General features: G+C 61.9%; 55 protein-coding genes and 3 pseudogenes (2 of these 58 cut by a window edge). 43 read left to right on the top strand and 15 right to left on the bottom strand.

All coding sequences use genetic code 11. The features are described from left to right. The 11 genes from ACSFBE_RS13960 to ACSFBE_RS14010 form a co-directional block, all read left to right on the top strand. On the top strand, positions 1 to 267 hold the end of the coding sequence (locus tag ACSFBE_RS13960) for an ABC transporter ATP-binding protein (protein WP_435490985.1). Its footprint begins 465 nt before the window's first position; the window shows 267 of its 732 coding nt (coding positions 466-732); its start codon lies beyond the left edge, outside the window; the stop codon is at positions 265 to 267. Continuing rightward, positions 264 to 1,127 carry an SDR family NAD(P)-dependent oxidoreductase gene (locus ACSFBE_RS13965; protein WP_435490986.1) on the top strand — a complete coding sequence of 288 codons (864 nt, stop codon included), beginning with the start codon at positions 264 to 266 and terminating at the stop codon, positions 1,125 to 1,127. The genes ACSFBE_RS13960 and ACSFBE_RS13965 overlap by 4 nt, the downstream gene beginning before the upstream one ends. Then, positions 1,124 to 1,987 carry an SDR family NAD(P)-dependent oxidoreductase gene (locus ACSFBE_RS13970; RefSeq protein ID WP_435490987.1) on the top strand — a complete coding sequence of 288 codons (864 nt, stop codon included), beginning with the start codon at positions 1,124 to 1,126 and terminating at the stop codon, positions 1,985 to 1,987. Before ACSFBE_RS13965 ends, ACSFBE_RS13970 begins: the two co-directional genes overlap by 4 nt. After that, a complete protein-coding gene (locus ACSFBE_RS13975; protein WP_435490988.1) occupies positions 1,980 to 3,191 on the top strand; it encodes an ABC transporter substrate-binding protein in 1,212 nt (403 codons plus the stop codon). Before ACSFBE_RS13970 ends, ACSFBE_RS13975 begins: the two co-directional genes overlap by 8 nt. Positions 3,192 to 3,232: 41 nt before the next feature. After that, a complete protein-coding gene (locus ACSFBE_RS13980) occupies positions 3,233 to 4,231 on the top strand; it encodes a Bug family tripartite tricarboxylate transporter substrate binding protein (RefSeq protein WP_435490989.1) in 999 nt (332 codons plus the stop codon). Between the two features lie 9 nt (positions 4,232 to 4,240). Continuing rightward, the gene (locus tag ACSFBE_RS13985; RefSeq protein ID WP_435490990.1) at positions 4,241 to 5,005 is read left to right on the top strand and encodes a class II aldolase/adducin family protein; all 765 of its coding nucleotides are present in this window, start codon (positions 4,241 to 4,243) and stop codon (positions 5,003 to 5,005) included. 17 nt (positions 5,006 to 5,022) lie between these two features. Continuing rightward, positions 5,023 to 5,964 (top strand): ketopantoate reductase family protein, encoded by a 942-nt coding sequence (locus ACSFBE_RS13990; protein WP_435491075.1) that lies wholly within the window; start codon positions 5,023 to 5,025, stop codon positions 5,962 to 5,964. Positions 5,965 to 6,059: 95 nt separating this feature from the next. Then, complete coding sequence (locus ACSFBE_RS13995; protein ID WP_435490991.1) at positions 6,060 to 7,193, top strand: cupin domain-containing protein; 1,134 nt, start codon at positions 6,060 to 6,062, stop codon at positions 7,191 to 7,193. Positions 7,194 to 7,287: 94 nt separating this feature from the next. Next, positions 7,288 to 7,998 (top strand): fumarylacetoacetate hydrolase family protein, encoded by a 711-nt coding sequence (locus tag ACSFBE_RS14000; protein WP_435490992.1) that lies wholly within the window; start codon positions 7,288 to 7,290, stop codon positions 7,996 to 7,998. Between the two features lie 6 nt (positions 7,999 to 8,004). Then, positions 8,005 to 8,652 (top strand): maleylacetoacetate isomerase, encoded by a 648-nt coding sequence (gene maiA, locus ACSFBE_RS14005; protein ID WP_435490993.1) that lies wholly within the window; start codon positions 8,005 to 8,007, stop codon positions 8,650 to 8,652. Positions 8,653 to 8,712: 60 nt separating this feature from the next. Continuing rightward, complete coding sequence (locus ACSFBE_RS14010; RefSeq protein WP_435490994.1) at positions 8,713 to 9,627, top strand: alpha/beta fold hydrolase; 915 nt, start codon at positions 8,713 to 8,715, stop codon at positions 9,625 to 9,627. A 48-nt stretch (positions 9,628 to 9,675) separates the two neighbouring features. Here the strand turns inward: ACSFBE_RS14010 and ACSFBE_RS14015 are convergent, their stop codons facing one another. The 3 genes from ACSFBE_RS14015 to ACSFBE_RS14025 are packed head-to-tail and all read right to left on the bottom strand — an operon-like array spanning position 9,676 to position 12,832. Further along, complete coding sequence (locus tag ACSFBE_RS14015; RefSeq protein WP_435490995.1) at positions 9,676 to 10,653, bottom strand: Bug family tripartite tricarboxylate transporter substrate binding protein; 978 nt, start codon at positions 10,651 to 10,653, stop codon at positions 9,676 to 9,678. A gap of 39 nt (positions 10,654 to 10,692) precedes the next feature. Further along, positions 10,693 to 11,832 carry a CaiB/BaiF CoA transferase family protein gene (locus tag ACSFBE_RS14020; protein ID WP_435490996.1) on the bottom strand — a complete coding sequence of 380 codons (1,140 nt, stop codon included), beginning with the start codon at positions 11,830 to 11,832 and terminating at the stop codon, positions 10,693 to 10,695. Positions 11,833 to 11,878: 46 nt separating this feature from the next. Continuing rightward, complete coding sequence (locus ACSFBE_RS14025) at positions 11,879 to 12,832, bottom strand: hydroxymethylglutaryl-CoA lyase (protein WP_435490997.1); 954 nt, start codon at positions 12,830 to 12,832, stop codon at positions 11,879 to 11,881. A 126-nt stretch (positions 12,833 to 12,958) separates the two neighbouring features. Between ACSFBE_RS14025 and ACSFBE_RS14030 the strand changes: the two genes are divergently transcribed. After that, positions 12,959 to 13,873 carry a LysR family transcriptional regulator gene (locus tag ACSFBE_RS14030; RefSeq protein ID WP_435490998.1) on the top strand — a complete coding sequence of 305 codons (915 nt, stop codon included), beginning with the start codon at positions 12,959 to 12,961 and terminating at the stop codon, positions 13,871 to 13,873. 42 nt (positions 13,874 to 13,915) lie between these two features. Here ACSFBE_RS14030 and ACSFBE_RS14035 read toward each other — a convergent pair whose 3' ends face one another. Both ACSFBE_RS14035 and ACSFBE_RS14040 read right to left on the bottom strand, forming a co-directional pair. Further along, positions 13,916 to 15,283, bottom strand: a complete 1,368-nt coding sequence (locus ACSFBE_RS14035; protein ID WP_435490999.1) for a heavy metal sensor histidine kinase — start codon at positions 15,281 to 15,283, stop codon at positions 13,916 to 13,918. Next, positions 15,280 to 15,981: a heavy metal response regulator transcription factor gene (locus ACSFBE_RS14040; RefSeq protein ID WP_435491000.1), complete on the bottom strand. Its 702-nt coding sequence runs from the start codon at positions 15,979 to 15,981 to the stop codon at positions 15,280 to 15,282. Before ACSFBE_RS14040 ends, ACSFBE_RS14035 begins: the two co-directional genes overlap by 4 nt. A gap of 168 nt (positions 15,982 to 16,149) precedes the next feature. On the opposite strand from ACSFBE_RS14040, the gene ACSFBE_RS14045 reads away from it, so the two are divergent. Both ACSFBE_RS14045 and ACSFBE_RS14050 read left to right on the top strand, forming a co-directional pair. Beyond that, entirely contained in the window at positions 16,150 to 17,250 is a 1,101-nt protein-coding gene (locus tag ACSFBE_RS14045; RefSeq protein WP_435491001.1) for an aldo/keto reductase, read from the top strand. Positions 17,251 to 17,315: 65 nt separating this feature from the next. Continuing rightward, the gene (locus ACSFBE_RS14050) at positions 17,316 to 18,494 is read left to right on the top strand and encodes an aldo/keto reductase (RefSeq protein ID WP_435491002.1); all 1,179 of its coding nucleotides are present in this window, start codon (positions 17,316 to 17,318) and stop codon (positions 18,492 to 18,494) included. A gap of 719 nt (positions 18,495 to 19,213) precedes the next feature. Here ACSFBE_RS14050 and ACSFBE_RS14055 read toward each other — a convergent pair. The 4 genes from ACSFBE_RS14055 to ACSFBE_RS14070 form a co-directional block, all read right to left on the bottom strand. Next, positions 19,214 to 19,519: a putative quinol monooxygenase gene (locus ACSFBE_RS14055; protein ID WP_435491003.1), complete on the bottom strand. Its 306-nt coding sequence runs from the start codon at positions 19,517 to 19,519 to the stop codon at positions 19,214 to 19,216. Between the two features lie 238 nt (positions 19,520 to 19,757). Next, on the bottom strand, positions 19,758 to 20,375 hold the full coding sequence (locus ACSFBE_RS14060) for a cysteine hydrolase family protein (protein ID WP_435491004.1): 618 nt from the start codon (positions 20,373 to 20,375) through the stop codon (positions 19,758 to 19,760). A 161-nt stretch (positions 20,376 to 20,536) separates the two neighbouring features. Beyond that, positions 20,537 to 21,211, bottom strand: coding sequence for a glutathione S-transferase family protein (locus ACSFBE_RS14065; RefSeq protein WP_435491005.1), 675 nt, complete (start codon positions 21,209 to 21,211; stop codon positions 20,537 to 20,539). Positions 21,212 to 21,259: 48 nt separating this feature from the next. Continuing rightward, positions 21,260 to 22,018 carry an SDR family NAD(P)-dependent oxidoreductase gene (locus ACSFBE_RS14070; RefSeq protein ID WP_435491006.1) on the bottom strand — a complete coding sequence of 253 codons (759 nt, stop codon included), beginning with the start codon at positions 22,016 to 22,018 and terminating at the stop codon, positions 21,260 to 21,262. A 167-nt stretch (positions 22,019 to 22,185) separates the two neighbouring features. Between ACSFBE_RS14070 and ACSFBE_RS14075 the strand changes: the two genes are divergently transcribed. Together ACSFBE_RS14075 and ACSFBE_RS14080 are read left to right on the top strand one after the other, a co-directional pair. After that, complete coding sequence (locus tag ACSFBE_RS14075) at positions 22,186 to 23,085, top strand: AraC family transcriptional regulator (RefSeq protein WP_435491007.1); 900 nt, start codon at positions 22,186 to 22,188, stop codon at positions 23,083 to 23,085. 79 nt (positions 23,086 to 23,164) lie between these two features. Then, a pseudogene (locus tag ACSFBE_RS14080) lies at positions 23,165 to 23,434 on the top strand (integrase core domain-containing protein); the annotation flags it as partial. Between the two features lie 112 nt (positions 23,435 to 23,546). On the opposite strand, the gene ACSFBE_RS14085 reads toward ACSFBE_RS14080, so the two are convergent. Continuing rightward, positions 23,547 to 24,308 carry an IclR family transcriptional regulator gene (locus tag ACSFBE_RS14085; RefSeq protein WP_435491008.1) on the bottom strand — a complete coding sequence of 254 codons (762 nt, stop codon included), beginning with the start codon at positions 24,306 to 24,308 and terminating at the stop codon, positions 23,547 to 23,549. Between the two features lie 205 nt (positions 24,309 to 24,513). Between ACSFBE_RS14085 and ACSFBE_RS14090 the strand changes: the two genes are divergently transcribed. The 12 genes from ACSFBE_RS14090 to ACSFBE_RS14145 all read left to right on the top strand — a co-directional run bounded on the left by ACSFBE_RS14090 (position 24,514) and on the right by ACSFBE_RS14145 (position 34,978). Continuing rightward, the gene (locus ACSFBE_RS14090) at positions 24,514 to 25,668 is read left to right on the top strand and encodes an ABC transporter substrate-binding protein (RefSeq protein WP_435491009.1); all 1,155 of its coding nucleotides are present in this window, start codon (positions 24,514 to 24,516) and stop codon (positions 25,666 to 25,668) included. 16 nt (positions 25,669 to 25,684) lie between these two features. Then, positions 25,685 to 26,566, top strand: a complete 882-nt coding sequence (locus ACSFBE_RS14095; RefSeq protein WP_435491010.1) for a branched-chain amino acid ABC transporter permease — start codon at positions 25,685 to 25,687, stop codon at positions 26,564 to 26,566. Between the two features lies 1 nt (position 26,567). Continuing rightward, positions 26,568 to 27,476, top strand: coding sequence for a branched-chain amino acid ABC transporter permease (locus tag ACSFBE_RS14100; protein ID WP_435491011.1), 909 nt, complete (start codon positions 26,568 to 26,570; stop codon positions 27,474 to 27,476). After that, the gene (locus tag ACSFBE_RS14105; RefSeq protein ID WP_435491012.1) at positions 27,473 to 28,255 is read left to right on the top strand and encodes an ABC transporter ATP-binding protein; all 783 of its coding nucleotides are present in this window, start codon (positions 27,473 to 27,475) and stop codon (positions 28,253 to 28,255) included. Before ACSFBE_RS14100 ends, ACSFBE_RS14105 begins: the two co-directional genes overlap by 4 nt. Further along, a complete protein-coding gene (locus ACSFBE_RS14110; protein WP_435491013.1) occupies positions 28,248 to 28,976 on the top strand; it encodes an ABC transporter ATP-binding protein in 729 nt (242 codons plus the stop codon). Before ACSFBE_RS14105 ends, ACSFBE_RS14110 begins: the two co-directional genes overlap by 8 nt. A gap of 11 nt (positions 28,977 to 28,987) precedes the next feature. Then, positions 28,988 to 29,746, top strand: a complete 759-nt coding sequence (locus ACSFBE_RS14115; protein WP_435491014.1) for an SDR family NAD(P)-dependent oxidoreductase — start codon at positions 28,988 to 28,990, stop codon at positions 29,744 to 29,746. 48 nt (positions 29,747 to 29,794) lie between these two features. Next, positions 29,795 to 30,628 carry a polysaccharide deacetylase family protein gene (locus tag ACSFBE_RS14120; RefSeq protein ID WP_435491015.1) on the top strand — a complete coding sequence of 278 codons (834 nt, stop codon included), beginning with the start codon at positions 29,795 to 29,797 and terminating at the stop codon, positions 30,626 to 30,628. Positions 30,629 to 30,633: 5 nt separating this feature from the next. Then, positions 30,634 to 32,067 (top strand): amidase, encoded by a 1,434-nt coding sequence (locus tag ACSFBE_RS14125; protein WP_435491016.1) that lies wholly within the window; start codon positions 30,634 to 30,636, stop codon positions 32,065 to 32,067. Continuing rightward, entirely contained in the window at positions 32,064 to 32,516 is a 453-nt protein-coding gene (locus tag ACSFBE_RS14130; RefSeq protein ID WP_435491017.1) for a GNAT family N-acetyltransferase, read from the top strand. The genes ACSFBE_RS14125 and ACSFBE_RS14130 overlap by 4 nt, the downstream gene beginning before the upstream one ends. Positions 32,517 to 32,534: 18 nt before the next feature. Beyond that, a complete protein-coding gene (locus ACSFBE_RS14135; protein ID WP_435491018.1) occupies positions 32,535 to 33,299 on the top strand; it encodes an SDR family NAD(P)-dependent oxidoreductase in 765 nt (254 codons plus the stop codon). Positions 33,300 to 33,546: 247 nt separating this feature from the next. Beyond that, complete coding sequence (locus ACSFBE_RS14140) at positions 33,547 to 34,449, top strand: alpha/beta hydrolase (protein ID WP_435491019.1); 903 nt, start codon at positions 33,547 to 33,549, stop codon at positions 34,447 to 34,449. A gap of 310 nt (positions 34,450 to 34,759) precedes the next feature. Then, positions 34,760 to 34,978: an IS66 family transposase zinc-finger binding domain-containing protein gene (locus ACSFBE_RS14145; protein ID WP_435491020.1), complete on the top strand. Its 219-nt coding sequence runs from the start codon at positions 34,760 to 34,762 to the stop codon at positions 34,976 to 34,978. Between the two features lie 86 nt (positions 34,979 to 35,064). Here the strand turns inward: ACSFBE_RS14145 and ACSFBE_RS14150 are convergent, their stop codons facing one another. From ACSFBE_RS14150 to ACSFBE_RS14160, 3 genes are all read right to left on the bottom strand, one after another. Next, entirely contained in the window at positions 35,065 to 35,415 is a 351-nt protein-coding gene (locus ACSFBE_RS14150) for a TfoX/Sxy family protein (protein WP_435491021.1), read from the bottom strand. A gap of 132 nt (positions 35,416 to 35,547) precedes the next feature. After that, complete coding sequence (locus tag ACSFBE_RS14155) at positions 35,548 to 35,958, bottom strand: MmcQ/YjbR family DNA-binding protein (RefSeq protein WP_435491022.1); 411 nt, start codon at positions 35,956 to 35,958, stop codon at positions 35,548 to 35,550. Positions 35,959 to 36,082: 124 nt separating this feature from the next. Then, on the bottom strand, positions 36,083 to 36,514 hold the full coding sequence (locus tag ACSFBE_RS14160) for a YybH family protein (protein ID WP_435491023.1): 432 nt from the start codon (positions 36,512 to 36,514) through the stop codon (positions 36,083 to 36,085). 138 nt (positions 36,515 to 36,652) lie between these two features. On the opposite strand from ACSFBE_RS14160, the gene ACSFBE_RS14165 reads away from it, so the two are divergent. Next, positions 36,653 to 37,585, top strand: coding sequence for an AraC family transcriptional regulator (locus tag ACSFBE_RS14165; RefSeq protein ID WP_435491076.1), 933 nt, complete (start codon positions 36,653 to 36,655; stop codon positions 37,583 to 37,585). 421 nt (positions 37,586 to 38,006) lie between these two features. Here the strand turns inward: ACSFBE_RS14165 and ACSFBE_RS14170 are convergent, their stop codons facing one another. After that, the gene (locus tag ACSFBE_RS14170) at positions 38,007 to 38,888 is read right to left on the bottom strand and encodes a LysR family transcriptional regulator (protein ID WP_435491024.1); all 882 of its coding nucleotides are present in this window, start codon (positions 38,886 to 38,888) and stop codon (positions 38,007 to 38,009) included. 112 nt (positions 38,889 to 39,000) lie between these two features. Here ACSFBE_RS14170 and ACSFBE_RS14175 point away from each other — a divergent pair, with 112 nt between their 5' ends. The 10 genes and pseudogenes from ACSFBE_RS14175 to ACSFBE_RS14220 form a co-directional block, all read left to right on the top strand. Next, a complete protein-coding gene (locus ACSFBE_RS14175) occupies positions 39,001 to 40,053 on the top strand; it encodes a threonine aldolase family protein (RefSeq protein ID WP_435491025.1) in 1,053 nt (350 codons plus the stop codon). A gap of 40 nt (positions 40,054 to 40,093) precedes the next feature. After that, positions 40,094 to 41,275, top strand: a complete 1,182-nt coding sequence (locus ACSFBE_RS14180; protein ID WP_435491026.1) for a M24 family metallopeptidase — start codon at positions 40,094 to 40,096, stop codon at positions 41,273 to 41,275. Positions 41,276 to 41,302: 27 nt separating this feature from the next. Next, complete coding sequence (locus tag ACSFBE_RS14185; protein WP_435491027.1) at positions 41,303 to 42,292, top strand: tripartite tricarboxylate transporter substrate-binding protein; 990 nt, start codon at positions 41,303 to 41,305, stop codon at positions 42,290 to 42,292. A 37-nt stretch (positions 42,293 to 42,329) separates the two neighbouring features. Continuing rightward, positions 42,330 to 43,298: a Bug family tripartite tricarboxylate transporter substrate binding protein gene (locus ACSFBE_RS14190; RefSeq protein ID WP_435491028.1), complete on the top strand. Its 969-nt coding sequence runs from the start codon at positions 42,330 to 42,332 to the stop codon at positions 43,296 to 43,298. 238 nt (positions 43,299 to 43,536) lie between these two features. Beyond that, entirely contained in the window at positions 43,537 to 44,772 is a 1,236-nt protein-coding gene (locus ACSFBE_RS14195) for a D-amino acid dehydrogenase (protein ID WP_435491029.1), read from the top strand. A 131-nt stretch (positions 44,773 to 44,903) separates the two neighbouring features. Beyond that, positions 44,904 to 45,863, top strand: a complete 960-nt coding sequence (locus ACSFBE_RS14200; RefSeq protein ID WP_435491030.1) for a Bug family tripartite tricarboxylate transporter substrate binding protein — start codon at positions 44,904 to 44,906, stop codon at positions 45,861 to 45,863. Between the two features lie 66 nt (positions 45,864 to 45,929). Further along, a complete protein-coding gene (locus tag ACSFBE_RS14205; protein WP_435491031.1) occupies positions 45,930 to 46,709 on the top strand; it encodes a Type 1 glutamine amidotransferase-like domain-containing protein in 780 nt (259 codons plus the stop codon). Between the two features lie 168 nt (positions 46,710 to 46,877). Then, the gene (locus ACSFBE_RS14210) at positions 46,878 to 47,717 is read left to right on the top strand and encodes an amidohydrolase family protein (protein WP_435491032.1); all 840 of its coding nucleotides are present in this window, start codon (positions 46,878 to 46,880) and stop codon (positions 47,715 to 47,717) included. A gap of 354 nt (positions 47,718 to 48,071) precedes the next feature. Further along, positions 48,072 to 48,527: pseudogene (locus tag ACSFBE_RS14215) on the top strand (amidohydrolase family protein); the annotation flags it as partial. A gap of 112 nt (positions 48,528 to 48,639) precedes the next feature. Next, positions 48,640 to 49,031: pseudogene (locus ACSFBE_RS14220) on the top strand (ATP-binding cassette domain-containing protein); the annotation flags it as partial. Positions 49,032 to 49,236: 205 nt separating this feature from the next. Here the strand turns inward: ACSFBE_RS14220 and ACSFBE_RS14225 are convergent. Further along, entirely contained in the window at positions 49,237 to 50,463 is a 1,227-nt protein-coding gene (locus tag ACSFBE_RS14225; RefSeq protein ID WP_435491033.1) for an IscS subfamily cysteine desulfurase, read from the bottom strand. A 155-nt stretch (positions 50,464 to 50,618) separates the two neighbouring features. Between ACSFBE_RS14225 and ACSFBE_RS14230 the strand changes: the two genes are divergently transcribed. The 4 genes in view from ACSFBE_RS14230 to ACSFBE_RS14245 are tightly spaced (at most 57 nt apart) and all read left to right on the top strand, a layout consistent with a single transcriptional unit that may run on beyond the window. Then, positions 50,619 to 51,812, top strand: a complete 1,194-nt coding sequence (locus ACSFBE_RS14230) for an ABC transporter substrate-binding protein (protein WP_435491034.1) — start codon at positions 50,619 to 50,621, stop codon at positions 51,810 to 51,812. A gap of 57 nt (positions 51,813 to 51,869) precedes the next feature. Beyond that, a complete protein-coding gene (locus ACSFBE_RS14235; RefSeq protein ID WP_435491035.1) occupies positions 51,870 to 52,739 on the top strand; it encodes a branched-chain amino acid ABC transporter permease in 870 nt (289 codons plus the stop codon). Beyond that, positions 52,740 to 53,702, top strand: a complete 963-nt coding sequence (locus ACSFBE_RS14240; protein WP_435491036.1) for a branched-chain amino acid ABC transporter permease — start codon at positions 52,740 to 52,742, stop codon at positions 53,700 to 53,702. It abuts the gene before it with no gap. Then, on the top strand, positions 53,689 to 54,387 hold the 5' portion of the coding sequence (locus tag ACSFBE_RS14245) for an ABC transporter ATP-binding protein (RefSeq protein ID WP_435491037.1). It continues 54 nt past the right edge of the window; the window shows 699 of its 753 coding nt (coding positions 1-699); its start codon is at positions 53,689 to 53,691; its stop codon lies beyond the right edge, outside the window. The genes ACSFBE_RS14240 and ACSFBE_RS14245 overlap by 14 nt, the downstream gene beginning before the upstream one ends.

A 54,387-nucleotide genomic window follows, 5' to 3' on the forward strand; every position in this document is an offset into this window, starting at 1 on the left:
CGACCGCGCCTGCTGCTGCTCGACGAACCTTCCATGGGCTTGTCGCCTCTTTTCACCAACGAGGTGTTCAAGGCGCTCGCGGAGATCCGCGATGAAGGCGTCGCGATGCTGGTGGTCGAGCAGAACGTGTCGAAGGCGTTGCAGCTTGCGCATCGCGCGATGGTGCTGACGCAGGGCGAGATCGTGCTGGAGGGGCCTGCCCGGGAACTGGCTGGCGATCCGCGCGTGATGTCCAGCTACATGGGCCAGGAAGCGGAGGCCGTATGAGCGGCGCCGCGGGATCAGCGCGCGCGGAAGAGCTCTTCGGCATCGCCGGGCGTGCCTATGTGGTCACCGGCGCGGCCAGCGGTCTCGGAGCCGCCATTGCGGCCACGTTGGCGGCCAATGGTGCGCAGCTTCTGCTGTTGGACTCCCAAGAGCACGCACTGGCGGAAGCTGCGCAGGGGATCCGTGCCATGGGTGCCGAGGCCACCAGTGTCGTCGTCGATGTGACGGACGCAAACGGCGTAGGGCAGGCCATCGATCGGTTTGCCCGCGACTGCCGCCGGCTGGACGGGCTCTTCGCCAATGCCGGCGTCAGCGGGGGGCCGGGATTCGGCACCGCCGCCGGCGCCGCCACGGGGCGATTGGAGAACCAGGTTCCCGCGCAATGCCAGCGACTGCTGAACGTCAACCTGCTGGGCACCCTGAACTGCGTGCAGGCGGCGGTACCCTCCATGAAGCGCCAGGGCTGCGGCAGCATTGTCGTCACGGCGTCGATTTCGGGCCTGCATTCCGAGCCCTTCGTCTCGTATGCCTACGCTGCGAGCAAGGCAGCCGCAGTCCAGCTGGTGCGCCAGGCTGCGCTGGAACTCGCGCCGCATGGCATCCGGGTCAATGCGGTGGCGCCTGGCTTCATCAAGACCGGGATCGCCGGCGGCAAGCTGCACGACCCGGCCGTAGCGGACAGCCTGGTGCAGCGCATACCGATGGGTCGACTGGGCTTGCCCACCGAAATCCAGGGTGTCGCACTCCTGCTGGCCTCGGACGCCAGCGCCTACATGACGGGGTGCACGATTCCCATCGACGGTGGTGTGCTCCTCGGCGCCGCAACTCGCCCCGTCCAGTCGATGGAGGCTTCGGCATGACGACCCATTGGAAAGGCCGGACAGCGTTGGTCACAGGTGCCGCGAGCGGGATCGGCGCGGCCAGTGCCGAGCTGTTTGCCCGCGAGGGAATGAATGTCGTGCTGGCGGACATCCAGGCCGCACCGCTCGAAGCGCTGACGGCCCGCCTGCGGCAAGACGGACTGGCGGTGGCTTCGTGCGTCGTCGATGTGTCGGATGAAACTTCGGTGCGCCGGCTGGCGGACTTTGCCCAAGCGCAGTTCGGCCACCTGCATCTCGCCTTCAACAACGCTGGTGTGGCCATGCACGGGGTTCCGATGCACGAGATCCCTCCGGCCGATTGGCGGTGGGTGCAGGAAGTCAACGTGAACAGCGTGATCCACAGCATCCATCAGATCCTGCCTCGCATGATCGCGCACGGGGAAGAGGCCGTCTTTCTCAACACGGCGTCGATAGGTGGACTGCAGGTCAATCCTGCCTGGTTGACCGGGGCCTATTCGATGACCAAGTTTGCGGTGGTGGCCCTGAGCGAAGGGCTTGAGAACGAACTGCAATCCACGGCGGTGCGCGTGGCGGTACTTTGTCCAGGCGCCGTGTCCACCCACTTTGCCGACGCGCACACGCGACCCGAACGCCTGGGTGGCCCCACGAGTCGCCCGCAGCAGAAATTCCTGCGCGAGTCGCTGGCCCGAAATGGCGTGTCGCCTGAGTATGTCGCCCGTCGAATCTGGCGGGCCATTCAAGACAGGGAGTTCTACATCCTGACGGACGATCTGGCGCAGTCGGTCATTCAGAACCGGCACCGTCGCATCGAAGAGGCACTCAAGCGTGCAGCGCTGTTCCGCGAAAGCGAAGCGGTCGGACTGAATCAACATGACTAAAGCAGGAGACAACACCATGCAAGAGCAAAGAAGAGCCATTATTCGAGGCGCCGCAGCCGCACTGGCGGTATCGCTGGCGGGCAAGGCCAGCAGCCAGACGTCCAAGCCGCCGATCAAGATCGGGTTGATCACGCCGCTCACGGGCCCTTTGGCTTCCTACGGCAAGGCACAAGAAATGGTCATGAAGCTGGCCGTCGAGGATGTCAACGCGAAGGGCGGCGTCAACGGCAGCAAACTGCAGCTTGACGTTCAGGATTCGTCGACAGACCCGGGGCAGGCGGTGCTCCTGTTCCGGAAGTTCGCCGGTGAGGGGCATTTCGGCGTTGTGGGTCCGATGACCGGCACGCAGTGGGAAACCGTCAGCCCTCTCGCCAATCGGATCCAGATGCCAGCCATCAGCGCCAACGCGGTCAAGCCGGGCGTCACGGTTCGTCCCTGGACGATCCGCCTGCAGCCGGCAGACGATACCCTCATGCCCGAAGGCGTGAAGGCGTTCGTCGGCGCCTTCCCGAATGTGAAGAAGGTCGTCATCATGGCCGACGTCAGGGAGGCGTCCAGCAAAGCGAGTGCGGATGCCTACGTGGCGTTGGCCAAGCAGAACCGGCTCGAAGTCCTCGACATCGTCGAGTTCTCGTCACGCGCGACCGATTTCTCGGCCGCGGCCATTCAGATCAAGAGCCGCAATCCGGATGCCATCCTCGCGGCGGCTTTCCCAGCCCAGGCCATTCTGCTGGCGAAGGACCTTAAGACGCAGGGCGTCACGGTGCCGGTGCTGAACACCAGCATCCTGTGGACTGGCCCGTTCATCAACACGGTGGGCGATGTAGGGCGCAACTGGCATGTCATCGGTTTTGCCACGAATGAAGCGGGGCCCGCGGGCGCCAACGCTGGCGCCTACGCCAATCTGGTAGAGCGTGCTCAGAAACGCGCAGACGCGGCGATGGGCATCCCGTTCAACTTCTGCAACTGGGGCGTCTCTTACGACTCGGTGCTGCTATATGCCGACATCCTGCAGCGCTTGCGCATCGACGGGAACACAGACCCAGTCAAGGCTCGCGAGTCCATTCGCGACGAGTTCGTAAAGCTGAAAAATTTCAGCGGCGTTCAAACATACGCGTTTCGCGAAACGGGTGATGCGCACATCGCCGCGACCGTGTTGGCGGCCGACGTTGACCGAAAGGTTTGGAAGTATGTCGGCAAATGACTTAGACGGGTGTCGCAATTCCTATTGATCTGGAGCCGCAAATGTTGAGTACACGCCGGACAGCGCGTTATTGGACCGCTCTCGCAATTGCGGGAAGCCTTGGATTTTTCAGCATTTCTTCGACCAGCGCGCAAGACAAATACCCGTCTAAGCCGATCCGATGGATCGTCGGCTTTCCTGCAGGGGGCGGAACCGACTTTCTTGCTCGAACGATTGCGAACGCGATGTCCGAACAGATGGGTCAACCGATCGTCATCGACAACCGGCCCGGTGCCTCCGCGATGATTGGCGCTGAACTGGCCGCGCGGGCACCCGCAGATGGCTACACCGTGTGGTCTGGGGATCAGGCGACCCTGATCTTTAACCCGATGTTCTACAAGAAGGTCGCCTACAAGCTAGGCGACTTTCAACCCGTGGGCTTGATGGGGAAGTTCAACTTCGTCGTCTGCACAGGGGCGACCAGTGGGATCGAATCGCTGTCGAGCGCGGTGGACGCGGTCAAGAAGCGGAATGCCATGTTCAGCTATGGCTCCTCAGGGGCTGGCACGCCGCAGCACTTGGTCATGGAAATGTTCAAGAAGTCTGCAGGAATCGATCTCACGCATGTTCCCTATCGTGGCCTGCCGCCGGTCGTGCAGGACCTTATTGGAAATCAGATTCAGTTCGGGACCATCGACGTGGCTTCGGCGGAGGCTCAGACCAAGGCAGGAAAACTGAAACCGCTGGCGGTCACGGCACCGGTACGCCTGCCCAGCTTTCCTGAGGTGCCCACCATGAAAGAGCTCGGATACAAGGACGTGGAAATGTACGCATGGCAAGGGATGCTGGTGCCGGTGGCGACGCCGCGCCCGATCGTAGAGCAGCTGGCTGCCAATCTGCAAAAGGCGCTGCAGCGGCCGGACGTTCGGAACGCGCTGATGGAGAGCGGACTTGAAGTCATGCCAAGTTCTGCACAGGAGTTCGGCTCCTACATCGAGCAGCAAAGCAAGAGCTGGGGCGAGGTGATCCGCGCCAGTGGCATCAAGTTGGAAATGAACTAGGAGAGAACGATGAACAGCTCCATGACTCAGCGGCCAGCGCATATCGAGGAAGAAGAATGGGTGGTGCGCCAGCAACTGGCAGCGTGCTACCGGCTCGTCGGTCTGCACGGGTGGACCGACCTGGTCTTCACTCACATCTCGGCGCGCGTTCCTGGGCCGAACGACCACTTCCTGCTCAATCCGTTTGGGTCGGCTTTCGATGAGGTGACCGCATCCAGTCTGGTGCGGATCGATCTCGATGGAAATGTCGTCGATGGCTCGGGTACGCGGATCCACCCCGCCGGCTTCGTGATCCACAGTGCGGTCCATGGCGCCCGTGCAGACGCGGGTTGTGTCATCCACACCCACAGCACCGCTGGGATGGCACTTTCCATGTTGCAGGATGGGCTCCAGACCCTCTCCCAGCATGCGGCTCTTTTTCATGGCCGCCTTGGATATCATGAATATGAGGGATTCGCACTGGATCTCGACGAGCGCCGGCGGTTGGTCGTCGACTTGGCCGATCACCCTGCAATGATCCTTCGCAACCATGGGCTGTTGGTCGTGGGGCGTACCGTGCCAGAGGCATTCAGCATCTTGCACCACCTCGAGAAGGCCGCTCAGGCACAACTTTTGGCGATGTCTACTGGCGCGGAGCTTTGCCGCCCCTCGGAGGCCGTCAGCGTGAAGACAGCCGCTCAGGGCATCGGGGCGCCGGGTGCACCCTTCGGTGAAGTAGAGTGGCCAGCGATGCTCCGGCGGCTGGACCGCGTCGATCCTAGCTACCGCACCTGAGGCAGCGCCAGCCCGTGATGAAGATCGCTATCGTTGGTGCGGGCGGGATCGGCTCCTGCCTTGGTGCCGCGCTGTCGCGCGTGGCCGATGTCACGCTGATCTGCCGAGGGGCTCACCTTGCCGCGGTGCAGCAGCATGGCCTACGTGTGATCGGACCACAGGGCAGCACCGTTCACGATATTCGTGCAACTGACCGTCCCTCCGAGGTTGGGCCTGTGGACGTAATCGTTTCGTGCGTGAAGCTGTACGACCTGGATGCAGTCACGCACTTGACCTTGCCGATGGTGAGCGCGGATACCTTCGTTGTGCCCGCGCAGAACGGCGTCACGGCGCATGAGCAGATCGGCGCCATCGTGGGTCCCGAACGCGTACTCGGAGGCACGGTCTTCATGTCGGCTTCCATGGTGGAGCCCGGGACCGTCAAGCTCAGGAGTGCGGGAGCGAGCTTGACTTTCGGTGAGCTGAACGGTGTGTCGAGCGAACGTGTGCGCATCTTCGCAGAGCTGTGCGAAGCCGGAGGTGTTCGTGCCCATGTGCCCGACAACGTCCTCGCGCATCTGTGGCGCAAGTTTGTCGGGCTTGGCGGAGCAGCGGCACTGAGTTGCCTGTCGCGCATGAGCCTTGGCGAGATCCGCACCGATCCCCTGCTGCGCAAGCTGTTGCGTGACGGCATGGCGGAGGTCCTGTCGCTGGCGCAGGCCAAGGGAGTTCAGGTCGACGACTTGTTCCTTACGGACGCAATGGCGTTCGCGGACAGCGTAGCCGCCGACACGAGGATTTCCATCCTGGAAGACCTCGAAGCCGGAAAGCCGCTTGAACTCGAATGGATCACCGGGCATATCGTGCGTGAATCAGACGCTGCCGGGCTATCGGCGCCCATCAACGAAATGGCCTACGCGTGCAGTCGACACCTGGTCTCCGGTCGAACAGTGGCGCATGGGCCGCAGACGGTCGCTTAGATACCAATAACGACAGCTGAGATTTCGCCCGTTCTACTCACCAATTGCATAAGCCGACGTTGGAAGGTGGCCATGCTGAATCACTGGAGATCGACATGAATTTGATGGAAGCGACAACCTCGCCAGTGCGACTGCACGCCACGGCCGGGCCCGGTCAACCGGAGCCTACACCCGCGCTCGAAAAGCTCTATCGCGAGTTCGAACAAGAACTTCTCGTTCCCTTGTGGACGGAAATCAGCGGCCTTATGCCCTCCGAGCCGCGCAGCCGGGCTGTCCCCCACATCTGGAGGTGGCAGCGCCTGAACGAACTCGCGGCCGAGGCCGGCCGCATTGTGCCGGTGGGGCGCGGTGGCGAGCGGCGCGCGATCGCGTTGGCTAATCCGGCGCTGGACGGGCGGCCGTTTGCGACGCCCACCCTTTGGGCCGCCATTCAGTACCTACTGCCGGGCGAGAACGCGCCAGAGCACCGCCATTCCCAACATGCCTTCCGCTTTGTGGTGGAAGGTGAGGGGGTCTGGACAGTGGTCGGGGGAGATTCTGTCCGTATGTCACGCGGCGACTTCCTGCCGCAGGCCGGCTGGAACTGGCATGCGCACCACAACGCGGCCACGCAACCCATGGCGTGGATCGACGGCTTGGACATCCCGTTTGCATACCAGACCGAATCTCAGTTTTTCGAGCATGGACGCGATGCCATCAGCCCGGTAGAGCAGGCCACGCCCGTACGCTCGCGCTCCGAGCGGCTCTGGGCGCATCCGGGTCTTCGCCCGCTCTCGCAGGCAGTTGACATGCCCGGAACGCCGCTGCTCGCCTACAGGTGGGCGGACACGAACCGCGCGCTGGATGAACAGCTGCAACTGGAAGAAGAAGGCTATCCCGGCGTGGTCAGTGCAAATCATGCCGCCGTTCGCTACACGCATCCCGGTACTGGAGCGGATGCGCTGCCGACCATCCGTTGCGAGATGCATCGCGTGCGTCGTGGTGGCCACACACGCACGTACCGGGAAGTTGGGTCCGCGGTCTATCAGGTGTTCGATGGCCGTGGTACGGCGCGCGTGGGGGATAAGGCGTGGTGCCTGGAACGTGGCGACATGTTCGTCGTGCCTTCGTGGGTGCCCTTCAGCGCCTCCTGCGATCAGGACGCTGCCTCGCTCGACCTGTTCCGGTTCAGCGATGCGCCGATCTTCGAGGCGCTCCATCAGCATCGCGTGCAAGTAGAAGGCGATTGACGCTGCCTGCTTCGACGCACGTTGCGCAGCTGCCGATCGCGCGCGTGTCTCAACGTCCCGCATTCTTTCTCTCTCACATTTTTTCACGTTACCAATGATCGAATCCCAATACCTTTGGCCGCCTGCGCCCGTGTACTCCTTGCCGGTGCGGGACAGTGATCGGCGCCTGCCGATCCAACGAATTTTCTTCGTCGGGCGTAACTACCACGCCCATGCCATCGAGATGGGCCGTCCCGTGGACAAGAACGTCGAACGTCCCTTCTACTTCACCAAGGCGCCTTCGACGCTGACGCCCTCCGGTGCGACCGCGGCGTATCCGCCGCAGACCAACAACTACCAATTCGAAATGGAATTGGTGGTTGCCATCGGCAAGGAAGGCTTCCGCATTCCCGCCGAGCGCGCGCACGAAGTGATCTTCGGCTATGGCTGCGGGCTGGACATGACCCGGCGCGATCTCCAACTGGCAGCGCGCGACAAGGGGCGTCCGTGGGATCTCGGCAAGGACGTTGAACAGTCCTCCGTGGTCAGCGAGATCGTGCCAATGCTCGGCAAGGCATTGGACAAAGGGGCAATCGAGCTCTCGGTCAACGGCGAAGTCAAGCAAAAATCCGATCTCGACAAGCTCATCTGGAACGTCCGAGAGATCATCGCGGATCTGTCGCTTTTCTATCATTTGCAGCCCGGCGACCTGATCTACACCGGGACGCCAGAGGGGGTCGGTCCCGTAGAACCTGGCGACCGCATCACGGGGCGAGTCGAAGGCGTTGGCACCATCGAGTTGATCGTGGGCGAGCAGGCCTCGTAGCTTCCCATGGACCTCTACAGTTTCTTCCGGAGCGGCAGCTCGCACCGACTGAGGATTGCCTTGAACCTGAAAGGCATCACGACGCGGTATCGCGCGATCGACTTGCGCGCCGGCGAGCAGGTGGAGCCTTTTTACAAGGAGATCCATCCGCAGGGGTTCGTACCGGCCCTGGCGGTGGATGACCAGACGACCCTGATCCAATCACCCGCCATCATCGAATGGCTCGAGGAACGGTATCCAGAACCCGCGCTGCTTCCGGCGGACGCACAAGACCGGGCGCGCGTGCGCGCACTGGCGGCCCTGGTGGGCTGCGACATCCACCCGGTCAACAACCGCCGCATCCTCCAGTACCTGCGCGAGCACTTCGGCGCCGACGACATTGCGTTGAACGCGTGGTGCGGCACCTGGATTTCAGCCGGATTCGACGCTCTCGAGGCGCTGCTCGCACAGGACAAAGCCCGCAGTGCCTTCTGCTTCGGAACGGCGCCAACACTGGCCGACGTGTACCTGGTGCCCCAGACCGAGAGCGCGCGCCGCTTCGGGTTGGACGTGTCGCGATGGCCGTTGATCAGCGAGGTCGATGCGGTCTGCGCGAAGCTTCCGGCCTTCGCCCAAGCGGCCCCGCTTGCGCAGCCAGATGCGGCGTTGGTGTAGTGCAGGGCGCGATCGCGCGTGAACCCGTTATCTCGGAGATGACATTTCAGGAGTGAAAGAGTGAGCGAAGTTATTCATGAAGACGCGGAAGGCCGGCGGTCGATCGAAAACACACGGGGGTCGACAACGGTCGGCCTCGAGCATCGATTCGTCGACGTCGGTTGTGTGAGAACCAGCTACTACATGGCCGGCGACTCAAGTTCCACGCCAGTCCTTCTGCTGCATGACGGCGCTTGGGGTGCCGATGCGATGTTGTCGTGGCGAGAGGTCATGATCAACCTGGCTTCGGACCACCACGTGATCGCACCCGATCTCGCAGGTTTCGGTCAGACCGACAAGGTCGTGATGTTCGGCGCTTCGCCCTTCGAACACCGTTTGCGCCACATCGCCGGCTTCCTGGCGCTGCTGCAACTGAGGTGCCCGGTGCACGTCGTGGGAACTTCTTTTGGCGGGTCTTTGGCATTGCGGGCGGCTGCGGCCTCGGCATGGCCGATGGCGAGCGCGACGAGTGTCGCTGGCACTGGCGGACCGTGGCGGGTCGAGCTCGCCAAGCGAATTCTTGCCGACCTGGAGCCTGGGCGGGACTACATCGCACGTGTTGTGGAGGTGTTGACCAACAAGACGTCAGGGTTAGACGAGCACATCGATCGGCGCTACGAGAACTCGTTGGCGCCGGGCCATTACGCCGCGATGGTGTCACTGAGGCTAAAGCACCCTGCCGCGGCGTCCACACCCGTGGAGGACAGTTATCCCGCAAGCCTTGCGGACGCGACCGTTCCGGTCGCGGTGATTACGACCGCGCAAGACCAGCTTGTCGAGCTGGACTGGCCAAAGCACGTCCGATCAGTTGCGCCGAACGTGGTTTTCCACCAAATGGATGGACCCCACTCACCGAACGTCACGCATCCCCAGGAGCTCGCGGAGAAGCTGCGGGGAATCATCCGCGATCACGTGCGAGCGCAAAAGCGTTCTTAGCCGCCAGTCGGGTATTTCATTACCCTCGGTGATTGCAAGCAGCACTGTCTACTCCAGCACCGCACCGCTCTCCTTGACCAGCCGCATGTGCTTGATCAGTTCGCTTTGCAAAAATGCTGTGGCGCTAGCGGGTGTAGTCGTGGGTGTCAGCCGAAAATCCTGAGATTCAAACCACTGTCGGGTGTCCGGCATCTGCATGGCGGCATTGATTTGCTGGTTCAGGGTGCCGAGCAGCGGTTCAGGCAGACCTGCAGGAGCCAAGATGGCCATCCAGCTTCCCAAGTCATAGGTGGGCAGGCCCTGCTCCTGCAGCGTGGGAACGTCGGGGTACAGCCGCGAACGCTCTTTGGTCGTCACTGCAATCGGGCGCAACTGGCCGGACTTCACGAAGGGCGCAGCCACAGTGGTGGCCTGGATCCCGACTTGGACCTGGCCTGAGACAAGGTCGGTGACAAACGGCGCATTGCCTTTGTAGGGGATGTGCGCGAGATTGATACCGGCTTCCTTCATCAGCATCACGCTCATCAGGTGGATGTTGGTGCCATTGCCCGAGGAGCCATAGTTCAGCTGCCCGGGCTTGCTTTGGGCCAGGGCGATGAGGTCGGCCAGAGTCTTCACGGGCAGCGAGGGGTTCACCAGGACCACGCCCGGAGAATCACCCACGATGGCCACCGCCGATACATCCTTGATGCTGTCGAAGGGCATGTTCTTGTAGATGCCCGGGTTGATCACGTGCGTGCTGGGGACCAGCGCCAGGGTGTTGCCGTCTTTGGCTGCTCGGACCATCTGAGACGTTCCGGTCATTCCTCCTGCGCCGGGCAGGTTCTCCACCACGACTGGCCGCTTCATCGTCTGGCTCATGGCCATGGCGAGCCGGCGTGCAACGGTGTCGCCCATCGAGCCAGGGCTGAGTGGCACGATCAGGCGCAGCGGCGGACCGCTGGTCTCAGCCGCTGCTGGCATGGCGAATGCGGCGCTGAGCGCAGCCAGTTTGAGGATCGCGAGTCGACGGTTTGAAAAGGTCATGGTGATCTCGATGGGTGGATGGACGGGCGGCCGGGCGGTCTAGGTGCTTCTTTGCTTCAGTTCGGAAAGCACTTCTGCGGTGTGCTCACCGATCTTCGGAATCGCGCGGCGCACGCCCGGCCGGCGTCCGCCCATCGTGAAAGGCAGGAGCACCGAAAGGCTTTCGCCGCCGTCTTCGGTCGTGATCGGTACCATGCCGCCGCTCTGCAGCAGATGCGGATCGCTCACGAGTTGGTCCGGCCGACGAATGGGCGCGAAGGGCACCTTCGCCTGCTCCAGGCGCTGGCTGAGCTGGTCGATGTTCCAGCTCAGCACGCTGTCGCCGACGGTCTGCAGTAGCGCGGTCCGGTTTTCTACCCGGCGCGCGTTGGTCTCAAAGCGCGCATCCGTGAGCAGTTCTTCGCGTCCAATGACCTTGCACAGCTCGACCCATTGGCCTTGGCCCACGGCGCCGATGAACAATTGCTCGCCATCAGCCACGGTGAAGACGTCATAGATGCCCCAGGCCGCCTTGCGCGACGGTACGGGCGGCGGGGGCTCGCCGCTCATGTGGAACTGCTGCATGTGTTGCGCAGAAAGGAACGCGCAGTTTTCGAACAGCGCGCTCTGGATTTCCTGCCCTCGCGCCCCATGCGCCTTTTGCTCGTAGAGCGCAGCGATCACGCCCAGCGCGCCGAACATGCCGCCCATGATGTCGTTCACCGAACTGCCTGCGCGCAGAGGCCGGCCCACAGGCCCCGTCATGTAGGCCAGGCCGCCCATCATCTGGACCACTTCATCCAAAGCCAGCCGCTCCTGATAGGGGCCCCGCAGGAAGCCCTTGTGCGAGACGTAGATCAGGTTCGGGAACCGTGCCGACAGGGTCTCGTAGTCCAGCCCCAATCCCGCCATCCGCCCGGGGCGGAAATTCTCGATCACGACGTCGGCGCTGCCGATCAGGTCCAGCGCAGTCTGCTTGTCATCGGCGATGTCCAGGTCGAGGACCACGCTGCGCTTGTTGCGGTTGAAAGTGCGGAAGAACCCCATGCCCAGGCCGGGCAGTTGCCGGGTCTTGTCGCCCCCTGGCGGTTCGATCTTGATGACGTCCGCACCCAGGTCCCCCAGGATCATTCCGCAGGTGGGCCCCATCACCATGTGACTGAATTCGATGACGCGGATGTTGGAGAGGGGGAGGCTCATGGTGAAAGAAAACAAGTCGGTTGAAGATCGTGGTAGTGCGACGCCATCAAGCGGCGGTGACAGCGGCGCCGGCAGCCGCCGCGCTGCGCGGGGGAACCCGCCAGATGACGCCATGGAGCGGCACGCCCGGCAACCAGCCGGCAATGCGCTGACGCAGCTGCAGCGCCGCCTCGACGTTCACGCCGGTGGACACGCCCATCTGCTCGAACATGGAGGCCATGTCCTCCGTGGTGACGTTGCCGCTGGCGCCCGGTGCGTGCGGGCAACCGCCAATGCCTGCCAGGCTGCCGTCGAAACGCCGTACGCCCGCTGTCCAGGCGGCGTAGACATTGGCCAGGCCCAGGCCGCGCGTGTCGTGGAAATGCGCGGCCCAAAGTTTGGGGCCGGCGAGGGCGAAGGCTTTGTCGAAGACCGTTTTGACGGTGGCTGGGTCCGCGAAGCCGACGGTGTCGGCCAGGCTGATGTAGTCCACGCCGGCGTTCAGCAGGTCCTCGATCAGCTTGAGCACGTCGCGCTCCGGCACTTCGCCCTGAATCGTGCAGCCGAACGCAGTCCCAACGCCCCCCTCGATCTTGGCGCTGGAGCCGACCGAATCCCTCAACTCGCGGATCCGGCGGACCTCCTCGACCATCTCGGCGGGCGACTTGCGCACGTTCGCCTCGCTGTGCATCGCGCTGGCGGACAGGGGAATTGTGATCGTGTGAACCTTGCTCTCGAGCGCCGCGACGGCGCCCTTCAGGTTGGGCACCAGTGTGGACACGGTCATGCCTTCGAGCTCGAGCGCGGACGCGACGACTTCGGCCGTGTCCGCCAGCTGAGGGAGTAAGCGGGCCGGGACGAACGAGCCTGCCTCGATCTCGCGGATGCCCGCTGCATAGGCGGCGTGCAGCCATTCGATCTTTTGGGCCGTCGGGACGATGGCCTGGATGCTTTGAAGCCCGTCGCGAAGGCTTGCCTCACGAAGGACGACAGGTGCTGATGAAACGGCAGACGCGGACATGAGCAGTTCCTCTGGATTTCCTCTTGGTGTGGCGCTCAATTTATCCATGACCTCGAGGAAGTGAAATTGGTCATTCGTCAGCACAACCATTCCCGATGGGAAGCATGCTTCTTGCATAGGCTGTGCATGGCCAACCTTGATCTCCTCACCCTCCGTCTGTTCAAGGCCGCCTGCGATGCGGGAAACATTGGCCGTGCCAGCACGAAGCACCACACGGTTCCGTCGGCGATCAGCAAGCGGATCGCGAAGCTGGAACAGAAGCTGGGATTGAAGCTGCTGGAACGCGGGCGCGCGGGCGTTCAGCCCACGCCCGCGGGCGAAGCGCTCCTCGAGCATGCACGCGCCATCCTTGTGCACGAGGATCGCGCCTTGACCAGCATGGCGCAGTTTCAGGGCGGCATGCGTGGCAAGGTGCGGCTGCTCGCGACGGTCTCCACCATCGCCGAGCATCTACCGCTGGACATCGCCACCTTCATGGCCGCGCCCGACCATGCCGGCCTTCAGGTCGATATTGAAGAGGTCTTGAGCATCGATCTGGCCGAAGCGATACGAATCGGAACCGCATCGTTGGGAATCTGCTGGGATGCCACCGATCTGGGCGACCTCGAACTCCGACCCTACCGCCAGGATCATCTCGCCGCCGTGGTGCCGGCTGGGCATCCTCTGACCCGACAGACCGCTTGCGGCCTGGCAGATACCCTGCGCTTCCCCCATGTTGGGTTGCCGCTGCGCACGGCCGGACGAACGCTGATTGATCGTGAAGCCGGCCGGCTGGGACAACGAATCGAGTACCGGGCCGAACTCTCGACCTTTGAAGCCGCGCTGAAGTTCATCGCGGCGGGTCTAGGGATCACCATCGCACCGGTGGAGATTGCTGAGCCGGCCGGCAACGCGTGGGGCCTGCGCTGCATTCCTCTGAGCGATGCATGGGCCACCCGGCAATTCGTCATCGCGTACAAGCGTCTGGAGCTTCTTTCGGCGCCGGCAAGATCGCTGCTCGATCACCTGGCGCTGGCCGCCCGTGAGCCGGGGGGGGGCTGATCGAAAATAGCCATTCGGCCCTGGTCTTTGGAGGGAAATGCCTCAGCCGGATGACAGGGCAATGCCGATCTCGGTCCGTCTGGCGTCGGAGGTCGCCCACACCCGCCCGCCATGCATGCGCGCAATGGCTGCAACGATCGCCAGCCCCAGTCCCGCATGCATGCCGTCGCGATGTCGAGAGGCATCGCCGCGATAGAAGCGGTCGAACAGCCGGCGCAGCGCATTGGCCGAGATCTCCGGCCCCTCGTTGACCACCACCACGCTGGGCACCTCCACGGCCTGCGTGCCTTCGGCCGTGCGCGTGCCCAGCACCACGCGCACCACGCTGCCCGGCACCGCGTACCGGCAGGCATTGCTCAGCAGGTTGGACACCGCCCGCTGCACCAGAGGTTCGTCGACCGCTGCAGTGAGGTCGCCGTCCACCTGCAATTGCAGGCCGCGCTCACTGGCCTGCGCTTCGTGGTATTCCAGCAGCTCCGACATCAGCAGCCGCAGGTCGCGTGGGGAACCGACGCGCGCATGCTGGCCGCCATCGGCGTGCGCCAGGAAGAGCATGTCGTTGACCATCGAACTCATGCGGGCCAGATCCTCCAGATTGGATGCCAGCGTCTGCGTCAGCGCTTCCATCGACCGGGGCCGCGAGAGCGCCAGCTCTGTCTTGCCGATCAACGCGGTCAACGGCGTGCGCAACTCGTGTGCCACGTCGGAGTTGAATGCTTCCAACTGAATCCGACTGGCTTCCAGGCGGTCGATCAGCACATTGAACTGATCGACAAGTGGCGAGAATTCCAGGCTGGGTACGGACAAGTGCAGATGCGTCAGGCGATGCGTGGCCGACATCTGCTGCGTCTGTGCGGCGATCCTTCGCAGCGGTTCGATGCCGTGCCTGACAACGAGGAAAGCCAGCAAGCCGCTGCACAGCGCGCCTATGGCCGTGATCAGAACAAGCAAGTGGGCCAGCGCCTGCTGACGCGAATCGTCTTCAGCGATATCGATGTCGAAGCGGCCGTTCAAGACCATCTGGCCATCGGCCGACTGCAAAGAGAAACTTCGAGACCGGATCAGCGATGACAGGTCATGGGCCTCCCCGGTCGGATCGCGATAGAAGACATCGCCATTGGCGTGATAGAGCACCAGCCTCGAACCGTGGCGCTTGGCGGCATTGACCTGAAGCAGCCTCAGGAAGTCCTGGCTCCCCGGCCGCAGCATCGCGGCGGAAGTCTCGATCAACTTGTGGACCTTGATCGCCAACAACTTTGTCTGCGACTGCTCCTGCAGATAGCCGACGCCGACATAGACGCTGGCGGAGACAGCGCTCAGCAGCAAGGCGACGCACAGCGCCAAACGTACGGCCAAACGGCGCACGATCGAGGGCTCGGCCTTGAGCGGCGACTCAGGCGTTGCGATCATGGGATCGCGCGATCGTGGGCATGGCGGTCTTCCAGGATGTAGCCCACGCCGCGTACCGTGTGGATCAGCTTTTGAGGGTATGGGTCGTCGACCTTGGCCCGAAGGCGCCGTACGGCAACCTCCACCATGTTGGTGTCCGAATCGAAATGGATGTTCCAGACACGCTCCGCCAGCGTGATTCGCGTCAGTACCTGGCCTTTGCGACGCAGGAGCAACGAGAGCAATTGAAATTCCTTCGTGGACAGGTCGATCCGTCGCCCACCGCGCAGCACCTTGTGCGCCGCAAGGTCGAGTTCCAGGTCGGCCAGACGCAGCACTGTCTGTTCATGAAAATTCGCCTGGCCGCGCCGGATCAAGGCCTCGATGCGGGCTTGCAGCTCTGAAAAAGCGAACGGCTTGACGAGGTAGTCGTCGGCGCCCGCCTTCAGTCCGCCCACCTTGTCGTCGACGCGATCGCGCGCAGTGAGCATCAGCACAGGTTGACGACCTTTGGCACGGATGGCGCGCAGCACTTCGAGGCCATCCATGCCTGGGAGCATCGAGTCGAGCAATACCAGCGCATGGTCGCCGCCGAGCGCCATCGTCCGGCCGATCAGCCCGTCGATGGCCACGTCGACGCAATAGCCGCATTCGGTCAAGCCTTGTCGCAGGTATTCGGCCACGCTGCGGTCATCTTCAATCACAAGCACTCTGTACATACGCGTCACCCTTCGTTCCATTGTCCGGGCTGGATGGCGAAATTGGATTACGAAACTGTAATCCGTTCGAGCGGCGTCGGTTATGTGCGCGGTCATGATGAGGTGATTCCTTCTCTTCGATCCTCCCCCCGATCCTCAACGGATTCACTTCCATCTGGAACGCAGCGCATGCCAAAAATGAACCATCACGCGTCTGTTCGGCGCCAGCTCTTGACCGCCGGCCTTGGCCTGGGCACTGTGGCGGCCATGGGCGTTTCGGTGAACGCACAACCGTTGCCCGCGGCGTCTTCCGCTGGCAACGTGCCACGCTTCCCGCGCCAATCCGAGGGCATTCTCACCAAACGCGTGGAACGTACCGGTGACCTGCTGCCGGCACTGGGACTTGGCACCTTCCTGACCTTCGACATGTTGCCGGGCGCCCCGCGCGCAGATGTTGCGGATGTCGTGCGTCAGTACTGGACAGCGGGTGCGCGCGTCGTCGACACCTCTCCGCTGTATGGCAGTGCCGAAGGAACGGTCGGCGATATCTCGACGTCTCTGGGCATCAACGATCAATTGTTCATCACCAACAAGATCTGGGCGACCGGTGACTTTCTGGCCGATGAGGGACATGCGCGGCGCAGCCTCGAAGAGTCGCAACTTCGACTGTGGCGCAGCAACATCGATCTGATGCAGTGCCACAGCCTTGTGAATGTCGATGTGATCGTTCCTCTCATGAACGTCTGGAAGAAGGAAGGGCTGATCCGGATGGTGGGCGTGACCCATCATGAGAACGACTACCACGACTTGCTGACCAAGTGGATCCAGCGCGGCGCGGTCGATGCCGTGCAGGTGAACTACTCGATTGCCAACCGTCATGCAGAGCGCGCCGTGCTGCAGGCCGCGCAGGAGCGTGGCGTTGCCGTGCTGATCAACATGCCGATGGAGAAAGGGCGCCTGCACAAGGCCATTGGCCACTTGCCGCTGCCTGCGTTCGCGAGTGAACTCGGTATCGAGAACTGGGCGCAGTACTTCCTGAAGTTCGTGATGTCGCATCCAGCGGTGACCTGCTGCTTGAGCGCGACGTCCAACCCTCGGCATGCACGCGAGAACGTCGGTGCGCTGCGCGGCACGCTGCCCGATGCCGCCATGCGAGAGCGCATGGTGCGTTATGTGGAAGGGCTCCCCGGCTTCAGCCAGGCACTGACGCTGCCCTGGTACCCGGACAAGCACCAGCAATACCAGGGCCTGATCCGTAGGTCGCAGGCGGCGCTGCGGGCGCGCACCTGACCCGCAATGCCGCCATCCATCGACCAACAGCCCACTTTTATTTTGAACGACAGGAGTCACTTGCCATGAAACGTCGCCATTTCCTCCAGACTGCCAGCGCTGGCGCACTCGCCGGCATCGCAGCCAGTCAACTGGCTGCCGCGCAAGGAACCACAAGCCTTCCAGGCTCGCTGGCCGAGCGAGGCAGCGTGTTGCCCACGCGTGGGAATGTGACGCGCAGCGACCTTCCGATGAATGAGCCAGTGGCCGGCATGCGCTACCGCACGCCATTTCGCTTTGGCATGGGTGGAACGCAGATGGGCAACATTTTCGCCGCCATCAGCGACGAGCAGGCGCAGGCAGTGTTTCAAGCGGCATGGGACGCAGGCGTCCGTCATTTCGACACGTCGCCGTTCTACGGCTACGGCCTGAGCGAGTACCGTCTTGGGCGCTTCCTGCGCGACAAGAAACCCGACGACTATGTCATCTCGACCAAGGTGGGTCGCGTGCTCAAGGCGAGCAGGGGGCCACTGCCGAACGAGGCGTTTTGGCCGCAGCCGGCGCCCTTCAGTTACCGGTACGATTTCACCGCAGCGGGTGCGCGACGTTCCGTGGAAGACAGTCTGCAGCGCCTGGGCCTGCCCAAGATCGACATCGTCTACATCCATGACCTGTCGCCGGACAACGCCGAACTGCCGGGGACCTGGCGCGATCACTTCGCCGTCGCCGCAACGGGCGCCATGGCTGAACTGTCCCGCATGCGTGACGAGGGGCTGATCCGCGGATGGGGCTTTGGCATCAACACACCCGATGCCGCCGTGCTCGCCGCGGAATCCGACGTGCCGACGCCGGACATCGTGCTTCTGGCATGCCAGTACTCGATCCTCGACCATGAACAGACGCTCACCCGCACGTTTCCTGCGCTGCAGAAGAAGGGCGTGTCGGTGGTGGTGGGGACGCCTTTGAACGACGGCTTTCTCGGCGGTCGCAATCGGTATCACTTCAGCGATCAGGTACCGGCTGGCGCCGTTCAGAAGCGGGCGCGTCTGGCGGAGGTCGCCGAACGCCACGGGATCGACATCCGGACCGCTGCGCTTCAGTTCGCAGCGGCACCCGCCATCGTGTCGGCCATCGTTCCCGGAGCGCGCGTCGCCGGTCAGGTGCGCGCCAACGCGCAATCGATGAAGGTGAAGATTCCTGCAGAGTTTTGGCAGGCGCTGAGGCGCGACGGCTTGATCTCGCCTCAGGCGCCTGTTCCGGTGTGAGGGCGCTGGGCGCGACGTCGGAGTCTCGTAGGCGATCAGTCCCACGTCGGAGGTCATGTAGCACTGGTACGCGTCGACCGGGCGTTCGTGCAGCCAGTCGCGCGCCACAGTGGGAAACACCTCGCCCGATACCAGCGCCCTCATGAAGGGCAGGCGCCTCGCGCCCTGTGCGGCGGCGCATTCGAGCAGTACGTTCAGGAGGCTCGGGGTGCCCACGTAGCAGGCTGGCTGCAGGTCCGGGCTGGGCGTAGATGCAGTTGTAGATGGTCTCGTGCGCCACGCGGCAGTCATGCCCTTTGAAGTACAGGCGCGCTAGCGCCAAGTTGATCTGCTTGGGCGACCAATGCGGGCGCATAAAGTGTTCGACGGCGCCGAACAGGATCGAGTCCGCATGCAGTTACGCAGGGGCCGGCGTCGCCGTCGCCTGCAGGCCTGCTGAGCAGGGCCACTGGCGTACGGGCCTGCAGCGGCGTTGCGGCGCAATTCGCGGCTGATGGCGCTGGCTGGGCGGTTGCACAAGCGGGCCATGGCACGATGCCGTAGCTTGACTGCTGCAAGCTCGCCGGCGTCACGAGGTCTTCGGGTTGGAGTTGGCTGTAGTTTCGGAGGCGAGGCAACATCGATGGACCTTACAGGGTCGGGTGTTGCACTTCACTTTTGAATCTGCCCAGCAATGATACGACCACCAATCGCTGTATCGGCCACAAATCGGCTGGCATTCATGCCGATGTCTCGTGTGGCACGATGTCAAATTTCTCGACCACTGGCCGCCCCTCGACTAGCGGCTCAATCAGCGGACGATTGGCAACCATATGAGGCGCTTCTTTGTGCACGGCGAGCGCATGGTCGTCGTCATAGAGTTCGACGAGCGTATACGTATCGGGTTGGGTGCGCGACTGGAACAGCTCGTAGAGATGGTTGCCCAATTCATTCGCCCGCACACTCTGGCCCTGCACGGCAAAGGCCCGTTCGAACTCGGCGCTCTTGCCCTCCTTGACATTAATCCTCACGATCATGCCGATCATCGTGTCTCTTCCCTTCTCGTCATTTGCCCATTTGCCCATCGTTGATCGTGATCACGTCGTCGGTGACGTAGCCGCCTGCGCTAGTGCCATGATCCGCGATCGTCCAATTCCCGAGCGCACTCGATACTGGCCGGGCGCGTCACAGAGCCGGCGACTTGCGGCAACGGTTGGTGGCAGGTCGATCCAGCCGGAATAGGGAAGTCCAGCTCCGTAGGGGTAAAGCTGGGCTTCTAAGTGCTTAGTTCTGCGACTGAACGAATTCCTGCGTCGTGACCGCATTGCCGTAGAACGGAAGAATTTCGTTTACGAATGACGTTTGCTGCTCTTTCGTGAAGGCCGCGGACGCATCGTAGATGACACTGGTGTTGTAGCCGAGGTCATGGGCGTTGCGCACCGTCGACTCCACGCACTGCCGCAAGGCATAGCCCATCACATAGATGTCTTCGATACGGTTGTTCCGCAGATAACTGTCCAGCGTGGTGGCGGCAAAAGCGCTGCTGCCTCCGGTGCGCTCACGGATCACATACTCTCCCGCCTTGGGCTCGAAGCCGGGGAAGAAATCGGTCTGATCGCCGAGGAAGGACTTGTATGCGGGCATCATCGTGCGCAGTCCGTATTTGCCCTTCCCGAGGACCTTGTAGGTCGGCTCTAACACCATGGTGACGTGGATCACTTCCATGTTGCGACGACGAGCCTCTTCCAGGACCTTCGCAGCGTTCGTGACCGAGGTTTCGAACTGCTCGCGATCCTGGAACTGCGGATTGATACTGCCGGTGGATGCCACCCAGTCGTTCTGATATTCGATGAGGATCAGCGCGCTCTGGCGAACGGGATTTCTGTCGAGAAGTGTGTTCATTGTTAGGATTCCTTAATTCTTAAACGGTATTTCATTTGTTGAGGCCGCGACCGCCGTCGGATGATTTCCGAACCTGGGGTTCATGCGGATTCGTCGAGGGCGAGGTATAGAACGACCCTTGCGATTTCTTCTGGTAACTACGAAGCCTTCTTGATTAGCAGTCAGTGCGCGAGGAGCGCCTGATGCTGATGGAGGTGCTGTCGGAATCGCTCGGCGTAGTCTTCTACCACTGCAGCAATGACGCTTTCTCGTGCCGCCAGTGCCACCCGCCACGCTGTGACGCGGGGAAGGTTTTCGAAGATCGGCTGCGACATCGTCGGATCGAGGATGTCGAAATAGCGGAAGATGGGCGCGAACACTGCGTCTACCATGCCGAAGGCGGCGCCGCCGAAATAGGGCCCTTCAACGAGCACCGCCTCCAATTGCTGGAGCCTGGCCCGGAACGCCGCCTGTTTTGTATCCGCAGTCGGGCGATCCTTGGCGTTGAGGAACTGCCAGGCTTCGGCGAGGGTTGCCGTGCCGAACTCGGTCCAGCCCCGCTGCCGGGCACGGGACAGCGCATCGTTGGGATACAGCCTTGCGCCGGCTTGAGTTTCCTCGAGATACTCGCAGATCACCATGCTTTCGAAAAGAACGGCGTCCGGCCCATCCGCCTGGCCTACCTTTAGCAGTGGTACCTTGCCGGTCGGCGAAAGCGTCAGAAACCAGTCCGGCTTGGCTGAGAGATCGACGTTGATCCTGTCGAACGACACGCCCTTTTCCAGAAGGACGATCGCCGCCCGTTGAACGAACGGGCAAAGCGGGTGGCTGATGAGCGTGAGGCGAGTGTCGGACATGGAGGTCTTTCGAAGTGCAGGCAAGGAACGGGCGGTATCGCGCGGGTGCTACAGCAACTGCCCGCCCGAAATGTCGAAGGTCGTGCCGTTCGCCCAACCCATATCGTCGGACAGGATGGCGGCGACCGCGCCACCGACATCGTCCGGCAGACCGACGCGACCCAATGCGATGCCCTGCGCCACATAGGCGTTCACTCCGTCGTTGTCGCGCACCGCGCCACCGCCGAAGTCAGTTGCGATGGCGCCGGGCGCGATCGCGTTCACCCGGATACGGCGCGCACCAAGCTCGACCGCCAGGTACCGGGTCAGCACCTCGACCGCAGCCTTCATCGCCGCATAGAGGCTGTAGCCCGCCATCGTGAAACGCACGAAGCCGGACGAGACGTTCAGGATGCGCCCGCCGTCCTCGATAAGGGGCAGCAGCTTTTGGGTCAGGAAGATCGGTCCACGCAGATGCGTGCTGACCAGCGATTCGAACTGCGCTTCGGTCGCATCGGCAAAGTTGGAGAAAAGACCGTTGCCGGCGTTGTTGACCAGAAAGTCGAACCGCTCGCGGCCGAAATCGGTCTTCAGGGTGTCGGCTATCTTCTCGGCAAATGCTGGGAAGCTCGTCGTGTCCGTCACATCGAGCGCCAGCATGGCGGCCTTGCCGCCCAGCGCTTCGATCTCCTGGCGCAGCGCGTCGGCTTCCGCCGCGCCGCTGCGGTACGTGCCAATGATGTGAACACCGCGTTTGGCGAGGTGCAATGCCATATTGCGGCCAAGGCCGCGGCTGGCGCCGGTAATGAGTGCGATCTGGTGGGTCATGGTTTGGGTGATGGTTGAAGGGTTTCGGCAAGGGAGGCCGCCGGATGCCCGGCTGGTGCCACAACGATAGGTGGGACGCCAATTTCAGAGGCGCCTGATCGGCTCAATGCCTTGCCCAATCGTCTCAAATTGCTTGACTGAAAGGAGAGCGGTGAGATACTTGGGGAATGAACCTTGAACTCACGCCGCACCTCGACATCGCCTTGCGCCATGCGGCGCAGGGTGTGGTGGTCACTCCGATCCCTCGCTTGGAGCTGTCCATGGGGCAGGCCTCTACGGGCAAGGCGCCGTGTCTCTATCGCTCCATGATCTGTTTCATCCTGCAAGGATCCAAACGGGTTGCGATCAATGACAAGTTGCTGACGTACGACAGCGCGCAATATCTCATCAGCGCGATCGATCTCCCTCTGAGCGGCCAGATTCTGGATGCCGGTGCGGGCCGACCTTATGTCGCGGTATCACTGGTCCTCGAACCAGCCTTGCTGGCAGAACTGGCAACGACAATGCCCTCCGTACGCGAGACCGAATCGAAGAGCATTGGCATCGAAATCAATCCAATGAGCGCCTCGTTACAAGAAGCGTTGCTTCGCTTGCTGTCGCTGCTCGACAGGCCTTCCGATATCCCCGTCCTGGCGCCAATGGCCGAGCGCGAATTGCTCTATCGTCTCTTGCAGGGGCCACACGGACAGCTGTTGCGGCAGATCGCCCAGCCCGACGGCGCGCTCGGTCGCATCCGGCAGGCCGTCGCCTGGATACGGGATAACTTCAACGTTCAGTTGCGCATCGAGGCCTTGTGCGACGCGAGCGGGATGAGCCGGGCCAGCTTGCACCGCCACTTCTCGGCCATCACTGGCCTTAGCCCCATTCAGTACCAGAAGCAGCTTCGGCTACAGGAAGCACGCCAACTGCTGCTGACCGGAGAAGACAGTGCGTCAAAGGTTGCATTCACGGTCGGCTACGAGAGCGCATCGCAGTTCAGCCGGGAATACGTCCGGCATTTCGGCGCACCGCCGGCCAGCGATGGTCGTCGATTGCGCCAAGCGATGAGTGCGCACGCAATGGCGTGACCGCAGGCCCATCGGGCGATACTTGCGAGTCGCGGATCGCCCAATACGCCAGCCAGGCAACACCGATTTGCTGGCCTAGCACGGCCTGATCGCCGGCATGAGCCGCAAAGGCAACTGCTGGGATAACGCCGTTATGAAGCGGTTTTTTTTGAGCCTGAAGATGGAGCGCATCTGGCAGCGCGACTATGCCAATCACGAGGAGGCAAAAACCGACATCGCTGACTGCAATGTCGGCCTCTACAGCTCCAACAGGCTGCATTCGACGCTTGGCTACCGTGCACCGATCGATCATGAGCGGCGGCACTCAGTGGAACGCGCTGCCTGCATTCCAGTCTATCGGCGTGTCTGAAATTGCTTAACCACAACAGTCCCGACCGGTGGCATCAGGCCCGTTGCGCGATCGATGTGTCGACACGACTGAGAGTGGGTAATACCTAGCGCAGCAGCTGAAAAAGGAACGTTCACGCTCGCCCCAGAGCACGGGCAGCCTCGATGACGAGTGGCGCAAAGCGCTGCGTGAACGACTCGCTGTTCCACTCGGAGCACGAACCCGCGATGTGAACCGCGGCGATGGGCTGGTTGTTGTGGTCGAGGATGGCGGAGCCGATCGCGATCTCGCCCAGCAGGCTCTCTTCCAGCGAAAGCCCGTAGTTGAGCGCCTTGGCTTCGGCGATCTTCAGCTTGATGCGCGCCTTGTCGGTCTCGGTCTTCGGCGTCATCGGCGCGAGCACCGAGCGCTCCAGGATGTCGTCGACCGCTTCCTCCGACAGGTGCGACATGATGGCGCGGCCCCCCGATGAGCAGTAGGTCGGGATCCGTCGGCCCACCAGCGTCGCGAAGAAGGTTTCGCGCTTACTTTGCCGGCGCAGCGCATAGATGATGGACAGGTCGTCGAACAGGCTCAGGTCGACGCGCTCGCCGGTTTGCCGCTGCAGGTCGGCCAGGATCGGCGTCGCCCGTTCGATCAACGGCGTGCCGCGCAGGAAGTCGAAAGTGCGCTCCAGCAGCTTCTTGCCCAGCACGTAGCCGCGGCCGTTCGGCCCTTTCTCCAGATAGCCCAGCGTGACCAGCGTGTGCGCCATCCGCTGGGCCGTGCTGCGGTCCATGCCGGCCTGCTCGGCCAGCTCGTTCAGGCTCAGTGGCTCGGGCCGCGCGCCCAGGGCCTCCAGCACGCTCATGCTCTTCGCCACGGACTGCACGAACAAATGATCGGGAGCGGACATCTTGGATCTTCCTGGTTGGACGCGAGGGAATGTAACCCGTCGATGGGCATGAAAGCTGCTTGCTTCCCATGTAAATGGGCTGGCGATGCTATTATACAATCGAACTGTATTGCATAGAAATACAAATGACCCAAAATGGTGGATGTGTGCTGAATCAGTGCATGTTCTTCGGCTCTTGTTGACTCCCTCGGAAGGACCCTTTGATATGAAGCGAATCGTGATGCGCCGTGCCGTGCTTGCGCTGATGGCGGCTGCCGTCGTTCCTCTGGCTGCCGCGCAAGGCAACAGCGAGCCGGTCCGGCTCGGCGTGATGCTGCCGTTGACCGGCCCGGCCGCACTGGCCGGCACATCCATCCTGGAAGGCATCCAGTTCGCCGCAGACGAAGCGAACGCCAAGGGCGGCGTTAACGGCCGCAAGGTGCAGCTCTTCATCGAGAACGACGAAGGCTCCTCGACCAAGGGCGTGACGGCGGTGCGCAAGCTGGTGGAGTCCGACAAGGTCATCGCCATCAGCGGCACGTACGTGAGCGCCGTCGCGCTGGCCTCGTCGAAGGTCGCCCGCGAGTTCAAGGTGCCGATGGTGTCGGCGGGCTCGACGTCGTCGAACGTGACCGAAGCCAACACCCCAGGCGATCCGTGGTTCTTCCGCGCATTCCCGGGCAGCGACGAGCAGGGCGAGCAGTCGGCGCGCGACATCGTCAAGAAGCTCAACGCGAAGAAGGTCGCCCTCATCCAGGAGAACTCGATCTACGGTTCCTCCCTGGCCGATCAGATGAAGAAGGTGATCCCGCAGTACGGCGGCCAGATCGTGGCGACCGAAAGCTACAACCCCGACGAGCGCGACTTCTACTCGGTGCTCACCAAGATCCGCACCAAGCAGCCCGACGCCATCTACATCGCCGGCCTGATGGACGCGGGCGCGCAGATCATCAAGCAATCCCGCGAGGCGGGTGTGAAGGCCGAACTGGTCGGCTCCGGTTCGATGATGAGCGACAAGCTCATCGAGCTGGCAGGCCCCGCTTCGGAAGGCTTCGCCGTGTCGTCGATGTTCGAGCCATCGACGCCCAACAAGGTCGGCCAGGCCTTCACCGCGGAATTCCGCAAGAAGATGAAGAAGGAACCCGACGTCTACAGCGCGCTGGGCTACGACTCGATGCACCTGCTGGTCGAAGCCGCGCGCCGCGCACCCAAGCTCGACGGCGCATCGATGCAGGCCACGCTCAAGTCGATGAAGGATGTACCGCTGGTGCAGGGCCCGGACGGCACGGTCGCCAAGTTCGACGACAAGGGCGGCGTCAGCTTCAAGATCGGCCTGGCCATCGTGCGCAACGGCAAGCGCCAGTGGCTGCCGTTCGACTGATCGATCCCGCGTCGCCATGGATTTGCTCAGCCTGTTTCCACAATTCCTGGCCAACGGGCTGGTCAACGGCGCCAGCTACGTGCTGGTGGCCGTTGGCCTGACCCTGGTCTTCGGCATTCTTCACATCGTCAACTTCGCGCACGGCGAGTTCTACATGCTGGGTGGCTATGCGGCCGTCACGGCATCGGCCGTGTTCGGTATGCCGCTCATCCCCACCTTGCTGGTGGTGGTGCTGTGTCTCGCGGCCTTCGGCATGCTGGCCGAACGCATCGTCTTCCAGCCCCTGGCCAAGCGCGACCCGAGCAACGCGATCATCGCGTCCTTCGGCCTGTCGGTGCTGCTGCAGAACGTGGCCCTGCTGGTCTTCGGCGCGCAGCCGCAATCGCTCAAGACCGACCTCGCCAGCGTGCCCGTGCAGATCGGCTCGGTCTTCCTCACCGGGCAGCGCGTGCTGATCGTGGTCGTCACCATCGCGATCGTGACGGCGCTGCTGCTGGTGCTCCGTTTCACCTGGACCGGTCGCGCCTTGCGCGCGATGGCGCAACACCCGGTCGTGGCGCAGATCAGCGGTGTGAACGTCCGCAAGATCGCCGTCATCACCTTCGCCATCGCCGCGGCCATGGCCGGCGTGGCGGGTGCCCTGATGTCGTCGGTGTTCCTCGTCCAACCCACCTCGGGCGCGATGCTCGTGATGAAGGCCTTCACCGTGGTGATCCTCGGCGGCATGGGCAGCATCGGCGGTGCCGTGATCGCCGGCGTCGGCCTGGGCGTGGTCGAGGCGATGGTGTCCGGCTACATCGGCAATGAACTGCGCGACATGATCGGCTTCTTTCTGGTCATCGCCATGCTCCTCATCCGCCCGCAGGGACTCCTGGGCCAATCCACGGAGCGTTCCTGACATGCGTTCACTTCTTGCATTGCTGGTCGCGCTCGGCGCCTTGCTGCTCTTGCCGACGATGGGTCCGGGCGGCTACGTTCTGAACATCTTCGTGATGATCTTCATCTTCGTCATCCTGGCGGTGAGTCTCGACCTGGTCATGGGTTGGGCAGGGCAGTTCTCATTCGCGCATGCGGCGTTCTTCGGCATCGGTGCGTACACCACCGCGATTCTTCAACGCGACTTCGGCACGGGCTTCTGGGTCAACCTGCCCACCGGCATGGCGGTCGCGGGCCTGTGCGGCCTGCTGCTCGGTTTGCCGGCGCTGCGGCTGCGCGGCCACTTCCTGGCGATCGTGACCATCGCGTTCCAGACCATCGTCTATCTCGCACTGACGCAGTGGAAGTCTCTCACCGGCGGTCAATTCGGCATAGAGGTGCAACCCGTTGCGGGCTTCACGTCCATCGACCGCTTCTACTACCTGGCGCTCGGCGTTAGCGTGGCCAGTGTCGCCATCGGCTGGTGCCTCACCCACTCGCGGCTCGGCATGGCGTGGCAGGCGGTGCGCGACGACGAAGTGCTGGCGCGGGCCATCGGTCTGAACACCACGGCCAGCAAGCTGGCGGCCTTCGTGCTCGCCTCGGCGCTGGCCGGCGCGGCAGGCGTGCTGGTGGCGCATCACATCCGCGGCGTGACACCCGACGACTTCACCGTGCTGAGTTCGGCCACCATCGTCGCGATGGTCGTCGTGGGCGGGCGCGGAACCATCTGGGGGCCGTTGCTCGGCGCGGTCGTCTTCACGGCCTTGCCGGAAATGCTGGGCTTCGCTGCGAAGTACAAATTGATCATCTACGGCGTGCTCATGATCGTCATGGTGATCGCGATGCCCCAAGGCGTGTTCGGTGCATGGGTCGGAAGGAAGAAGAAATGACGGCCCCCCTGCTTCGGTTCGACACGATCACGCGTCGCTTCGGCGGTCTGGTGGCACTCAACGGCATCAGCTTCGACGTGGGCGACGGCGAGATCGTGGGGCTCATCGGCCCCAACGGCTCGGGCAAGTCGACCCTGGCGAACATCGTGACCGGCGTACTGCCGCCGAGCGACGGTGCGGTCTACATGGGCGACACGCGCATCTCCGGCACGGCGCCCTGGCGCATCGCCCGCGCGGGCGTCGCGCGCACCTTCCAGATGTTGCGGCTGTTTCCGACGATGTCCGTGGCCGACAACATCGCGCTGGCGATGCAGCCCGGCCTCCAGACCGGCTATGGTGCGTCGATCTTCCGCCTGGCCTCGGCCAGCCGCGAGGACGCGGCGGTCCGTGCCAAGGCCATCGAAATGCTGTCGCTGTTCAACCTCGAGAAGTTCATCGACCAGCCCGCCACGGCGCTGTCGATCGGCCAGCAGCGGATGGTCGAGCTGGCCCGTGGGCTGGCGACCAGGCCGCGCGTCTTCGTGCTCGACGAGCCGGCCGCCGGCCTGTCGCCGCCGATGGTCGACCGGCTCATCGAGGTCATCCAACGCATGCGTGCCGACTACGGCGTGACCGTGCTGCTGGTCGAGCACGTGATGCGCGTGGTGCAGGCCGTGTGCGACCGCGTGGTGGTGCTCGACTACGGCGAGAAGATCGCCGACGCGGCGCCGTCGGTGGCCATCAACGACCCGCGCGTGATCGAGGCGTATCTGGGAACAGGACGGGCTAAGCATGCTTGAAGTGAAGAACATCGAGGCCGGCTACGGGCGGTCGAAGGTGCTGTACGGCGTGTCCTTTTCCGTGCCCAAGGGCGGGCTGACAGCGGTGCTGGGCGGCAACGGGTCGGGCAAGTCGACGACGCTCAAGGCCCTGGCCGGCTTGGTGGTGCCGACCGCCGGCGAGATCCTGCTCGATGGCCAGCGCGTCGACCAGGTGCCGGCGCACCAGATGGCGGGCAGGGGGCTCGTGTTGGTGCCGCAGGGCAAGGAAGTCTTCGCCGGCATGTCGGTCGAAGAGAACATCCTGATGGGCGCCTACCACCGGCGCAGCGAGCGGGCGCAGATCCGGCGCGACCTCGACGAGGTCTACGCGCTCTTCCCGCGGCTGGTGGTGCGCAAGAAGGCGCTCGCCGGGCTGCTGTCGGGGGGTGAGCGCCAGATGCTGTCCATCGGCCGGGCACTGCTCGCCAAGCCGCGCCTGCTGCTGCTCGACGAGCCCTCGGCCGCGCTGTCGCCCAAGGTCGTTGGCGAGATCGCGGACATCATCCGCGACCTGCGCCAGCGGGGCCTCTCGATCTTGCTCGTCGAGCAGAACGTGTCGATGGCGCTGGAGCTGGCCGACGAGATCCACATCCTGCGCGAAGGCCGCGTGGCGCATTCTTGCGTGAATGGGCCGGACGTCGACATGGCGTCGTTGCAGCAGTTCTATCTGGGCGCGGCGCCGATGCCGGCCACCCCATGAAGGCGTCGGACATGCGATTCAAGGACAAGAAGATCATCATCACCGGCGCGGCCCAGGGCATCGGCCGCGCGACGGTGGAACGGTTCGTCGCCGAGGGCGCGAGCGTACTAGCGGTCGACCTCGATTTCGGCGAGGCGGGCGGGATCGATCGGGTGAACGAGGACAACGCCGCGCGTGTGCATGCATTGGCGCTGGACCTGTCGAGCGACGACGCGCCCCGGCGCGTGGTCGAGGCGGCGCGGCAACTCGGCGGGCCGGTCGACTTCCTGGTCAACAACGCCGGCGGCGGCGGCTCCAAGGCGCTAGCACTGTCGGACGACGCGCTGATCGACCGCATCCTCGGCATCAACCTGCGCGCGGTGCTGCGCCTGACGCGCGACGTGCTGCCGATCCTGGCGGACGGCGGCAGCATCGTGAACGTCGCCTCCGTCTTCGGCGAGACCGGCTTTCCGGGCTCCACCGCCTACGCGGTCTCGAAGGCCGGCGTGTCGCAGCTCACGCGGCAGCTCGTCTCCGACCTGTCGGCACGCGGCATCCGCGTCAACGCGGTGGCGCCCGGCGTCATCCACACGGCGATGACGGCGCACCGCCTGAGCCACGACGCGGACTACAACAAGGCCATGGTCGACGCGACGCCGTTGAAGTCGATCGGCACCGGCGCGCAGGTCGCCTCGGTCATCGCCTTCCTCTGCAGCGAAGACGCCTCCTACGTCACCGGCCAGGTCATCGCCGTGGACGGCGGCTGGCTGGCCTGCCACTCGCACGCCTGAACACTGCCTGCCTTCGTCAACCTATTCCAAGAGCACAAGGACCCACTGATGAACCCCAATGATCCCGTGACCTGGCCGAACGGCGCGCGCTGCGCTGTCATGCTGGCCTTCGACTTCGACGCCGAGACGCTGTGGCTGTCGCGCGACCCTGCCAACGCCAAGCGCCCCGGCACGCTGTCGCAAGGCACCTATGGTGCCAAGGTCGGCGTGCCGAAGATCGTCGAGACGCTGAAGGACGCCGGCGTGCCCGCCACCTTCTTCGTGCCGGGCTGGACCGCCGAGCGCCACACCGACAAGGTCGAGCTGATGCTCAAGGACGGGCACGAAGTCGGCCACCACGGCTACCTGCACGAATGGATCGACCCCGACAAGCCGGAGCTCGAGGAGGAAGTCTTCGTCAAGGGACTGGAGGCGCTGCAGGCCACGGTCGGCGTCAAGCCCCTGGGCTACCGCTCGCCGGCATGGGAGACCAGCCACAACATGATCTCGCTGATCCAGAAGTACGGGCTGCGCTACGACAGCTCGCTCATGGACCAGATCAACCCCTACCGCCATGTACTGGCCGACGGCACGCCCGGCCCGATCGAGCTGCCGGTGCACTGGAGCCTGGACGATGCACCCTTCGCGCTCTTCTCCATCAAGACGCCGCGAACCATCGTCTCGAACGAGCAGGTGCTCGAGGTGTGGAAGGACGAGTTCCGCGAGATCTACCGCTGGGGCGGCCTGTACTCGCTGACCATGCACCCGCAGGTCATCGGCCGGCCGTCGCGCATCGCGATGCTGCGCGAGTTCATCGCGTGGATGCAGGGTTTTCCCAACGTCTGGTTCGCCCGGGGTGGCGACGTGGCCGATTCCTGGGCGAAAGCGGAGGCCATCGCCTGAGCGCCATGCAAGATCAAGATTACGAGAAGTCGGACGGATTGGGCCTGGCAGCGTTGCTGCGTGCGGGCGAGGTCACGTCGCAGGAACTGATGGCCTGCGCGATCCGGCTGGCGCGCCAGCGCGCGCCGGCCCTGAATGCGCTGAGCTACGAGCAGTACGACACGTCGATGGCCGTCGCGCAGCAATGGACGCCGCGCGGCGCCTTCGGCGGCATCCCGTTCCTGCTGAAGGACTCGGGGCTGGCCTCGACGCGGCTGCCGTCGAGCCTGGGCTCGACGCTGTTCAACGACATGCACTACACGCGCAACGCCACGCTGGTCGCCCGGTTCGACCAGGCCGGCTTCATTCCCTTCGCGCGCTCGACCGTGCCGGAGCTGTGCATGGCACCGACCACCGAGGCCACGCGCAACGGCGGCCCCACGCGCAACCCGTGGGATGCGAGCCGGTCGGCCGGTGGCTCGAGCGGCGGGGCCGCGGCGGCTGTGGCGGCGGGCATCGTGCCGGTCGCGCACGGCAGCGACGGCGGCGGTTCGATCCGCATCCCCGCGTCGTGCTGCGGCCTGTTCGGCCTGAAGGCCTCGCGCGGCCTGGTGCCCATGGGGCCGTTCCGTGGCGAAGGCTGGGGCGGGCTGGCGGTCGACGGCGTGCTGAGCCGGACCGTGCGCGACACCGCTGCCGCGATGGATGCCATCGCCGGCCCGGAAGCCGGCGCACCGTACCTCGGCCCGGTCTTCGAGAAGAAGCTGCTGACCTCGGTGCAAGAGGGGCTGACGCGCCCGCTGCGCATCGCGGTGTGGCGCAAGCCTTTCGGCGGCATCGATCTCGCACCGGAATGCCTGGCGGCGCTCGACGCCACGGCCCGGCTGTGCGCGTCGCTCGGCCACGAGATTGTCGAGAGGGAGACGCCGGCCTTCGACTACGAAGGCTTCGTCGACGCGCACGCCGACGTGCTGGCGGCCAACATCGTGCTGTCGGTCGACAGCCGCCTCAAGGTGCTCGGCCGGACCCTGCGCGACGACGACCTCGAACCGGCCATTCGCGACGGCTACGACATGGGCCACTCGGTGTCGGCCGCGGTCTATGCCGCCGCCATCAACCGCTTCCACGCCATCGGCCGCCTGATGGACGCCTGCCTGGACGGCGTCGACGTGCTGATGACGCCGGGCCTGGTCCAGCTGCCCGCGCCGCTGGGCGAGCTCGCCATGACGGGCGGCTTCAAGGATTTCCGCCGCCGCATGGGGCGCTACTCGACCTTCCTCGCGCTGATCAACGCGTCCGGCCAGCCCGCGGCGAGCCTGCCCACCTACTGGACACCGGCGAAACTGCCGGTCGGCACGCAGATCATGGCCCGCCTCGGGCGCGACGACCTCATTCTTCAACTGGCCGCACAGATCGAAGCCACCGGTACCTGGCAGCCCCAACTGGTAGCAGCAGCATGACAAGCACGGTCTCCATCCGCCCCCTGACCTCCGCCGACTGCGACGCCTGGGCGTCGTTGTGGAAGGGCTACCAGCAGTTCTACAAGGTCGAGATCGCGCCCGCGGTGACCGAGCGCACCTTCGCCCGGATGCTCGATGCCGCGGAGCCGATGCATTGCGCGCTCGCCGAGCGGGACGGCCGGCCGGTCGGCCTCGTGCACTTCATCTTCCATCGCTCCACCTGGACCGAAGGCGACTACTGCTACCTGCAGGACCTGTTCGTCGACCCGGCCTGCCGCAAGGGCGGGTACGGCCGTCAGTTGATCGAGCATGTGTACGACGCGGCCCGCCGGCACGGCGCCTCGCGCGTCTATTGGCTCACGCACGAATCGAACGTCGACGCGATGAAGCTGTACGACAAGGTGGCCGACCGCCCCGGCTTCGTCCAGTACCGCCGCGCGATGCCCTGACGCGCGGGAGGCGGATCGATGACCCGACGTTTCGAAGGCCGCGTGGCGGCCGTAACCGGCGCCGCGAGCGGCCTCGGAAAATCCACCGCGCAGGCGCTGGCCGCGCAGGGCGCACGCGTCCTGATGTTCGACCGCGATGAAGCCGGACTACTGCTGGCGGCAGCGACCTGTCCGGGCTCGGTGGTCGTGGTGGGCGATGCCTCTTCCGCGGCCGACGTCGCGCGTGCGGCCGAGACGGCGCGCCGCGAGCTTGGCCCGGTCGAATTGCTCGCGCCGGCCGCCGGCATCCTCGGCCCGGCCAAGCCCGCCATCGAGCTGGAAGAGGCCGAGTGGGACAGCCTGTTCGCCATCAACGTGAAGGGCCCCTGGCTGGCGGTGCGCGCGTTCGTGCCGCACATGCGCGAGATCGGTCGCGGTTCGATCGTGCTGTTCTCGTCGACCGCGGGCCTGGTCGGCTCGCCCTTCCTCTCGGCGTATTCAGCGTCGAAGGGTGCGGTGACGATGCTGACCCGCAGCCTCGCGCTCAACCACGCGGCAGAGAAGATCCGCGTGAACTGCATCTGCCCCGGCACCATCAACGGGCCGATGTCGGAGAGCAGCTTCGCGCAGGCTGGCGACGACGAGGCGCGCGATGCCCGTGCCGCGCGCATGCTATCGGGCATCCCCTTGCAGCGCTTCGGCGAGCCCGACGAGATCGCGGCGGCCGTGCTCTATCTGCTCGGCGACGACGCGGCCTTCACCACCGGCGTGGCACTGCCGGTGGATGGGGGCCGCGTGGCCTGAGCGCATCGTCGCCATGACCTTGACGCCCACCGAACCGCCGTCGATCGACCTCGACCCTACTGGATGGCGTTAACTCGGAGTCCACGTAGCTCACCGTCTGCCAAAGACCACGCGCCGCCTTGCGCGAAAAGAGTCCACCTGGCCGAGGTGTCCGAACTGCGTCCGTCATTGTCCGAAGTATGCCGTTCCTTTTGAAGTGCGATCTGAGATAGTCACCATGCTCAATGTAACGTGCAAGGACCGATAGATGCCGAGTCGAGAATTTGAAGAGCTGTTGGTTCAGCTCCGCTCCAGTCCAATTGATGCTGGGAAAAGTCTAGTTGAACTGCGGCAGGGCTTCGATGCCATGGGGCTGGCCTTCACGCCACCGGAAGGTGCAACATTTGTCCAGGTAGATGCCGATGGCGTTAAGGCGGAATGGACGCGAGTTCCTGAGAGCAACGACACGATGGTTCTCTTCTACCTGCATGGCGGAGGCTACATCATGGGTTCTCCGGTGGGGTATCGAAACTTCGTGGCGCGAATCTGCCGAGCGGGAGGGGTGCGTGCACTGTCCGTTGACTATCGACTGGCGCCGGAAGCCCCATTCCCGGCAGCTTTGGAGGACGCTGTCAAGGCTTACCAGTGGCTGCTGCAGCAACAAGTTCACCCTTCGCGTATTGTCATTGCCGGAGATTCGGCTGGTGGCGGGCTGGCGCTGTCCACATTGCTCGCCCTCAAGGAGAAGGGCATCCCGCTCCCGGGTGCGGCCATCTGCCTTTCGCCTTCAACCGATCTCGCTCGGACTGGACCATCGATAGTGACGAAGGCGGCTGAGGATGTATTCCTCACACGTGAACTACTTGACGTCTGCTTCGACAGCTATCTTGGCCCCCGCGGAGACCCCCACAACCCGTTGGCGTCGCCCCTGTATTCGGATCTCACCGGATTGCCACCGTTGCTGATCATGGTGGGTACGGCTGAAGTTCTGCTCGACGATTCGACTCGACTAGCCGAGAAAGCCAAAGAAGCCGGCGTGGAGGTAGAACTGCAGGTTGCCGAGGGAATGATTCATGTGTGGTCGTTTTTTGCCAGCGTGATTCCCGAGGGGCAACAAGGGGTAGAGGCAATGGGAGCGTTTATCCGCAAGCGCCTCCAGTTCACTCTGTAGACCAGCGAGAGGCTTCTCAACTTCAACAACGACTCTGCCCGTCCGTTTACGACTGGTATTGCGTTAGACATAGTGGTTGCTCGATAGGGCCAAAAGGCGGCTCGTCTCGCTATCTGGATTACGCACTTTCGTGCGCCGATCCCTATGCGGGGGCGAAGCCAGCAGAAACCGGGGCCAATACCCACGCACTCTGGGCAGCTTCTCCGCTGCGCGCGGCTGTCAAGATGCCAGCGGGCGATACCGGGATAAGCGGCCAGGCGCGCTGCGCTACCCGAGAACCTGCCTTGAGTGCAGGTCAGCCACGAGCCCGATGGCACCACGTGCGGGCGGCTGCGCACTGCAGCGCGTGGGCGAGGACGTGACCCAGAAACTGGACTACACGCCTGGCGTGGTCATGGTGCAAAAGCACGTGCGTGGCAAGTGGGCGTGCCGCAACTGTCGCACGCTGACCCAGGCGCCTGTGCCGGCCGAGTTCGTCGACACAGACATCCCCGCGGCTGCCCTGCTGGCCTATGTACTCCTGGCCTAATGCTCCGACCACTGCCGATGTACAGGCAGGAAACCAGCCTGGTGCGATCACTATGGTGGCCGCCTCTGAAGGCACCATGCCGTCGATCAACCCTTCGCGCTCTTAACCGCCGCGCGGTAGGCCCGCTCGGCCCACTGCTGCAGTTGCTCACGATCTTCGACCACGTCGGCGGGTACTTCCCAGTAGGACTTCAGCACATGCTCCTCGCCCTCGCTTACGTAGCCCAAGGTATGGGAACCTGCGGCCTCGTAACTCTTGCGTGAGTCGTCGTCCACCTTGAAGTAGATGCCTCCGTGCCAAGCCATTGCAAAGACATGCTCTTGCCGATAGAGGGCAACGGCACCGAACAGAGGCCGTGTCGTGATCTTTGCCCAGGACGCTAGCTGATCTACGTAATGATCTGCGAGTGCTTGGGTCTTTTGAGATTGCTGGGTCATTTTTGATTCCTTTTGCTTAGGTGGTTTCCTGCGCGGTCCAAGTCGAGCTTGGGTCCGTCGCTCAACGACGCTGCGACGACGACCCTGGCTACCCAGCGCTCAAGTTGATAGCTGGGCTGTCTTGACTCTTGCTCACGCCGTATCCTTCGGCCTGTTACGCCTTGGCATCGTTTCGACGACCAACTGATAAGAGGTCTTGATCAGTTCATTGATCAACTGTGAGGTGATGCCTCGGCCCGCGCCGATGGAAATCCAGTGACCCTTGTCGAGATAGCGTCCAAAAGTCACCCCTTGAAAGTGATCGCGCAGCGCACTCGCATGGTCTGGATCGGCTTTCAACGTGATGATTCTCTCGTTGGGGTCATCAGTGACGATCATGAAAACTTTGTCCCTAACCTTATATACGTCCAGCTTTTCCACAAACGGGCGGCCGTGGCTCGCGCCTGGTAGCGCTGCCGCCACTTCTCGAGCTAGCGTCTGAAGCTGGCGCGGCGAAAGACGTCTGGTACGTGACCGCTGGTCGCCCGAATCGTGCGCGTTCATAGGAATATCCTTCTACATGAGCCCGTAGGACTCGCGCGCCCGTGGCCTGAGAGCGCCGAGGCGACCATGTATGCGGCTTTCGCAGGAAATTGCCACTAGGAATAAGCAGAACTGCACGCTGCGATCATGAGGCGATGGGCATTGACAGGGACCGCGTGATCGCCCAGTTCGAATGCACGATACGCCAGGCATCCGCGATCTTCCGGTAGACCTCCGTCGCGTTCCACGCGCGTAGCAACTGCTCTGCACCATTGGCATCCACCACATAGCTGCGCAGGTTGTAGCTGAGGACCGCCAGGTCACCTGCCTCGCTGGCTATCACGTGCGGATTCAAGTACTCACTGCGCACGCTGCGCGGGTTCTTGTACAGCTTCTGGATGTGTTCAACGACGACTTCGCGTCCGATAAGCAGGCGATCGAGAACAGGATCGAAGTAGCTGCTGTCCTCATGGTAGTTGTCGAGATAACCGCGGTTGTCTCCTGAACTCCACCGCTCATTGAGCGAACGTTCCAGTTCGAACACTTCCTGCGTGACCACTTGAAGGTCGCGATTCATGAGCCATCTCATCAGTATCAGCGAATGGCATTTTTAAGCATAATAGAAGATATATGAAGGCATAGATCTCCATTTACTGATACTTTTCGGACAAAAAATTGGTGCCGCGAGAGAGCTGTTCATGGGATCGATGAAGTGATGAAAGCGCCAAGGAACCACATCGAAGAAATCGTTTATCGGCCTAAAGGTTCGTATCCCTTTGGCCTAGAGATATTCCGCGTCTCCGACCTGCGGCGAAGGACCAGTCAAGAAGGCATGCGCCGCACGTACGGTTATACGTTCTACATGTTGATAGTCGTGACCGAAGGGCAGGGCGATCAGATGCTCGACTTCGAGCTCTGCCCAAGTGGGGTGGGCAGCATGGTCTTGGTTCGCCCAGGGCAAGCGCATAACTTTGGGCAGGACGAGGAGTGGGATGGCTGGATACTGTTGGTGCGCCCAGACTTTCTTTGGTCTACATCCACTGAGGCCGCGCGCGTTGGATTTGATATGAAACGCCTACCAAACTGTATACGCCTCGATTCCAGCGATCTAGAACGGACCGTGACCGCTATGGAATGGATGCAGCAAGACGCAAACTGCGCTGAGGTCGGCCATTCAAAACGCTTGCGGGATGAAGCGATTGCGCCCACAGAAATCTTCGAAAACCTGCAGTCTTATCTACGATACACCTTCTATGGGCTAGTTTCATGGCTTGCGATCAGCTACGGGGACAAAGGTCACGACAATCAACCGAGGCGACCATCGCTGAGACGCTTCTACGATTTCAAAGATCTGGTGGAACAGCACTTGGTTGAATGGAAGAGCATCAGCAGTTACGCCCGTGAAATGCGATGCACGGAGAGAAGCCTTACGCGTGCTGCCGTGGAGGCAGAAGGGATCAGTGCCAAGGAATACGTTTCAAGACGGCTTGGTTTGGAAGCGAAGCGCCTGCTCATACACACTGATTGGCCTGTCGGCGTTATCGCTGAGAAGCTCGGCTTCAAAGAAGCCACGCACTTCAGCAAATTTTTCCGCCGCGTCGCAGGATGCACACCACAGCAATTCCGATCCCTGAATGGGCATGGATGAGGCGCATAGACGATGAGCACCTTGGTGTTTGTGAGCTGGCAGTTACTTATGCTCCACGTATGCATCGGACATGCCTGTGCCGCAGGTTGATCAGCGTTTCCCTAGAGCACGATTGGTGCTGCTATCGAACTTCCCAAGTGCAGGCACTGCCCCATTGGCCGGTCGGACAGATACTGTGTTTCACAGTGGCCCCTGTCCAACTGTGCGGCTCGTCCCACCAGCTCGGGCGCAGGGATGCGGCGCGGTCAAACCTTGCTAGGTCATGCGCTGGATTCGTCATGCTTTGAGCAGCCACACCATAAACCGCTTTGTGCCTGTCAATGCCTACTGCTACGACAGCTCAAACTTTCGGTAGCCAAAGCTTCATACGCCTCTTGATGGTGCGGCCGCCCCATAGGAGTGATTAAAAGTGTTCAAGCCATCAAGTGGCACTACGAGCTTGACCCTCCTTAAAAGCGGCCACTACCTCAGAAACGACGCGGTTATCTTCGTCTGCACGGCGCCAGACCATGGCGATGCGACGAAAAGGCGCTTGCCGACCTAGAAGGATTACCTTCAGGCCGTAGGCATCCAGGAGCGGCTGGCGTGGCTGGGGCAACACCGTAACTCCGAGGCCCAGCGACACCATGGAAACGATGGCGTCCATGGAGCGAAATTCCCGAGTGGAATTCAGCGCTGGCATTAACGTTCTCACGTACCGCGCGGCCACCCGTCCACCAGAAAGACTGGTGTCATAGGCAATCCAGTTGTGTGCTGCCAGCAACGCGCGCGGATTCGTCTCTTGGGCCTCGGACGGCGCCAACATGACGTACGGCTGGCGCTTCAGTTCGAGCCAGGACATTCGCGACGAGCCGCCGTTTTCAGGTCGCACCAAGACCGCAGCGTCAATGCGGCCGGCCCGCAGTTCCGTCAGGAGTTCGTCCGTGTCATTCAACGGCGGGACCGTGACGTCCAAGGCCGGATGCCGCTCATGCAGCAATCGGAGCGCGGGCGGCAGCAGGTCGCTCTGCATGCTCGTAATCACCCCCAATCGGAATCGTCCTTCGATGACACGTGCCGGATTTGCGCGCAGGGTATCGATGCGATTGCTGAAGTCGGTGGCAACGCTGGCGATCTCGGCAGCGAACTCTGTGGGGCGAGGCACCCGCGTGCTGCGGTCGAAAAGCGGCCGCCCGAAGAACTCTTCGAGCTGCTTCACCTGCAGGCTGACAGCGCTCGGCGTGCAGCCCACAGCAGCGCCAGCGGCAGTGAAACTGCCGTGCACCAGGATGGCCCGCAAGGTGTTCAAAGCACTCAAGTTCATTGAGTATTTCTCACATTAAAAGTTCGAATATATCAAACTTACTCAATGAAGAAGGGTCCAGAATTTGTGACACCGAGACGCTGATCGCCCTGATCGGCATTCCAGAAACCCTATGAACGACTCTCTTTCCATCCATTCCATCGACCTCCGCAGTGACACCGTCACGCTCCCCACCGAGGCGATGTATCGCCGCATGGCGACTGCGCCTCTCGGCGACGACGGTTTGGACGGCGACCCTACAGCCAAGGAGCTCGAAGGCTTTACGGCTTCTTTGCTGGGCAAGGCGGCGGGTCTGTATGCGCCAAGCGCGACGATGGCGAACCTGCTTTCCATATTGGCTCAAGTGCCGCGTCAGGACGTTGTCCTGACGGGCTCCGGCTCGCACATCTACACGGCCGAGCGTGGGGCGGCGACCTTCACTGGCGCCTTCTACCAGCCAATCCCCGACCCGAATGGTGCATTGGACCTTGCTCTGCTCGAAACCACCCTGGCATCGACCAAGGGAAACCTCAAACCGGGACTGGTTTGCGCCGAGACCTCGCACAACAATGAAGGCGGGTCGGTGGCCTCACTCGCCCACATGCAGCAGGTCCATCAGATCTCCCAACGTGCCGGCGTCCGCGTGCATCTGGACGGCGCGCGCCTGTTCAACGCAGCAGTGACCCTCGGAGTGGAGGCCGCGGTGCTGTGCCAGTACGCCGACACCGCTTCTGTCTGTTTGTCCAAGGGACTGAGCGCCCCCATGGGCGCCGTCCTGGTCGGACCGAAAGAAACCATCCAGCGTGCCCGTCTGTTGAGAAAGCTCATCGGTGGGGCGCAACGTCAGGTCGGCATTGCTGCGGCCTGCGGACTCGAAGGCCTGCAGTCGATGGTAGGCCGGCTGGCAGACGACCACGCAAATGCCAGAGCGCTGGGCGCGGGCTTGTCTGAAGTCGCAGGCCTACGCATTCGACAACCTCAAACCAACATTGTGCAGGTCGATGTCTCAGGCACTGGCATGAACGCCAAGCAATGGGAAGCCGCTCTGCGGACGCGTGAGGTGCTGGTACGCCCTTGGGGACCGGCACTGCTGCGTTGCGTGACCCATCGCCACATTTCTGACGATTCCATCGGGACGGCCATCAAAGCATTCACCGCCGTCGCTCGCAACCCCGTTCCGATCTGAGCACCGGACTTTTCTCAACCCAATCCACAGAGAAGGCATCATGGATAAAAAAATCAGTTTTGAAAAGCAGTCCCCCAGTTTCTACTGCGGTGACGAACTGCATGCCATCAAGCGGGCCAAGCTGCAGAAGGCTCTGGAGACCTCCGGCTTCGACGCCTTCTTGTTTTTCAAGGCTGAAGCCGTGCGTTATGTGACCGACTTCTATGTGAAAGGTTTCCGTCCTTTCCTGGAGCCAGAATACGTTGCCCTGGTGGTCAAGGGCAAACCTCCCGTGGTGGGCTACATCTCCGGCAGCGATGACCTTCGCATTCGCTTCAAGTCGGACATCGAGGATGCCCGTCGACTGCCGCATGTCTCGAAGTGGCACGAGACCATCGAGAAGATGCTTTCGGACTACGGCGTGGCCGGTGGCCGCGTGGCGACCGACGTCATGCCGCACATGGTGTTCCGGGGGCTGAGCCAAGCGTTGCCCGCGTTGGAAATCGGTGACGTGACGCCCATGTGGCTGCAGCTGACCGCTGTGAAGCATCCGATCGAGATCGAGCTGATCCGCAACGCCGTTCGAGTGGCCGACCTGGGCGCATTGGCGGCCATCCAAGCCGTCCGGCCGGGTGTGACCGAGCATTCAGTCTCCGCCGCGGCCGTCACCGCCATGCGCAAGGCTGGATCCGAGTTCGAGCCCTTCATCCCTCTGGTGGCCTCGGGTCCCAACGCATCCATGTTCGAGCGCATCGCGACCGAGAAGGTCATCGGCGAGAACGAGACAGTGATTCTGGACATCGGCGCGGTCGTCAAGGGCTACACCGGTGACCTCGGTCGCACCGTGCTGAGCAGCGGTACGGCCACCGAGACCCAGCGTGCCATCTACCGTGCCACCTACGAGGCCCTGCAGGAGGCCAAGAAGATGATTCGCCCCGGCGTCACTGGCAAAGCAGTGGATGCTCGCGCCCGCGAGGTCATCGCCGATCACGGCTGGGGTGACTACGTTTACACCGGCAACACCGGACACCAACTTGGCTACGGCCTGCATGGCGAGCCTCTAGTGGACCGCCGGGTCGACTTCGTGATTGAGGAAAACATGGTCATGTGCCTCGAGCCGCGCGTAGTGCTGCCGGACCAACCTCACGTTGGCGGCGCGCACCTTGAAGACGTGGTGGTGGTCACCGCCAATGGCTTCGAGCAGATCAACACCACCCCCCACGATCAACGTCTGCTGGGTTAGGTCATCCAGCCAATCAAGAGAAATAGCATGAACAATTTTTCGGCTGGTCGTCGCGGCTTTGTCACGGCCCTTGGCGCATCTTCCTTGGCGGCGGCCCTGCCAAGATTTGCGATGGCGCAAGGTGATAAGCCCTTGCAGATGATGGTTGGCTATCCGCCGGGCGGTAGCACCGATGCGTTCGCGCGTCTCTTCTCCATTCCGCTCCAGAGCGCGTTGAATGGCCGGAGCGTGGTGGTGCGCAACGTGCCCGGCGCGGGTGGGCAGATCGCCGCTACCACCCTACTTCGGGAAGGGGCCGACGGCTCAGCCGTCCTTGCCATCAACCAGCCAGACCTGAGCTTAGCGGTTGCACGCGGCAATGCGGGTTTCAAGCTCAGCGACTTCCGCACGATCATGGCAGACCTCCATGAACCGCGCGTCTTCCTTGTGAAGAACGATGGCGGCATTGATTCCTTCGCCAAGTTCGTCAGTCAGGCCAAGGCAAATCCCGGCAAACTGGCAATTTCCGTTACTGGCGGGTCGGCGCAGGAGACCATGGCGCAGTGGCTGGTGGAGCAGTTGAAGATCGATGTTGTGGTTGTCCCCTACAAGGGTGGCGCTGAATCCATCAATGCACTGCTGTCCGGGGATGTCACCGCCAACCTTGGTGACGACTTCGTGCGTTCGAACATGCGGTCTAAGACCACCGCACTGTTCATTGGGTCAGATAAGAAAAGCCCACGCTGGCCCGAGGCGCCCACCCTGCAGAGCCTGCTGACGACCTATGGCGTGACGATGTCCTCGCCGCATTTTCTCGCGCGCTACGGCGTCTATGTCGTGTCGGCGGCGTTCGCGCAGAAGAATCCCACGGCCTACCAAGACCTCCAGAAGGCCATGCTGGCCGCCCGCAGCGGGACTGTATTCACCGACTACATCCAGAAGAACAATCTTGCCGACCTCTCGCTGGGCGCTGCAGGCGAGGCCTATGAGCCAGCCTTTGCTGCAGAGATGAAGGAAATCGAGAAGCTCAAACGCTGAGGCGCGTTCAGCACCTGGATAACAACTGATACGAATCATGAAATCACAGATACGACGCGTCACGACAGTCTTTGCTCTCGCCGTGACGGTGATCCTGACGGCGCAGGCGCAGGCCTTTCCCGACAAGCCCATCCGGATCATTTCACCCAGCCCGCCAGGCGGCGGCACCGACACCACAACGCGTCTTGTCACAGCCAAGGTCACCGAACTGAGCCAGTGGGGATTTGTCGTCGATACACGCCCCGGTGCGGGAGGGAACATCGGGTTGGCAGCGGGGGCAGCAGCCCAGGCCGACGGCCACACGTTGGTGATGGGCGAGACGAGCAACCTGACCGTTAACCAGTACTTGTACAAGTCGATGCCGGTGGACGCAGAGAAACAATTGACACCGGTTGCCCTCATCGGGACCGGTCCGCTTGTGCTGGTGGTTGAGGCGAGCAAGCCGTACCGAAATCTGGATGACGTCATTGCAGCTGCCAAAAAGCATCCACTGACCTATGCCTCATCTGGCAGCGGTACCGTTGGCCATCTCGTCAGCGAAAGCTTTCAGAAGCAAAGTGGCGTTCAGTTTATTCACGTCCCTTACAAGGGCGCTGGTCCGGCCATGACAGACCTGCTGGGCAATCAGGTCGACATCTATTTTTCGTCGCTGACTGCCGCACTGCCACTGGTTCAGGCGGGAAAACTGAAAGCTCTGGCGGTGACCTCGGCCGCACGGGTGGCTGCCCTGCCGAATGTGCCAACGCTGGTCGAATCAGGTTATCCCAAGTTCGATTACTACGTCTTCTACGGTGTCGTCGCACCTGCCCGCACGCCAGCGACCGTGGTGCAGACGCTCAACCGCGAGTTCGGGCGCGCACTGCAGACCGCCGCGTTGCAAAAAGCGCTGGCGGAGCGAGGGATCTTCGCGCAACCCGGATCTTCGGAAGAGTTCGGAAAGTTCCTGAGCAAGGAGCGCGTCAAGTGGCAGCGAATCGTGCGCGAGTCGGGCGCCACGGTCGATTGAAAAGCGAACTTGATGCACAAGCCTACCTGTCTTCTCGAGCAGGAAACTCTGCAAAAGATCTCAGGGTCAACGACTGCTTACCCAAAAGAAATTCAAAGAGACCTTGATCTTCTTGCAATCAGGCCATTGAAGAAGCGAACAGGTCCAGACTGCTTGAAGATCTCGGGATCTTATGAAGAAGGGGGTCGCGGCAGATGCCGTGTTCGGTCAACTCAAACGTGATGCAATGGAATCCTCAATGAAACGACTCGCAGTTCTTGGTGCCGGAATTACCGGCGTCACGACCGCCTATGCCTTGGCCTTGCGCGGCTTTGATGTGACAGTGTTGGAACGTCATCGCTATGTGGCAATGGACACGTCGTTTGCCAATGGTGGCCAGCTCTCAGCCTCTAATGCCGAAGTCTGGAACCATGGCTCGACAATTCTCAAGGGCATCAAGTGGATGTTCACTGCGAATGCGCCGCTGTTGGTGAATCCCATGCCGAGCTGGCACAAGCTCTCGTGGTTCATGGAATTCATGGCAAATATTCCCCATTACGAGAAAAACACCGTCGCCACGACAAAGCTGGCCATCGACGCCCGCGATCATCTTCTGTCCTGGGCAGAAGCCGAACAGATCGACTTCGACCACAAGAAAGAGGGCATCTTGCATATCTATCGAAAAAGAGAGAGCTTCGATCATGCCGTGCGTGTTTCCCAGTTGCTGGCCAAAGGGGGATTGCCACGCCGACAGTTGAGCCCTTCCGAGATACGGGAGATCGAGCCGACGCTGGCAGGTGAATATCACGGAGGGTTCTTTACCGAGAGCGATTCCACGGGCGACATCCACAAGTTCACTCACGGTCTGGCCGCCGCAGCTGAAAAACGTGGCGTGAAATTCATCTTTGGCGCAGAAGTCAAACGGGTGGATGCTTCCGACCATACCGTACAAATAGCTTTTTCCTGCGACGGCAAGGAAGAACAGCTGCAGGCCGATGCCGTTGTGGTATGCGCAGGTGTCGGCAGCCGAAACATTGCCACCATGCTGGGCGACCGCATTAATGTCTATCCGGTGAAAGGCTATTCCATCACCGTGAACTTGACCGACGAATTGAGCCAGAAGTCGGCTCCCCACGTAAGTCTGCTCGATGACGAAACCAAATTGGTGACCAGCAGATTGGGGTTAGACAGGTTTCGGGTTGCTGGGACTGCAGAGTTCAATGGCGCAAACCGCAACATTCGGATGGACCGAATCCAGCCATTGGTGAATTGGGTCAATCAATGCTTTCCCGGTGTCAGCACGCGCAGTGTCATTCCCTGGGCCGGCCTGCGCCCCATGCTTCCAAGCATGCTGCCGAAAGTTGGAAAGGGCGCTCGACAACGCGTGTTTTACAACACTGGTCACGGGCACTTGGGCTGGACGCTTTCAGCTGCTACGGCAGAGCTGATTGCTGAGGCAATCGACTCTACCTGGACCTCGAAAAAAAGTTTCTGATGATTGATCGAACCCGTAATGAGCGGGATAGAACGCACCAGCCTTCCACTCAACGCACTCAGCGTCTTTGATCAGCCAAATCCCTGCACGAAAAGATCAACATTGCTCAACCCGTCCATCGAGAAAAACCCATGAAAAAACAAATTCATAGAATCATTGCAGTGCTGGCAGTCAGCTTTCCTCTTTGTGGCTGGGCGGCTTGGCCAGAAAAGCCAATACGCATGGTAATACCTTACGCTGCCGGTGGCGGTGCCGACATCACCGCGCGCATCGTGACGCAGGAGATGAGCGCATTGCTCGGCCAACCTATCGTGCTTGATTACAAGCCGGGCGCCGGGGGAGTCATCGGCGCCGACGCCGTTGCCAAGTCGGCAGCCGACGGCTACACCGTGCTGTACGACGCATCAGCCTTTTCTGTAAACCCGTCGCTATATAAAATGCCGTTTGACTCCCTCAGGGATTTCATTCCGGTGTCACTGGTTGCCATCGCGCCGCAAGTCCTGTTGGTGCCCGCCGCTGCCCCCTATAAGACGGTGGCTGAAATGCTTGCCATCGCACGCGATAAGCCTGACGCGATCAATTTTGCATCCGCCGGAAATGGTAGCGGTTCGCACTTGGCCGCAGAAGCGTTCAACCAACAAAGCAAGCTCAACCTGATGCACGTGCCATACAAAGGGGGTGCGCCTGCGATCACCGACCTGATGGGCGAACGGGTCTCGATGTACTTCAGCAATGTGGCCTTTAGCCTGAGCTACATCAAGGGCGGCAAGGTGAGGGCCATTGGCGTCACTTCTCCCAAGCGTCTGGCGTTGCTACCCGAGGTTCCGACTTTGGCTGAACAGGGTCTGCCGGGCTTCAACACGTCGGAGTGGAACGGCGTGTTCTTGCCCAAGGGAACGCCGCCTGACGTCGTGGAGCGCTTGGCCAAGGCTCTTCAATCGGCGTTGACGGACCCGAAGGTCAAGGAAAAGCTGTTGCAGCTTGGCCTGCAGCCAGGCAGCACTACGCCCGAAGAGTTCTCCAAATTCGTGCAGGACGAAACAAGTCGGGCCAATGCTCTGGTGAAGGCGCGGAACATCAAAGTAGATTGAGTGCGTCGCAACGGACTCGTAAGGAAAGCACCCGATGCAACAACACAACTTACTTGAGGTGAAGATATGAACCGACGTGGACTCATCCGTTCAGTAGCACTCGCAGCGGTAGCACCGTCCATCGCACGGGTTGGCTATGCGGCCCAGCCGTCGGCAGCCAAAAGACGATTGATCGCATTTGGTAGCGGCAACTTCTCTGTATTCCTGAAGCACATTGTCCCTCTCATAGGCAAATCCAATCCAAAGGTCTGCCTCATACCAACAGCTGCGGGTGACAGCTTGGTCAACATCACAAGCTGGTACGCTGCCTGTGAGGAACTTCCAATGCGGGCGTATGTGATGAAGTCGTTCATCAGCTCGTACACCAGCAAGCAACGATTTGAAGACTACTTGCTGGGAATGGATGCTGTCTTCGTAGGCGGTGGCAACACGCTCAACATGCTCGCCGTTTGGAAGGCGCAGGGCATTGATCTCGCGCTCCGCAAAGCCTACGAAAGCGGCGTGCTGATGACGGGAGGCAGTGCAGGCTCGCTGTGCTGGTTCGAAAGTGGAACGAGCGACTCACGACCAATCGCTCTGTCGCCCATCGACGGCATGGCGTGGCTCAAAGGATCGCACTGCCCACACTTCAACGCGGAGGCATCTCGCAGACCGCTGTATCACAAGCTCATTAAAGAGCGCGTGATGCCTGCTGGATATGCGTGCGACAACTTGGCCGGCGTTTACTTCGAGGACGAGGCATTTATCCGGTCCGTGGCCGCCGACAACAACAGCTTCTCCTATCACGTAGGGCTTGTCGATGGTGAGGTCGTGGAGCGGCGACTCGATACGGTCATCTTATCGTGAACTTCCACGCGAAACTTACAGCCGGGGCTCACGGCGAGCACCGTTAGCCCAGCCTTGGCAGTAGGCTGCCTGAGGCTTCGCACTACCCACTAATGCGCAAATAAAACGTAAATCTTGCCGCGAGCGCGAGCTCTTTCCAGACGCGCTGCGTTCGACATCAACTCAATCATGCCTACCCCGCTCTTAGTTCCGCTCAACGCCTGCGATTCGCACTTGCACGTCTTCGACCCTCGGTTCCGGGAAATTCTTCCTGCAGACGACATGAGCGCAATTTCTTGCACTGCGTCTGCCTATGCGACGGTACAACAGGCGCTGCAGCTGCAACGCGCCGTCGTGGTCACGCCCAGAAATTACGACACGGACAACGATGTCACGCTGGACGCCCTCGCTCAGCTAGGAGTCGACCGCGCAAGAGGTGTCGCGGTGCTGCGCCCCGACGTAACCGATTCCACGCTTTCCCGACTCAACGCGCAAGGCATTCGTGGCGTTCGCTTCACCCTCTACACGCCGGAGCACGCGCCGACCTCATTCGACATGATCGAGCCCATTGCGGCACGGATCAAAGATCTTGGCTGGCACGTGCAGCTCCATTGGACCGCTGATCAGGTCGTTGCGCATGAGGAACTGCTTGACCGGCTGCCAGTGGACATCGTGTTTGATCATCTGGGCAGGCTGCCTGTTGCGTGTGGGCTTGATCACCCTGCCGCGGCGATCATCGAAAGGTTGTTGCGCGACGGCCGCGCATGGATGAAACTTTCGGCCCCATACTTGGATTCGCTTGTCGGCAGCGACGGGGCTTATGCAGATGTGGATCGCACAGCCAGGCATTGGATCAAGGTAGCGCCCGAGCGGGTGGTCTGGGGAAGCGACTGGCCCCATACCTCGTTGAAACAACCGCCAGACACAGCTCTCTTGATGGAGAAGCTCTTTTCGTGGGTCGACAATCAGGCCTCGCTAGACTTGATCCTTGTATCAAATCCCGCTCGTCTCTACTGGGCTACGGCTTGAAGACTTTAAATTTCGAGAGAGCATCTTAGGCTGGAGCCGGAGCTGGCGCTGGCGCCGACGGAACTGGCGCAGTGAGGTGGCCACGTCCCACGCCTCCTGGCACGACGCAGCGCAACAGGTAAAACGATGGCGTCTGCATCGGCTTTAGGCACCCCTGACGCGGCGGCCGCACCGTAATCCACCGGCGTTAAAGGACTTGGGTTCCCGGTGCCGGATCATGCCTGCGACTGCCACATGCACCTGTTCAACAAGGCACTGCCATACGCTGGCAGGCGGGTGTTGAGGCATGGCGATGCGACTCCGTAGGACTTCCGCAAGCTGCAACACCGACTCCACCTGCAGCGCAACGTGCTTGTGCAACCCTCCGGCTATGGCCGTGACCACCGCGTGCTGCTGGCGGGGTTGCGCGAGCTGGGTCCGACCGCGCGAGGCGTGGCCGTCGTCGATCCGTCGGCGACGCGCGCCGAGCTGGAGGAACCGGACGCGGCCGGTGTCGTCGGCGTTCGGCTCAACCTGGACCAGGCCGGCGCCACGAGCGAAGACATGCTGGAAGCCGTGGCCCAACTGATCCAGCCCTTCGGCTGGCACGTCCAGGTGAATGCCCATGCGCAGGACCTCTTGCGACTCGGCCAGCGGCTGGTTGCGCTGCCCGTGCCCGTGCCCGTCGTCATCGACCACTACGCGCGCTTGAACGTCAAGCCGGATCGATCCGGTGAAATCGCTGCCTTGATGTCATGGCTGCTCGACAGCCAGAACGTCTGGCTGAAACTGTTGGCGCCCTGTATCGCTGCACCCGATTCCTTGGCCTATGATGATTTTGGGGACTGGGTGCGTCAATTGGCCCATCGGCACCTTGACCGCCTGGTCTGGTGGAATCTCGTTCTGCCTGATCTGAAAGTGCATGTTTGGAATGGGGTCGACCCGGAGCCTGAAGATGCTCGACCGCGTGGGCCTGATGGCGCACAAGCACAAGTTCCCAGGTCAGTTCTCCGGCGACCAGCAGCAGCGGGTGGCCATCGCCCGCGCGCTGAGCATGGACCCGATCGTGATGCTGTTCGACGAACCCACCTCGGCGCTGGACCCGGAGATGGTCGGCGAAGCGCTCGACGTGATGGTGGCGCTGGCCAAGGCAGGCATGACCTGATGGTCGTGACGCACGAGATGGCCTTCGCCCGCAAGGTCGCGAGCCGCGTGATCGTCATCCACGTCGGCGGCCGCATCCTGGAAGACTGCGAGAAGGACGAGTTCTTCAGCCACCCGGAAAACCGCCAGCCGCGCACCAAGGAATTCCTCAACAAAATCCTGCAGCACTAGATCCTACTTTGTTGCGTAGACGGAATCGTGCTATCGCGGTTGATTGGAAACTCCCTGCACCCGTACAACTAGGTTCATTGGGGCTTCAGTTTCCAGGAAGAGAGCGCGCTTCCTGATCTAGGGTCTTGCATTGCGCGCTGTGCTTGCGACGGGTTGCCCATCGGTGCTAGTGGCAAAGAGATGGGATACCTGACCTTTTGGTTGCTCAGTGAGCCGCCCATTGAATCGACGAGATGTCTACGCCCTCTTTGTACATGTCCCAGAGTGGGCTTAGTTGTCGCAGCCGATCGACGGTCTCCGTGACCTGGGCAATGACCAAGTCCACTTCAGCCTCGGTCGTGAAGCGTCCGATCGTGAAGCGGATTGAGCTATGCGCCAATTCGTCACTGCGACCAAGTGCACGCAGGACAAAAGAAGGCTCCAGGGAAGCCGACGTGCATGCTGAGCCGGACGACACCGCCACACCCTTCAACCCCATGATGAGCGATTCACCCTCCACGTAGTTGAAACTGATGTTCAGATTGTGCGGTACACGATGCGCCAGGCTCCCGTTGACATACACCTCCTCCATCTGCGTCAAGCCTCTTGCAAGTCGATCCCGAAGTTGTTGGACGCGTTCATTTTCTGCCCCCATCTCCGCCTTGGCAATCCGAAAGGCTTCTCCCATCCCAACGATCTGATGGGTAGGAAGCGTCCCAGACCGCATGCCGCGCTCGTGACCTCCGCCATGAATCTGCGCCTCGATGCGGGTGCGAGGCTTACGACGTACATACAGAGCACCCACTCCCTTCGGACCGTAGACCTTGTGTGCGGTCACAGTGAGCAGATCGACCATGAAGGTCCGTACGTCGATGAGAATCTTGCCCGCTCCCTGCACCGCATCGCAGTGGAAGATGATGCCCTTGTCACGGCATACCTCGGCGATCGCTTCAACGGGGTTGATCACTCCGATCTCGTTGTTCACCATCATGATCGACACGAGGATCGTGTCTTTCCGAAGGGCCTCCTGCACCGATTCGACACGCACGCGGCCGTCGCTCTCCACGTCCAAGTACGTGACTTCAAAGCCCTCGCGCTCCAGCTCTCTGCAGGTGTCGAGAACGGCTTTGTGCTCGGTCTTCTGCGTGACGATGTGCCGTCCCTTTCCCTTGTAGAAATGCGCTGCGCCCTTGATGGCCAGGTTGTTGCCTTCCGTGGCGCCAGAGGTCCAGACGATTTCTCGAGGATCAGCGCCGAGAAGATCCGCGACTTGAGCCCGCGCAGTCTCGACTGCAGCCTCCGCGTCCCACCCATAGACATGACTGCGCGATGCGGGATTTCCGAAGTGTTCGGTCAGGTACGGCAGGAGCGCCGAAACAACGCGTGGATCGACCGGCGTCGTGGCCATGTAGTCCATGTAGATGGGGCGGGCAGGCGTCAAGGGGGCGGTCATGTAAATGGCTCCAGGTCATGGTTACGAAACGGTGCACGCGCACCAAAAATGCTCAACATCTGCCCTGAAAAGATCTTTTTTAAATATCATAACTACCCTAGTTGACAGACGTATATGGCAAATATAGCATTGCGCTGCACTTCAAGGAGCACAGCATGTCAATGGGTCGCAGAGGGTTCTTGGCCGGCGCGGCGGGCGCAGGTTTGGCAGCAACATTCCAGCCCTCATGGGCGCAGACGGAGGTGGTTCGAATCGGGGTGCCTACGGGCATCACAGGCAACTGGTCGGCGCTTGGCTCTCAGATCCAGCGCGCATGCCGGCTCTTCGCAAAGACGATGAACGCAAAAGGCGGCATCGACGGCAGACAGATCGAGTTTCTGTTCGAGGACACGCAGGGCGATCCGGCCGCGTGCGTTCGCAAGACCTCAGAGCTTGTCGAGGGCAAAGGTGTCAAGCTGATCACGGGCGTCATCTCCAGCGGAGAATCGCTGGCCATCATGCCGCGTCTGGCGGAGTGGAACGCGCTGTACCTGGCGGGTATCAGTGGCGTTGGTTCTCTCACCGCGCAGAACTTTGTTCCGAACGCATTTCGCACGTGCACCTCGGGGCCAATGCGTGCTCGAGCGATCTCGCTGTGGTTCGCCAAATCGCCCAAGACGACGTTCTTTACGATCGCCCAGGACTACGCCTGGGGTAAGAACAGCCTTGCGACCTTCGAAAGCTTGATCAAGGGTGTGGGCAAGCAGACAGTGGGTAACGTCCTGACCCCGCTTGGAACCAAGGACTACTCCAGCTATATCGCCCGCATCCGGCAGGCGCGCCCCGACGTGCTTTATGTGGCGATGAGCGGTGACGACGCTACCGCATTCCTCAAGCAGGCGGCTCAGTACCGGCTGGGTGAGCAAATCCAGATCGTGTCGGAAGTGTTGGACCTCTTGAACACGCGACCGCTTGGTGATGCGGGTCTGGGGCTGTACGGGGTAAGCCAGTACAACTACTCGCATGACTCCGCTGCAAACAAGGAATTTGTCAGTGCGTTCCGTGCGGAGTACAGCGAAATCCCGGACACCTACGACGGCGAAACGTGGCAGGGACTGAGTCTGCTGGCAGAAGCCGTCCGCCGCGCCAAATCGGTCGATGCAATGACCGTGCGCAAGGCGCTTGTCGACTTGGAGATCGAGTCGGTCAAGGGGAGGGTGAAACTGCGTGCCTGTGACCAGCAAGGCGAACAAAGTGTCTTCATCGCCAGGTTGGAGAAGAGCGACGCCGCCGCGTACCCCTTACCGAAGATCATTGAGACGTTCAGCGCCGACGCGGTTATTCCCGGTTGCCGCAAGGACTCGTTCTGATGCAAGGGTGAAGACCCAAGCGCTCTCGCTAGATATAAACCCTATGAAAGATTCGTTATGAGTGTGTGGCAACTCTGGCTCAATCTTGGGCTGAACACGCTCTCCTTGGCATCGCTCCTCGCGATGCTCACGGTTGGCCTGACGCTGATCTTCGGCATCATGCGCATCATGAATTTCGCCCATGGGGCGATGTATATGTTCGGCGCATATGTCGGCATCTCGGCGGCCCAATGGGCTGGCAACTTCTGGGGTGGCCTCGTACTGGCCGCGATGAGTGCTGCGGCCATTGGCGCCATTTTCGAAGCCGGGCTCTTGCGTTACTTGTACAAGCGCGACGCGAGCAGCTTCCTTTTGATTACGTTCGGTCTAAGCCTTGTCCTTACGGAGTCGATACGGCTTGGATGGGGATCGAGCAGCCGAGATGTTCAGTTGCCCGATGCGCTTGCCGGGGTGGTATTCGTCATGAATGAGCCGTTTCCTCTTTATCGGGTGTTTCTCATTGGCTTTGGAGCGACGGCGCTGGGAATCCTTGCGCTGGTGATTCTGAAGTCCCGCCTCGGGCTGCTCATTCGTTCGATCTCTCAGAACGCAGAGATGACGCAGGCATTGGGCATCAACGTCGGGACGATCAGGACGTTGACGTTCGCAGTGGGCTGCGGGTTTGCTGGATTGGGGGGGTATCTCGCCGTGCCGTTGATCAGCGGCTACATCGGCATGGGCAGTGCGGCAATCATCGAGTCGTTTGTGATCGTGATGATTGGCGGCATGGGCAGCTTTCTCGGATCCGCAGTTGGCAGCTTGCTCGTTGCAACGACTCAGTCTTTCGGCAATTTCTACTTTCCGGATTTCTCGCTGGTGGTTATCTACCTTCTGATGATCGGAGTATTGCTCTACCGTCCAGGCGGTCTGTTCGGGGAGGAAGAATAAATGAAGTACGCCATTCCACTGGTCGCGGCGCTTGCCCTTGCCCCTTTTGGCCTTCAGAGCTTTCAAGTCACATTGCTGACCGAGATTTTGATCTTCGGGCTGTTTGCAATGAGCCTGGACGTGCAAATGGGTTACGCCCGCATGTTCTCGTTCGGTCATGTGCTGCCCTACGGCGTTGGCGCGTATGCGTGCGCATTTGGGTTGTTGGCGGGTTGGTCGTTGCCGCTAGCGATTCTGGTTTCCGTCGTTGCTGCCACGCTGATCTCCATACCCATCGGCTGGCTGAGCACGCGTGCGAGCGGTGTGGCGTTCGCAATGCTGACGCTGGCATTTGCGCAGCTGGCTTATGCGATCGTGTTCAAGTGGAACACGATCACTGGCGGCTCGGACGGCCTGACCGGATTTGCTCGAAACGCTGGCCCATTCGGTTTCGAGGGCTTCGTTTCCCGCAACGGCTATTTCTGGCTGGTGTTGGCTGTTGTGTTTGCGATGTACTGGCTTGCTTTGGGATTCATGAAATCTCCCATGGGTACCGCCATCGTGAGCGTCAGGGAGAACGAAAGACGGGCGAGTGCGATTGGCTACCGGCCTCGCTCACTGCGCATCGTCGCTTTCGTGCTGTCCAGCGGGCTGGCCGGAGTGGCCGGCGCCTTGCACGCTGGCTTGCTTCAGTTCGTGTCACCGGAGATCCTGCACTGGACGCTGTCTGGCCACGTCATCATCGCGGTGATCTTGGGTGGGACCGGCACGCTTGTCGGACCGATCGTCGGTGCGGCATTGATCGTCCTTGCGCATGAGCGCTTGAGCGCAGTGACCGACAGCTGGCCACTTGTCATGGGCGTGCTGTTCATCGTCGTCGTGATTGCGGCTCCCAAGGGGTTGTGGGGCATCAAGAAATCGCTGGTCGCCAGGATGGACAAACGTCGCGCCAACTTGCTTGGAGAAAAAAATGCCGCTTCTTGAGTGTTCTGGCCTGACCAAGCGTTGGGGCGCGGTGACGACGGTTGATGATGTCAGCTTCACCGTCGATGCGGGCGAGGTGGTCGCTCTGATCGGGCCGAATGGCGCTGGCAAGAGCACTGTCTTCAACCTGATCGCTGGTGCGACCAAGAAAAGTGCGGGGACGGTGCGCTTCAACGGCGAAAGCGTGGAGAACCTTGCGGCCCACGACCTGGCGCAAAGAGGACTGAGCCGCACCTACCAGATCACCTGCCTGTTTCCTCAGCTGACCGCGCTCGAGAACGTACGGCTGGCAGTCCAAGCCCGTTCCGCAGGGCGCCTTCATCCGATCCATTCAAAAGCGTTCGTCGAGGCGACCGCGGCCCAGGCGATGGCGTGGCTTGGCCGCGTGCGCCTGACTGGCCAGGCGCATCGCATCGCCGGAGAGCTTGCTCACGGCGATCAACGGCTGCTGGAGATTGCGACTGCGCTTGCACTCGAGCCCAAGCTCGTCCTGCTGGACGAACCGACCCAAGGCATGTCGGTAGAAGAAACTCGTGCGACGGTGCGGCTTCTCAAATCGCTTTTGCAAGACGCTCCCATCGCGGTTCTTTTGGTAGAGCACGATCTCGAGGTGGTATTCGGCGTTGCCGATCGCATCGTCGTGTTGGACCAGGGGCGCCGCATCGCGGATGGGACGCCGGAGACC

Source organism: Variovorax sucrosi (assembly GCF_051216635.1).
Taxonomy (GTDB): domain Bacteria; phylum Pseudomonadota; class Gammaproteobacteria; order Burkholderiales; family Burkholderiaceae_C; genus Variovorax.

Excerpts from the sequence above, each read along its gene's own strand:
- ACSFBE_RS13965 (WP_435490986.1), top strand. The coding sequence starts at position 264 with ATGAGCGGCGCCGCGGGATCAGCGCGCGCGGAAGAGCTCTTCGGCATC.
- ACSFBE_RS13970 (WP_435490987.1), top strand. The coding sequence starts at position 1,124 with ATGACGACCCATTGGAAAGGCCGGACAGCGTTGGTCACAGGTGCCGCG.
- ACSFBE_RS13975 (WP_435490988.1), top strand. The coding sequence starts at position 1,980 with ATGACTAAAGCAGGAGACAACACCATGCAAGAGCAAAGAAGAGCCATT.
- ACSFBE_RS13980 (WP_435490989.1), top strand. The coding sequence starts at position 3,233 with ATGTTGAGTACACGCCGGACAGCGCGTTATTGGACCGCTCTCGCAATT.
- ACSFBE_RS13985 (WP_435490990.1), top strand. The coding sequence starts at position 4,241 with ATGAACAGCTCCATGACTCAGCGGCCAGCGCATATCGAGGAAGAAGAA.
- ACSFBE_RS13990 (WP_435491075.1), top strand. The coding sequence starts at position 5,023 with ATGAAGATCGCTATCGTTGGTGCGGGCGGGATCGGCTCCTGCCTTGGT.
- ACSFBE_RS13995 (WP_435490991.1), top strand. The coding sequence starts at position 6,060 with ATGAATTTGATGGAAGCGACAACCTCGCCAGTGCGACTGCACGCCACG.
- ACSFBE_RS14000 (WP_435490992.1), top strand. The coding sequence starts at position 7,288 with ATGATCGAATCCCAATACCTTTGGCCGCCTGCGCCCGTGTACTCCTTG.
- maiA (WP_435490993.1), top strand. The coding sequence starts at position 8,005 with ATGGACCTCTACAGTTTCTTCCGGAGCGGCAGCTCGCACCGACTGAGG.
- ACSFBE_RS14015 (WP_435490995.1), bottom strand. The coding sequence starts at position 10,653 with ATGACCTTTTCAAACCGTCGACTCGCGATCCTCAAACTGGCTGCGCTC.
- ACSFBE_RS14020 (WP_435490996.1), bottom strand. The coding sequence starts at position 11,832 with ATGAGCCTCCCCCTCTCCAACATCCGCGTCATCGAATTCAGTCACATG.
- ACSFBE_RS14025 (WP_435490997.1), bottom strand. The coding sequence starts at position 12,832 with ATGTCCGCGTCTGCCGTTTCATCAGCACCTGTCGTCCTTCGTGAGGCA.
- ACSFBE_RS14030 (WP_435490998.1), top strand. The coding sequence starts at position 12,959 with ATGGCCAACCTTGATCTCCTCACCCTCCGTCTGTTCAAGGCCGCCTGC.
- ACSFBE_RS14035 (WP_435490999.1), bottom strand. The coding sequence starts at position 15,283 with ATGATCGCAACGCCTGAGTCGCCGCTCAAGGCCGAGCCCTCGATCGTG.
- ACSFBE_RS14040 (WP_435491000.1), bottom strand. The coding sequence starts at position 15,981 with ATGTACAGAGTGCTTGTGATTGAAGATGACCGCAGCGTGGCCGAATAC.
- ACSFBE_RS14045 (WP_435491001.1), top strand. The coding sequence starts at position 16,150 with ATGCCAAAAATGAACCATCACGCGTCTGTTCGGCGCCAGCTCTTGACC.
- ACSFBE_RS14050 (WP_435491002.1), top strand. The coding sequence starts at position 17,316 with ATGAAACGTCGCCATTTCCTCCAGACTGCCAGCGCTGGCGCACTCGCC.
- ACSFBE_RS14055 (WP_435491003.1), bottom strand. The coding sequence starts at position 19,519 with ATGATCGGCATGATCGTGAGGATTAATGTCAAGGAGGGCAAGAGCGCC.
- ACSFBE_RS14060 (WP_435491004.1), bottom strand. The coding sequence starts at position 20,375 with ATGAACACACTTCTCGACAGAAATCCCGTTCGCCAGAGCGCGCTGATC.
- ACSFBE_RS14065 (WP_435491005.1), bottom strand. The coding sequence starts at position 21,211 with ATGTCCGACACTCGCCTCACGCTCATCAGCCACCCGCTTTGCCCGTTC.
- ACSFBE_RS14070 (WP_435491006.1), bottom strand. The coding sequence starts at position 22,018 with ATGACCCACCAGATCGCACTCATTACCGGCGCCAGCCGCGGCCTTGGC.
- ACSFBE_RS14075 (WP_435491007.1), top strand. The coding sequence starts at position 22,186 with ATGAACCTTGAACTCACGCCGCACCTCGACATCGCCTTGCGCCATGCG.
- ACSFBE_RS14085 (WP_435491008.1), bottom strand. The coding sequence starts at position 24,308 with ATGTCCGCTCCCGATCATTTGTTCGTGCAGTCCGTGGCGAAGAGCATG.
- ACSFBE_RS14090 (WP_435491009.1), top strand. The coding sequence starts at position 24,514 with ATGAAGCGAATCGTGATGCGCCGTGCCGTGCTTGCGCTGATGGCGGCT.
- ACSFBE_RS14095 (WP_435491010.1), top strand. The coding sequence starts at position 25,685 with ATGGATTTGCTCAGCCTGTTTCCACAATTCCTGGCCAACGGGCTGGTC.
- ACSFBE_RS14100 (WP_435491011.1), top strand. The coding sequence starts at position 26,568 with ATGCGTTCACTTCTTGCATTGCTGGTCGCGCTCGGCGCCTTGCTGCTC.
- ACSFBE_RS14105 (WP_435491012.1), top strand. The coding sequence starts at position 27,473 with ATGACGGCCCCCCTGCTTCGGTTCGACACGATCACGCGTCGCTTCGGC.
- ACSFBE_RS14110 (WP_435491013.1), top strand. The coding sequence starts at position 28,248 with ATGCTTGAAGTGAAGAACATCGAGGCCGGCTACGGGCGGTCGAAGGTG.
- ACSFBE_RS14115 (WP_435491014.1), top strand. The coding sequence starts at position 28,988 with ATGCGATTCAAGGACAAGAAGATCATCATCACCGGCGCGGCCCAGGGC.
- ACSFBE_RS14120 (WP_435491015.1), top strand. The coding sequence starts at position 29,795 with ATGAACCCCAATGATCCCGTGACCTGGCCGAACGGCGCGCGCTGCGCT.
- ACSFBE_RS14125 (WP_435491016.1), top strand. The coding sequence starts at position 30,634 with ATGCAAGATCAAGATTACGAGAAGTCGGACGGATTGGGCCTGGCAGCG.
- ACSFBE_RS14130 (WP_435491017.1), top strand. The coding sequence starts at position 32,064 with ATGACAAGCACGGTCTCCATCCGCCCCCTGACCTCCGCCGACTGCGAC.
- ACSFBE_RS14135 (WP_435491018.1), top strand. The coding sequence starts at position 32,535 with ATGACCCGACGTTTCGAAGGCCGCGTGGCGGCCGTAACCGGCGCCGCG.
- ACSFBE_RS14140 (WP_435491019.1), top strand. The coding sequence starts at position 33,547 with ATGCCGAGTCGAGAATTTGAAGAGCTGTTGGTTCAGCTCCGCTCCAGT.
- ACSFBE_RS14145 (WP_435491020.1), top strand. The coding sequence starts at position 34,760 with ATGGCACCACGTGCGGGCGGCTGCGCACTGCAGCGCGTGGGCGAGGAC.
- ACSFBE_RS14150 (WP_435491021.1), bottom strand. The coding sequence starts at position 35,415 with ATGACCCAGCAATCTCAAAAGACCCAAGCACTCGCAGATCATTACGTA.
- ACSFBE_RS14155 (WP_435491022.1), bottom strand. The coding sequence starts at position 35,958 with ATGAACGCGCACGATTCGGGCGACCAGCGGTCACGTACCAGACGTCTT.
- ACSFBE_RS14160 (WP_435491023.1), bottom strand. The coding sequence starts at position 36,514 with ATGAATCGCGACCTTCAAGTGGTCACGCAGGAAGTGTTCGAACTGGAA.
- ACSFBE_RS14165 (WP_435491076.1), top strand. The coding sequence starts at position 36,653 with ATGAAAGCGCCAAGGAACCACATCGAAGAAATCGTTTATCGGCCTAAA.
- ACSFBE_RS14170 (WP_435491024.1), bottom strand. The coding sequence starts at position 38,888 with ATGAACTTGAGTGCTTTGAACACCTTGCGGGCCATCCTGGTGCACGGC.
- ACSFBE_RS14175 (WP_435491025.1), top strand. The coding sequence starts at position 39,001 with ATGAACGACTCTCTTTCCATCCATTCCATCGACCTCCGCAGTGACACC.
- ACSFBE_RS14180 (WP_435491026.1), top strand. The coding sequence starts at position 40,094 with ATGGATAAAAAAATCAGTTTTGAAAAGCAGTCCCCCAGTTTCTACTGC.
- ACSFBE_RS14185 (WP_435491027.1), top strand. The coding sequence starts at position 41,303 with ATGAACAATTTTTCGGCTGGTCGTCGCGGCTTTGTCACGGCCCTTGGC.
- ACSFBE_RS14190 (WP_435491028.1), top strand. The coding sequence starts at position 42,330 with ATGAAATCACAGATACGACGCGTCACGACAGTCTTTGCTCTCGCCGTG.
- ACSFBE_RS14195 (WP_435491029.1), top strand. The coding sequence starts at position 43,537 with ATGAAACGACTCGCAGTTCTTGGTGCCGGAATTACCGGCGTCACGACC.
- ACSFBE_RS14200 (WP_435491030.1), top strand. The coding sequence starts at position 44,904 with ATGAAAAAACAAATTCATAGAATCATTGCAGTGCTGGCAGTCAGCTTT.
- ACSFBE_RS14205 (WP_435491031.1), top strand. The coding sequence starts at position 45,930 with ATGAACCGACGTGGACTCATCCGTTCAGTAGCACTCGCAGCGGTAGCA.
- ACSFBE_RS14210 (WP_435491032.1), top strand. The coding sequence starts at position 46,878 with ATGCCTACCCCGCTCTTAGTTCCGCTCAACGCCTGCGATTCGCACTTG.
- ACSFBE_RS14225 (WP_435491033.1), bottom strand. The coding sequence starts at position 50,463 with ATGACCGCCCCCTTGACGCCTGCCCGCCCCATCTACATGGACTACATG.
- ACSFBE_RS14230 (WP_435491034.1), top strand. The coding sequence starts at position 50,619 with ATGTCAATGGGTCGCAGAGGGTTCTTGGCCGGCGCGGCGGGCGCAGGT.
- ACSFBE_RS14235 (WP_435491035.1), top strand. The coding sequence starts at position 51,870 with ATGAGTGTGTGGCAACTCTGGCTCAATCTTGGGCTGAACACGCTCTCC.
- ACSFBE_RS14240 (WP_435491036.1), top strand. The coding sequence starts at position 52,740 with ATGAAGTACGCCATTCCACTGGTCGCGGCGCTTGCCCTTGCCCCTTTT.